Origin of the sequence: Gordonia humi (assembly GCF_014197435.1) — a bacterium.
Lineage (GTDB): Bacteria > Actinomycetota > Actinomycetes > Mycobacteriales > Mycobacteriaceae > Gordonia > Gordonia humi.
On sequence record NZ_JACIFP010000001.1, the window covers coordinates 4,019,372 to 4,076,555 of the forward strand.

A 57,184-nucleotide genomic window follows, 5' to 3' on the forward strand; every position below is an offset into this window, starting at 1 on the left:
CGATGGTGAACCCGTGCACACCGTCGTGGTCGGCCAGCTTCTCCCCCGTCGACGAGTCGACGACGGCGCCCGGCCGCACACCGATCCGCGATCCCAGGAACGCCCTCGTGTCGCCGGACGGGATGAAGCAGATGTCGTGCGAGTCCGGCTTGTTCGCCACGGCCAGACCCCGGCGTTCGGCCTCCTCGCGGATCTGAGGTTTGGGAGTGTCCCCGATGGGGAACATCGCCCGCCCGAGCTGATCGTGGTCGAGGACGGCCAGCACGTACGACTGGTCCTTGTCGCCGTCGACGGCGCGTCGCAGCTCACCGTTCCGCAGTCGCGCATAGTGACCGGTGGCCAGGGCGTCGAAACCGAGGGCGCGCGCACGCTCGGCGAGCGCCGAGAACTTGATCTTCTCGTTGCAGGACAGGCACGGATTGGGGGTCTCGCCCGCGGCGTAGGCGGCGACGAACTCGTCGATGACGTCCTCTTTGAAGCGGTCGGCGAAGTCCCACACGTAGAACGGGATGCCGAGGACGTCCGCCGCCCGTCTCGCGTCGTCGGCGTCCTCGCGTGAGCAGCACCCGCGCGAACCGGTGCGCAAGGCCCCGGGCGCCGTCGACAGCGCCAGGTGCACGCCGACCACATCGTGTCCCGCCTCGACGGCGCGCGCCGCGGCCACCGCCGAATCGACGCCGCCGCTCATCGCAGCCAGAACTCGCATCGTCTACTCCCCTCCCGTTCGTGCCCCGGACGCCGACAGCATCCCGGCCGTCCGCGCACGGTCGGTGACCTCCTCGATCACCCGTGCCACGGCGGTCACCTCGTCGTCTGTGTTGTCGTGCTCGAGCGAGAAGCGCAGCGATCCGCGCGCGGTCTGCTTGTCCAGTCCCATCGCGAGCAGGACGTGACTGGCCGCCGCCACCCCGGCCGTGCACGCCGATCCGGTGGAGCACTCGACGCCCTTCGCGTCGAGGAGCATGAGCAGCGAATCGCCCTCGCATCCGTCGAACGACACGTGCACCAGTCCGGGGAGTGCGGCGTCCTCGTGAGCCAGCGCGCCGTTGACGCGCGCGCCACCGACCGACGTCAGAACGCGTGCGAGGCGGTCGCGAAGCGCGATCACGTACGCGGTGCGTTCATCGCGGCAGGCCACGGCCTCGCGCAGCGCGGCCGCCATGCCCGCCGTCGCGGGCACGTCCTGGGTTCCCGACCGAATGTCGCGCTCATGACCGCCGCCGTGCAGCAGCGGAACGCACGCCACATCGCGCTGCAGAAGCAGCGCGCCCACCCCCTGCGGTCCGCCGAACTTGTGGCCCGCGATGCTCATCGCCGCGAGTCCGCTCGCGGCGAAGTCGACCGGCAGATGGCCCACCGCGGCGATGGCGTCGGAATGGACGGGCACCCCGTACTCGGCGGCGAGCGCGGCGATCTCGCTGATCGGCTGCACCGTGCCGACCTCGTTGTTGGCCCACATCACCGAGATCACCGCGACCGTGTCGGCGTCGCGGGCGAGCAGTTCGCGCAGCGCGTCCACCCGTACGCGGCCGATCTCGTCGACGGGAAGGACCACGAGGTCGGCGCCTGCCTCGTCGGCCAACCACTGTGCCGGGTCGAGCACCGCGTGATGCTCGACAGCCGACACGACCACCTTGCGGCGACGATCGTCCTCGCGACGACGCGCAGCGTAGATTCCCTTGACCGCGAGGTTGTCGGCCTCGGTGCCGCCGCCGGTGAGGATCACCTCGGACGGGCGGGCGCCCAGATCGCGGGCGATCGACTCGCGCGCCTCCTCCAGGATGCGGCGGGCGCGTCGGCCCGAGCCGTGCAGCGACGACGCGTTTCCGGGCAGCGCCCAGGCCGCAGCCATCGCTTGAGCGGCCGCAGGGACCAGCGCGGTGGACGCGGCGTTGTCGAGATAGACCGAGGGGCGAGACGTGGGCATGACTCGTCCCAGGATAGCCGCGGCCGTCACCGCGGGAAAATCACCGCACGACCTGGCCCGCTCGCAGGACGCCGCGGCGGTCGAATCGCACGGCCAGCGCCGACAGCCACGATCGGGTCTCCTCGTCGTAGCACGCGGCGATCACCGCCTGATCCGAGCTCGCCGAGAAGTTCGGCAGCCGTCGACCGTCCGAGTAGTCGGCCATCGATGCGACGAGAGCCGACACCTGGCCCGCGGCGATGTCGGCCGCCTCCGGCGCGAGGACGCCGACGGCGTACAGGTGGGCGACGGCGTCGCGATGGCACACCGCGCTGTCGACTCGGGGCGCCTGCGCGAAACGGCCGCCGAGCAGCCTGATCTCGACGACGGCGAGACCCGTCCGGACGTCGGGTCCGGCGTGCCGGAGGATCTCGTCGACCACGCCGTCGGACAGGTCGCGCAGCAGTACGCCGCCCTCGACGACCGGCATCGGGTCGACCGGGTCGGCGTGAACGGCGCCGATCGCCGCGTACGGCATGGTTCCGACGGTGTCCAGGATCGGGTCGGCGGCGGCCCGGATCGGCGCGAGGACGGCCTCCGCGCGCTCGGGTGTCGTGAGGGCGGCGTAGCGCACCGCGACCGTGGTCCGGCCCGCCAGCGGAGCGGGCACGCCCGGCAGGTCGGGCAGCCGCATCACGGCGACGGAGGTGTCCGCGTCGTCGGGCAGTGTGTCGGTCCAGGCTCGCCACCGGCGCAGCACGACCTCGGCGTCGGCGGCGTCGAAGTACATCGCACCCGCGTACAGGGTCGCGATCGGCAGCAGATCGATCACCGCCTCGGTCACGACGCCGAGGGTGGCCTTGCCCCCGCGCAGTCCCCAGAACAGTTCGGCGTTCTCCGACGGCGACGCGTGGACGAGTCGTCCGTCACCGGTGACGACCTCGAATTCTCGGACGTGGTCGCTCGAGCAGCCCACCGCGCGCACGAGCGGACCGATGCCGCCGCCGGTGAGGAAGCCGATCACGCCGACCGAAGGCGCCGAACCGCACAGCGGGGCGAGACCGTGCGGTGCGGCGGCCTCGAGCACCTGTTGCCACCGGACGCCCGCACCGACGCGCGCGGTCCGCTCCCGCGGGTCGATCTCGATAGCGGTCATGCCGGACGTCCGCACGAGCAGCGACGTGCCGTCGACGGTGACGGCTCCGTGGCCGGTCGCATGCACGGCGACGGTCATGTCGTTCGCGCCGGCGAAGCCGACCGCCGCGACCACGTCGCCCGCGTCGTGGGCGTCGATCACCGCCCATGGTCGGCGGTCCACGGCGACGTTGAATCCGACCGTCGGGTAGCCGTGGTCGACGGGACGGTGCACCGCGCCGCGAATCCGTTCCCGGAGTTCGGCGACGTCGGCTCGGTCGATGGGGTGCGCTGCGGTCATCGTGCGGCTCCTGCCGGTCTGAGCGGTGCGCATCGGCGCGCACCCGTCTCGAGGACAACCGTCAGCCCGGCCGCTTGACCTCTTCTTGGCGTCGGCTTGGCACGGCTCGCAGAGCGGCGTCGGCGACCGCGGGAATCCCCAGTTCTCGTGCCCGGTCGGCGATCGCCACCAGCTCGCGGTCTCGCTCGGCCGACGCGTCGGCTCGCGCGGCCGCGAACAGCCGACACCGGAGCAGACCGGGTTCGCTGCCGCCCGCCTGCACCAGCGTTCGCGCCCGGAACAGCGCCGAGGCGACCTCCCACTCCTGCCCGAGGATGTCGTAGAGGCCGGCCAGTGCCAGGTCGACGGGGCCGACACAGCCGACCTGACCGACCGTCGCGATGTGCCCGCGGAACGGTGCGAGCACGTCGACGAAGGTCTGCGCGTACTCGTCGAGCCGCAGCTCGACGACGAGATCGGCCAGGATCACGGCTTCGGCCAGCGAGGTCCACAGCATCGGACGATCGTCGGCGGCCCACGCGTCGATCATCGCGCGGATCAGATCCTCGTCGCCGTGCTCGACGGCGACGGTCGCCACCCCGGCGGCGAGCAGCCGCGGCACCGGTCCGTCGGGCGCCGCCGAGACGACGCCGCGCACCCAGGCCATCCGGTCACCGCCCCCGGTCCCGAGGACATCGTCGACGACGTCGTCGAACATGCCGCGCTGACTCGCGGTGGCCATCAACGCCAGCGCCCCCGATCCGGCCACATACAGCTCGGTCTGCCGGTGCACGGCGAGGGCGGTGCGGAAGTGCTGCTGGGCGGTCGGGAAGTCGCCGTGCCACACCGCGAGCGCGGCCTCCATCCAGCGCAGCTGTGCGCGTAGGACCGGCAACCGCATCCGTTCGCTGCCCGCGATCGCGGACCGCAGGCGCGCGCCCGTCTCGTCGACGTCGCCGAGGCACATCGCCGCCATCGTCACGACCGAGCCCGCGATCACCTGGTCGAGTGCGCTGTCGACGTGCGGCAGCGCGATCAGTTCGTCGGCGAGTTCGATGAGTTCGGCGGCGTGCGAGGACACACCCGAGTACGTGATGAGTCGAGCGAGCAGCGCGTCGGCCGTCACATCGGGTTCGCCCAGGTCGACGGCGATCGCGGCCGCCCGGTCGAGGTAGCCCGCCGGAACCCCGGCGTCCCGGTGGTAGCAGTGCCCGATGGCGAGGGCGCCGAGGACCCGGACCAGGGACGGTCGGTCGCGCTCGGCCAGACTCAGCGCCGATTCGAGGGCCGCGTGCAACGAACCCGGCGCGGCGTCGGGTGCGATCCACGGCCACCCGCCGCCCGCCCGGAGCAGAACGCCCGCGAGCCTGCCGACGGTCACCGCGCTGTTCTGCTGCACAGCGGCGACGATGCGCTCCTCGACGGTGTCGAGCACCACCTGAGCCCGCCCCGCCCGCACCTGCGCGCGCAGCATGCCGACGAGCAGTGCGTCGCGGTCGTCGATCGAGGCGCCGGGTCCGGCGAGCGACTCGTGCGTCTGCAGAGCCCGACCCAGCCAGTGCGCCGCGCTCTCGGAGTCCCAGCGGCGGGTCGCATCGTCGGCTGCGGCGCGACACGCGGCCACCACCTCCTCGACCGGCGCCACCGGCAGCGCGTCGAGCAGGTGTGCGGCGCGACGAGCCGTCGCCCCGGGATCCGTCCGGCCTTCGTACAGGGCCGCCACCCGCAGGTGGATGCGACAGCGGCGCAGCGGGGCGAACGTCGCCGCCGCCTCGTCACGGAGCAGGGCGTGCGCGAAGACCAGGCCCGCACGATCGGGCGACCCGACGACGATCCGCTCGTCGACGGCGTCGTCGAGGCAGTCGGCCACCTCGTCGCGTCGTCGGCCGGTCAACACGGCGAGCAGTTCGACGTCGATGTCGTCGCCCATCACCGCGGCCTGGCCGATCACCTCGCGAACCGTCGGATCGAGCGTGGCCAGGCGACGCCGCAGCACCGACCGGACGGCGGCCGGGACGGTGTCGCGGCGCTGTTCCGCGGGCAGGCGGGCGTATTCGCTGACGAACAGCGGATTGCCGCCGGTCCGAGCGGCGATCTCGTCGGTCTCGGTCGCGGTCGGATCGACGCACGACACCGCGCGCACGAGTTCGCCGACCGCGTCCCGGCTCAGCTGAGGCACCGATGCGAGAGTGCCGCCGTCGCGGGCGACGGTCTCGCACAGCAGTCGGGTCGCATCGCCGCCCTCCTCCTCTCGGAGAGTCACGACGATGTGCACGGCCGACTCGCGCAGCACCGGGACGAGGTAGCGGAGAAGGCCGGTCGACATGGCGTCCGCCCACTGGACGTCGTCGACGACGACGGTGATCGGCGTGTGCGCGCTGACGCTCTCGAGCAGATCCTGGACTCGCTCGTACACCTCGAAGCGCGCCGCATCGGCGTCTGCGCCGTCGGGCACCGACAGCAGCTCGGTGTCGACCTCGAGTGCCCGACACAGCTGCCGCAGCGGCCACCAGGCCGGCACCCCCTCGGCGTCGGGGCAGCGGATCCATACCACCCGCTCGCCCGCCGCCTCCGCCAGCCGGACCGCTTCCTCGGCGAGCCTGGTCTTCCCGATCCCCGCCGGACCGATGAGGACCGTCCACCGGGTCCCCGGTGCGACGGCGCGCTCACGAAGCATCCCGACCAGGTTCTCGCGGCCGATGATCCGCGTGTCGTCGATGACGGCCGCGTCGACGATCCGGTCACCGGCGTCGCTGCGAGCGGCTCCCGCCGGGGCGGGCGAGACGACGGTGCGGGCACCGGACCATCGCGGATCGAGCGGCCACGCCGACAGCTCCGGATCCTGCCGCAGGATCGCGGCCTGCAGATCGCGCAGCTGAGCGCCGGGATCGATGCCGAGTTCGTCGACCAACGAGCGTGTGTGCGCGGCGAACACCTCGAGCGCGCGACCTGCCCGGCCGTCGCGGTACAGCGCCACCATGTGCAGCCAGACACTGCGATCGCGCAGGGGGTCGTCGCGGCACAGCGCCTGCGCCCGCCCCAACGCCTCGGCCACGTCGCCGCGCGCCAGGAGCGCGGTGATGTGCGCGTCGGCGGCGGCCATCCGCAGTTCGTCGGGGGCCGCGGCCTCGGCCGCGATCCACTCCTGATCGTCGAACTCCTCCAGCAACCGGCCGCGCCAGAGGTCCAGGGCGCACGCGGATTCGGCGAGTGCGGCGTCCCAGTCGCGGGCGTCGACGGCCTCGCGCGCCCGTGCGACGCACTGTCCGAGTTCGACGACGTCGAGGAAGTCCGAACCTATCTGCAGCCGATAGCCGGGGCTGACGCGCTCGATCGGCGACGACCCGTCGTCGGCGCGCAACAGCCGACGCAGATTCGAGATGTAGGCCTGCAGACTGGTCGCGACCGCCGCGGGCGGATCGTCGCCCCACACCGACTGCTCGAGACGGCCGGTCGACACGACCGCCCCGCGCGCGAGGAGCAGCGCGGCGAGTACGGCCCGCTGTTTCGGCGGCCCCGGATCGATCACGGCGTCGCCTCGACGGACGACGAGCGGCCCCAACACCAGGTACTCGCGCGCACGCGTCTGCTTCACGCCGGAGATTCTAGTATCGCGACGTCGGAGTTCACCCGGTTTGCACGCATCCAGGTCGCGGCGACCACCGCGCCCGCCACGGCGATCCCGCAGCTCGCCCAGAGCGCGACGTGCAGGCCGTCGACGAACTCGTCGGGCGAGCCGCCCGCGAGGACCGACCGGGCGGGAAGCAGTGCACCGAGAGCAGCCACGCCCAGCGCGATGCCCGACTGGCGGAAGGCGTCGTTGATCCCGGCCGCGAGCCCGGCGTCGTCGTCGCCTCCCTCACCGAGGATCACCGAGCTCATCACCGGATTGAAGGCGCCCGCGCCGATACACGCGACGATGAATCCCGGCACCATGGCCGTGCCGTTCGAATGCACACCGCCGACCGTCATCAGCGCCATTCCGGCGGCCACCGCGATGAGTGAGACCGACAGGACCAGCCACGGCGGCGTCTGTGCGAGGAAGCGATCGGTGGCGCCCGCCACGAACAGCATCACCACGGTGCCCGGCAGATACACGAGCCCGGCCTGGATGGGGGTGAGTCCGAGGACGCCCTGCAGGTACACGGTCACGTAGACGAACACGGCGAACATCGACGCCGATATCGCGAAGACCGCGATCTGCGCGCCCGCGAAGGCGCGGTTGGCGAACAGTCCGAGCGGCAGCATCGGCTCGGCTGCCGTCGCCTGGACCGCCACGAACACGATGAGCGCCGCGGCTGCCGCGCCGAGGGCCGCGACGGTCACCGGATCGGTCCATCCTCGGTCGTTGGCCTCGACGAGGCCGTAGGCGAGAGCGCCCAGCCCCACCACGACGGCGACCTGTCCGCGGTGATCGCCCCGCCGCGGTGTCGAGCTCCGCGACTCCTCGACGCGTCGGGTACCGACGAGGATCGCCAGTCCGATCGGGACGTTGATCAGGAAGATCGCCCGCCAGTCGAGGAGTTCGGTCAGGACCCCGCCCAGCAGCGGTCCCACGGCGAACGCGGCGCCGATCGTGGCGCCGTACGCCGCCAGCGCCCGGGTGCGCTGCCTGCGGTCGCCGAACGCCGCCGCGAGCACGGCCAGCGACGACGCGAACAGCAGCGCGGCCGCGACGCCCTGCACGATGCGGGATGCGATGAGCATTCCCATGCCCGCGGACGCCGCGCACAGCACCGACGCCGCCGTGAAACCGATCGCACCCACCACGAAGACGCGGCGCCGACCGACACGGTCCGACCACGCCCCCGCGCTCAGGACGATCGTGGCGAGAGCGAGGGTGTAACCGTCGACGACCCATTTCAGGGCGCCCATTCCGGCGTCGAACTCTCGAGCCATGGCCGGGAGCGCCGTGTTGACCACCGCGATGTCGAGCATCAGCATTGCGGTGGCCGCGCAGACCACCGCCGTCGTCACACGTTGGACGGAGTCGAATCCGCTCGGTCGTTCTGAAGTGTCCATGGGTCCTGTCCTCGGTCGACGGCGTTGTCGAGGACAGGTTCTGCGGATGCGCTTGGAGCGGGCTTGAGAGCCACTTGGTGCGGTGCGGGGACTCCGACGATCTGCTCCTCGCAGACGTCGGCCAGGTGGCGTCGATCCGGCACCGGCAGCACCAGGTCGAAGACGGTGACCTCGACCGTCAGCTCGCGTGCCGACACGATCCGGGAGAACGTGGTGCCGATCGTGTCGTCGCCGATGAACCCGGCGAGGGTGGTCGGACGACCGGACTCGCTGTACGACAGCCTCATCGGGACGATCGGCGCGCCGGCGTCGACGGCCGCCTGGAAGAACGCCGGTCGGAACCGTCCGGCCGCCCCGCCGCACCAGGTGGTGCCCTCGGGGAACACCGCGACGCTGCGGCCCCGGTCGAGGATTCCGGCGACGCGGTCGACGAGCGGACGCAGCCGGCCGAGGTCTCCCCGAACGTGTGAGAGCACTCCGAACAGCTTCGCCACATAGCCGAATCCCGCCATCTGCAGGACTTCGCGTTTGGCGATGAAGCGCGCGGGCGCGACCGATGCGACCGCGACGATGTCGAGGAAGGAGATGTGATTGGCGACGATCAGCGCGCCGCGCAGACGCCGGGCCGTCTCGGGGCGCCGGTCCTCGATCGTCAGGCGCACCCCCATCGACGCCAACGCGATGCGCGCGCTGCGTCGCCAGTACCGGTGACGTGCCCGGCGCGGCATCGCCATCGTCGCGACACCGAGCGCGAGCACCAGGACCGCGAACGTGCCGAACGCGGCGAGCCGAGTCCACACCCGCAGGCGGGAGACCCGCGGGGTGTCCGGGACGCAATGCGCACCGCACGGGCTGACCGGCACCCACGGGTTGGTCGCCATCGGAGCCACCGCCGTCAGTCCGCGCTCTTGAGCCGGGCCATGGCGCCGCGGAGCCGATCGACGTATCTCGCCTCACCGCGGGTCCGGTCGAGCACGGTGAAGAAGTCGCCGACGTCGAAGACCGCGTCGAAGGCCGGTTCGCCGCAGACCCGCGAGCCGAGGCGGGTGTAGCCGCGCAGCAGGGCGGGCAGTCGCAGCTTCTCCGGCGGTTCCAGTTCGTCGAGCCCCTTGCCGTCGACCTCGACGCCGATGTGCGGGAAGACCTCCCACTCGGCGCGGTAGGATTCGCGCGCCAGGTCGCGGATGCCGCGCAGTTCACGGCCTCGGCCGATCGGCGAGTCGAGCGGCACCGACACACAGCCCATCATGTACCGGTAGCCGCCGTCCTCCAGGTAGCCCAGGAGCGCGGCCCAGAGCATCGCGGTGACCGCGCCGCTGCGGTGTGCCGGATCGACCACGGCGCGTCCCATCTCGACGGTCTCGCCGCGGATCGGGTCGAGTTGTGCCAGGTCGAACTCGCCCGCCGAGTACCAGCCGCCCGCGGCGATCGCGCGGGGCGGCGGGAGCACGCGGGCGCAGCCGACGAGGGCGTCGGTCGCCAGATGCCGGACGAGCAGGTGTTCGCAGTAGTCGTCGAACGAGTCGGCGTCGCGGCGCGACGTCGCGTCGCCGATCGAGTCGGAGTAGCCGGGCTCGTTGTTGAACACGTCGAAACGCAGACGCTGCGCCGCATGAACGTCGTACGGCTGGTCGGTGATCGACACCTCGTAGTCCCCACCGGACAGAAGCACTGTGCGCCTTGCCGAACTCATCACTGTCATGTCTGCAGTCAACGAGATGCACGGAACCCGGCGGTCACGACGGCGTGACGTGTCCGCACACGCGGGGTGAACAGACGACGACACCCGGCCGGAGGCGCCCGGCCGGGTGTCGTCGCGTCAGATCAGCGCATGATCACTTGCGCTTGTTGATCTCTTCGGTCAGCTGCGGGGCGACGTTGAACAGGTCGCCGACGATGCCGAAGTCGCTGATCTCGAAGATCGGAGCCTCTTCGTCCTTGTTGACGGCGACGATGGTCTTCGAGGTCTGCATGCCCGCGCGGTGCTGGATGGCGCCCGAGATGCCCAGGGCGATGTACAGCTGCGGCGAGACGGTCTTACCGGTCTGACCGACCTGGAACTGGCCCGGGTAGTAGCCGGAGTCGACTGCCGCGCGCGATGCGCCGACGGCTGCACCGAGCGAGTCCGCGAGGGCTTCGACGACGCTGAACTGCTCGGCCGAACCGACGCCGCGGCCACCGGAGACGACGATCGACGCCTCGGTGAGCTCGGGGCGGTCGCCGCCGACGTTGGCCTCGAAGCCGGTGATCTTGACGCCGTTCTCGGCCTGCGCCGGAACCTCGACCTCGACGACCTCGCCGGCGCCCGCGGCCGGAGCCGCCTCGACGCCGCCCGGACGGACGGAGATGACCGGGGTGTCGCCGCCGGCCTGGGCGTCGACGGTGAACGCACCACCGAAGATCGAGTGGACGCCTGCGCCGCCTTCCTTGACCTCGACGACGTCGGCCAGCAGACCCGAGCCCAGACGCACCGCGAGACGGCCCGAGATCTCCTTGCCCTCGGCGGTCGCGGCGACGAGGACGCCCGCGGCGCCGTTGGCCTCGGCGAGCGACGAGAGGACGTCGACCTTCGGCGAGACGAGGTAGTTCGCGACGTCGTCCGACTCGGCGACGTAGATCTTCTCGGCGCCCGCCTCGGCGAGTGCGGCGGTGACGCCCGCAGCCGAACCGGGCTTGCCGACGACGACGGCTGCCGGGCTGCCCAGTGCGCGGGCGGCGGTGATGAGCTCGCTGGTGACCTTCTTCAGTCCACCCTCGGTATCCTGCTCGACGAGCACGAGTACTTCAGCCATGATTCTTCTCCTGAATGTCTTTGGTAGTCGCTGATACTTCGGGCGGGGCTCAGATGATCTTCTGGCCGACCAGGAACTCAGCGACCTTCACGCCGCCGTCGCCCTCGTCCGCGACGCGCTCGCCGGCGGTCTTGGCGGCCTTCGGGGTCACGCCAGTCACCGTGCTGCCCGCGTTGGCCAGACCCACGGTGTCCGCTTCCACACCGATCTCGGCGAGCGTCAAGACGGCGACTTCCTTCTTCTTGGCGGCCATGATGCCCTTGAAGGACGGGAAGCGCGGCTCGTTGATCTTCTCGTTGACCGAGACGATGGCGGGCAGCTGTGCCTCGACGTGGAAGATGCCCTCGTCGGTCTCGCGCTCGCCCTTCAGGGTCTCGCCGTCGATCTCCAGCTTGCGCAGGTGAGTCAGGTGCGGGAGCTCCAGGTACTCGGCGACCATGGCGGGCACGGCGCCGACGCGACCGTCGGTGGCCTCGTTGCCGGCGATGACCATCTCGACGCCCTCGACGGTGCCGAGCGCGCTGGCGATCACATAGGCGGTCTGGACGGCATCGCTGCCGTGCATCAGGTCGTCCTTGATGTGGATGGCCTTGTCGGCGCCCATCGAGAGCGCCTTACGGATAGCGTCGGTGGCGCGCTCGGGACCAACGGCGAGGATGGTCACCTCGCCGCCGTCGCGCTCCTTGATCTGCAGTGCCTCTTCGACTGCGCGCTCGTTGATCTCGTCGAGAACGGCGTCAGCGGCTTCACGGTCCAGCGTGTAGTCGCCATCGGCGAGCTTGCGCTCGGACCAGGTGTCGGGAACCTGCTTGATCAGAACGACAATATTCGTCATGGGTCTTCGTCGACCTCCTGCGTCGGGTTCGGCAACTTACCGGCCGGTAAGGCCCTGGGTCATATTTCACTGTAGCGGCTGAACACCGCGCTAGAGAACGTGGCGTCTCTCATAGGTCGCTCCCGCACGACTCATGCCGATCCGGCGGGCCCGCGCCGTCGGCGGTTGAAGACGCGCGACCGGTGTCCACTACGCTCATGCGAATGAGCGAACCCCAGTCCGCCGATCAGCTCGCCCTCACCGGCGAGCGCACCGTTCCGGGCATCCCCGCCGAGAACTACTGGTTTCGACGACACGAGGTGGCCTACGAGTTCATCGTACGACGCTGCGGCGGGCTGGACGTGCTCGAAGCCGGGTCGGGCGAAGGCTACGGCGCGGCGATGATCGCCCGTGCGGCCCGCTCGGTGACCTGCGTCGACTACGACGTCCAAGCGGTCGAGCACACACGACGCGTGTATCCGGAACTGGCTGTGCACCAAGGGAATCTGATCGACTTGCCGCTCGACGACGCATCCGTCGACACGGTGGTCAACTTCCAGGTGATCGAGCACCTGTGGGATCAGAGCGAGTTCGTCCGCGAATGCCACCGAGTGCTTCGCGGCGGCGGCGAGCTCCTCATGAGCACCCCCAACCGCATCACGTTCTCCCCCGGCCGCGACACACCGCTGAATCCGTTCCACACCCGTGAACTCTCGGCCAGCGAACTGACCGAACTGCTCTCCGACGACGGCTTCGACATCAGTGCGATGCTGGGCGTCCACCACGGACCGCGTCTGCGCGAACTGGACGCCAAATGGGGCGGCTCGATCATCGACGCCCAGATCGACCGCGCGTTGGCCGGACAGGAATGGCCCGAGGATCTCGTCGCCGACGTCGCGAGCATCACCGTCGACGACTTCGAGATCCTGCGCTCGACCGACTCCGACATCGACGCCAGTCTGGACCTGCTGGCCGTCGCCGCGCGCTACTAGAGTCCCCATGAGCGCGCGCGTACCCGGACAGTTCACCCTGGTCCTGCACTCTCATCTGCCGTGGCTGCCCAATCACGGACGGTGGCCGGTCGGCGAGGAGTGGCTCTACCAGTCGTGGGCCGACAGCTATCTACCCGTGTTCGGAGCACTCCGTCGCCTGGCCGCCGACGGCTTCACCGATCAGCTCTCCCTGGGGATCACGCCGGTGCTGGCCGCTCAGCTCGACGATCCGTACGCCGGATCGTCGATGTACGAATGGCTGGCCGACTGGCAGTTGCGCGCGATGGAGGCCGCACTCTCGAGCGATCCGGTGCGAGCCGACGCGGGGACGCGTGAATTCCGCTCCGCGGCAGCGGCTCTCACCGATTTCGAGACGCAGTGGCGGCACGGCGGCAGCCCGCAGATCCGTCCGCTCGTCTCGTCCGGAGTGATCGAACTCCTCGGCGGGCCCCTCGCCCATCCGTTCGCACCGCTGCTCGATCCGCGGCTGCGTCGCCTGTCTCTGCACGAGGGTCTGGCCGACGCGCGGCTGCGATGGGGCACCCGCCCGACGGGCATCTGGGCGCCGGAGTGCGCGTACACGCCCGGTATGGAGAGCGAGTACGCCGCCGCGGGCGTCCGGCACTTCATGGTCGACGGTCCCACACTGCATGGCGACACCGCACTCGGCCGGCCGGTCGGCGACAGCGGCGTCGTCGCCTTCGGTCGGGATCTGACAGTGAGCTACCGGGTGTGGTCGCCCAAGTCCGGGTATCCCGGTCACGCGGATTACCGCGACTTCCATACGTACGATCACGAGACCGGGTTCAAGTCGGTGCGAGTCACCGGGAAGACGGTCCCCGCCGAGAAGAAGAAGCCGTACGATCCGGCGCGGGTCGACGCCGCGATCGACAAGCACGTCGACGACTTCATCGGCGCCGTCCGGGACCGACTGATCGCCGAATCCGAGCGCATCGGACGGCCGGCGCTGGTGGTCGCCGCGTTCGACACCGAACTGTACGGGCACTGGTGGCACGAGGGGCCGGTCTGGCTGGAGCGTCTTCTCCGTCGTCTCCCCGAGGCGGGGGTCTCCGTGGGCACGCTCGACACCGCGCGCCGGAACGGCTATGTCGGCGACGCGGTGGATCTCGACGATTCGTCGTGGGGGTCCGGCAAGGACTGGCGAGTCTGGGAGGGACCGCAGGTGCAGCATCTGGTGCAGTTGAACTCGGAGGTCACCGCGACCTCGTCGGACAGCCTCGACAAACGGAGGGTGCCGTTCGGACCCCGCGACGAGGTCGCCGACCAGATCCTGCGCGAGACACTGATGACCGTGCAGTCCGACTGGCCGTTCATGGTGTCCAAGGACACCGCGGCCGGGTACGCCCAGGATCGCGCGTACAAGCACGCGCACGCCACCCGCGAGATCTGCGCGGCCTCCGACTCCGGGAACGACGCGCAGGCGCTGCGTCTGGCCCGCGGGTGGCGCCGCGCCGACAACCTGTTCGGCGCTCTCGACGCCCGCAGGCTGGAGCAGCGGTGAGCGCCCGACCGGTGCGGGTGCTGATGGTGTCGTGGGAGTACCCGCCCGTCGTCGTCGGCGGACTGGGACGGCACGTGCACCATCTGGCCGAGGCGCTTGCCGAGTCGGGCGTCGACGTGACGGTCCTCACGCGCCGTCCGTCGGGAACCGATGCGTCCTCGCATCCGACGGTCGACACGGTGGTCAACGGCGTCCGCGTGATCGCCGTCGCCGAGGATCCGCCGGAGTTCGAGTTCAGTGTCGACATGATGGCCTGGACGCTCGCCATGGGTCACGCCTTCATCCGGGCTGGTCTGGCGCATCTGCGCGGCGGTCCGCCACCCGACGTGGTGCACGCTCACGACTGGCTGGTCGCCCATCCCGCCATCGCTCTCGCCGAGTTCTTCGACGTGCCGCTCGTCGCGACCCTGCACGCCACCGAGGCCGGTCGCCACAGCGGCTGGGTGGCCGGCCATGTGAACCGACAGGTCCATTCGGTGGAGTCCTGGTTGGCGCACGACGCCGATGCGCTGATCACCTGTTCGGCGTCGATGCGCGACGAGGTGACCGCCCTGTTCGGTCCGGCACTCGCACCGATCGCCGTGATACACAACGGAATCGACGTCGACGCATGGAGTTTCGCACCGCGCGCCGAGCACGACGGTCCGCCCGAACTGCTGTTCGCGGGACGGCTCGAATACGAGAAGGGCGTCCAGGACCTCATCGCCGCGCTGCCGGTGATCCGCGCCGATCACCCGGGAACCACGCTGACCGTCGCCGGTGAGGGCACCCAACTGGCCTGGCTCCGCGAGTTGGTGATCGCACACGACGTGGTCGACGCCGTGACGTTCCTCGGTCGCCAGGACCACGAGCAACTCGTCACCCTGATGCACCGATGCGACGCGATCGTCCTGCCGAGCCGCTACGAACCGTTCGGCATCGTCGCACTGGAGGCCGCGGCCACCGGGATCCCTCTGGTCACCTCGTCCGCGGGCGGACTCGGTGAGGCCGTCACCGACGGCGAGACCGGCGTGACGTTCGCCCCGTTCGATCCGGCCGGGCTCGCGGCCGCCGTCGTCGGGGCCCTGGACGAACCCGACGTGTCCGCCGCGCGTGCGCGGCGCGCCGCGGACCGGCTCACCGCGGAATTCACCTGGAGCGTCGTCGCCGAGCGCACGGCGACGATCTACCGCTCGGCCGTCCGACATGCGCGGACCGCGCTCGCCCGCCCGACGATTCCGCTGCGCCCGCTGCCCGACCGCGACCGCGAAATCTGAGTCGTCGACACATCCGTCCCGTCGCACCCCGCGATCATCTATTTCACTTCGGTAACGTTTCCACGGCGAGCGAAAGGGATGATGCGGGACTAACGGATGATTCGGGTGGGATCGACGCCCACACCCCGATGGTGCGTGATCCATATCACGAAGGGTCCTCACGATGAACAGACGAACTAAGGGTGCCCTCGCCATTGGCGCGGGAGTCATCATTCTTCTCGGTGGCGCGGGTTCGTACGCGCTGTGGAGTGACACGGAGGACATCGCGGGCGGCAACATCCAGACCGGTGACTTCGGCCTGGATTGCGGCACCGGTGAGTGGACCGACGAGAGCGCCACGACCAACGGCGGCACGGCGATCAACCCGACCAGCGACCTCATGGTCCCGGGGGATGTGTGGCAGTACGCGGGGACGTGCCTGGTGACCGCCACCGGTAAGAACATCGATGCCACGCTCGGCGTCGAGGGCATCGGCGGCGACGACCTGCCCTCGTCGAATTTCGCCGTCACCACCACCGTCGACGGCACCGACACCACCACGACGCCCATCTCCGTGGCGGACGGGGACAGCCTGCCGGTGACGGTCACGCTGGAGTTCAAGGACACCACGACCGGGACCGAGGACACCGACGTTCCGGTCGACGTGTCCGGTATGAAGGTCACGCTGCGCCAGGTGCGCCCGGCCTGATCGACCTTCTCCCCGTGACCCGACGACGTGCTCTGATCGCCGCACTCGGCATCCTGGTGGCCTCACTGATCTTCGGCTCGGTGCGGACCACCGGTGCCTTGTGGGCAAGGGATTCGGACACTCCCGACGGCCAGTTCACCACCGGCCGGTTCGGCATCTCCGCCGACGGGGGTTCCGGCCAGTCGTTCACGTTCGGGCTGGGTAAGAACGGCGTCGTCGTCGACGAGACGGTCTCGGCACCGCTGACGATCACGAACATCGGCACGCCCCCGATCAGTTTTCAGGTGACCCACGCCGGTCCGGCGGTCAGCACGGCAGGGGCCGCGGTACAGGTCGATCTGTCGGCGACGGTCGGGGGCTGCGACACGACCGGTGTGACGGCGTTCTCGGTCCACGGTGCCACCTCGACGGGTTCGACGGCGACCGGCAGCCCCCGTCCGCTCGCGCCCGGCGCCGCCGAGACCTGGTGTGTGCACGCGGTCCTGAAATCCGCCTCCGGCACGTCCCCGGCGTCGTACCGGATCGTGCTGACCTTCCGCGCGGATCAAACACTCGCATGAGCGCCAGAGACGACACAGTCGAACACCAGGACGTCCCTCACCGATCGGTGCTGGGACGCCTCTGGCAGGCGACGTCCTGGGTGCTGCTCGCCGCCGCATTCGCCATCCTGTTCGCCGCCATCGTGATTCCCAAGATCTCCGGCGGCGCGCCGTACACCGTGCTGACCGGATCGATGCGGCCGACGTATCCGCCGGGCACCCTGGTCGTCGTGCGACCGGTCGCCGCCGGATCGATCCGGGTCGGCGACGTGATCACCTACCAGATACGTTCGGGCGACCCCGCGGTGGTCACCCACCGGGTCACGGAAGTGACCCACGCACCGAACGGAGAGCTGCGCTTCACGGCCCGAGGCGACGACAACGATGCCGCGGACCCGCTCCCGGTGCGGCCGGTCCAGGTCCGCGGGGAGGTGTGGTACTCGATTCCGTACTTGGGCTATGTGAACACCTGGTTCACCGGAGTCCGGCGGTCCGTCATCGTCTTCGTGCTCGCCGGACTCCTGTTCGCCTACGGAGCGTGGGAACTGTACGCCGCACACCGCGAACAGCGCCGCGAACCGCCCGAGGACGCGTCGGTCGCCGCCGATCCGCCGACCGAACCCCTGAAGCCCACATCACTACCGACCGCGACTGAGGAGGACCACTCGTGATCGCACGCCTCCCGCGCTCGACCTCCCGTCGGATACGGGCCCTCCTCTCGTGCGGCATCGTTCTGGGCGCGGGCGCCGTCGGCACCACCGCACTGTGGTCGACGACCGCGGCGACCACGTCCGCGGAGTTCACCACGGCCGACGTCAAGATTCGGGCGGGCGACGCCGAACCGTACTCGTTCACCTTCCCCGGCAGTCTCCTGCCAGGAGGAACGACGGCGCAGATCGTCGACGTCCACAACATCGGATCGGCCGCGTTCGTGTACACGGCGTCGAGGTCGAGCACGACCGCTCTGGGTCAGGCAATGCAGTTGACTGCGGTGCACGGCGGGTCGGTGTCCGGCACGACGTGCACCGGCGGCACGACGGTCGTCTCCAATACGTCGGTCCCCGCCGGCCCGACGCAGTTCTGGACGTCGTCGCCGACCGTCCTGGCCGTCGACGGAGTCGATTCCTGGTGCTTCCAGTTGACCCTTCCCACGGGCGCCCTTCCATCACTGGCCGCCCAGACCGGGAATGTCCAGTTCCTCTTCGTCGCGACGGGAACGGCGTCATGACAACGCTCGCCGACCGCCGGGCGGCCGATATCGCGCTCACCGTCGGCGCGGTGCTCGGTTCGCTCTGTCTGTTGGCCACGGCACTCGCGGTGGTCACCGGTCTGCGCCCCGTGATCTTCGAGACCGGGTCGATGAGTCCGGCGATCAGCACCGGTTCGCTCGGCCTGAGCCGCACGGTCCCCGCCGCCGACGTCCACCGCGGCGACGTCGTCGGAGTGACTCGACCGGACGGCACCCGGGTGACGCACCGGGTCGAGTCCGTCGACGGGAGACTCGGTGATTCGGTGACCTTGACGCTCAAGGGCGACGGCAACACCGTCACCGACGCCCGCCCGTACGCGGTCACCGAAGTGGATCGCGTCTACACCACCGTGCCCGGTCTCGGATACGTCGCGATGTGGCTGAAGAACCCGTACACGATCGCCCTCGAAGCACTGGTGCTGCTGGGTCTGCTCGCGGTCGCGTTCGCACCCAGAGACGGCTGGCGCGCTACCTCGACGGGTCGACGCATTCTGATCGGCACGGCCGCGGCGACAGTCGCCACGGTCGCCGTCACGGGCGCCGTGACGCCGGGACGATCGGACGCCGCCCTCACCGCACAAGCGCACGCAACCGGCAGCGTGCAGACCGGGCGACCGGCCAATGCGGCGTGGCTGCGCTGCAACGATACCGGCGGGTTGCTCGGCCTGGGCAGTTCGGTGACCATGACCTGGCCGAATCCGCCGGGCACACCCACCGGTCTGACGTATGTGCTCACCGTGCAGGGCCCGAATGCCACCCCGCAGGAGCACACGTACCCGGCTGCCACCGCCGGCAATCCAGTAGTCGTCAACGCGGCCAATCTGGGCCTGCTCAGTTGGCTCGTGGCACTGCTGGGCAACATCGTCGGGGGCGGACAGGTCACGGTGTCGTTCACATTGACGACGAAGGTCGGGAACTTCACGTCGGCGACCTCGCTCACTCAACTGGTGACCCTGAAAGGCACCGGGTTGCTCGGCCTGGTCCCGGCGCTCACCTGCAACACCGGCGGCGACGAGGGCGTCGTCACCACACCGCAGAACAAACTCACGACGGTGTCGCCGACCCATCAGCTCTCGACCGCCCAGAACCCCTCGTCGTCCGCGACCTCATCGTCTGCGGTCACCCCGGCACCAGCGCCGTCCGAGGCGTCGCCATCCGAGCCCGCGCCGTCAGAGGCGTCGCCCTCAGAGGCCGCACCGACGCAGACGCCCACCGCGACTCCGCAGGCCCCTCCTCTACCGCCCGGCGGCGTGCTCACCGACTCCGGAGCGTTCGCCTACTACCGGGACGGCGACGACCTGACGATCCGAGACACCGCGACCGCCACCGTCGTCTACAGGTACACCGTCCCGGCGGACTGCAGTGTGCACTGGCAGTCGGGAACCGAGCAACTGGTCGTCACCGCCCCCGACGGAACGGTGACGACGATCAGCCGCATCGACCAGGCCTGGCGGGAAGTGGTCGTCGCCCCGTCACTCGACGCAGACACCTCCGCGCCGGCGACCGAGCGGCCGGCAGCGTCGGGACCGAGCACGGGTACGGACACCGATGTCGATCCGTGACGCGTAACGCCTCACTCGTGTTCGGTGCCCGCGTTCTTCTTACGCTCGATGTCCATCAGCGCACGCTCGAACTCTGCGCGCTGCTCGGCGCCGGCCTCCCATGCCTCGAGGCGGTTCTTGACCACGCGCGCCGGAGCGCCGACGGCGATCGAGTAGTCGCCGATCTCGCCCTTGACGACGGCATGAGCACCCAGAACACAACCCCGTCCGACGAGGGTGTCGCGTAGGACGGTGACCTTGGCCGCGACCCAGGTGTCCGGGCCGATCCGGACCGGGCCCTTCACGATCCCCTGGTCCTTGATGGGCATGTCGATGTTGTCGGTCACGTGGTCGAAGTCGACGATGTAGCACCAGTCGGCGACGAGCGTCGATCCGCCGATCTCGATGTCGAGGTAGGCGTTGACGACGTTGTTGCAGCCGAAGACCACCTTGTCGCCGATCCGGAGGCTGCCCTCGTGGCAGCGGATCGCGTTGCCGTCGCCGATGTGCACCCAGCGGCCGATCTCCATGCGCGAGAGCTCCGGCGTGGCGTGGATCTCCACGTTCTTGCCGAGGAACACCATGCCGCGCAACACCACGTGCGGATTCGCGAGACGGAACTTGGCGAGTCGGTAGTAACGGACCAGGTACCAGGGCGTCCAGGCCCGGTTCCGCTTGATCCAGCGCAGCGAGTCGAGCGTCAGGAAACGCGCCTGCTCCGGATCGCGGCGGCGTCCGGCGCGACGGCGCGAACGATAAGACGCATTCCACATCGTGGTCATGACGACAAACCCTAGTAGAGGAGCACCCGGCCTGCGGAATCAGGCGAGCACGACACGATAGAGTCGTCCGCGAACCCCGTCCGCCTACCATCAGGAGAACGATGACCCGGGCAGTCCGCCGACGACGCAGATCATCCCTGGTCTTCGCAGTGATAGCCGCCGCCCTCGCCCTGGTGGCGACCGCCTGCTCGGACGGGCGCATCGACGTGCTGGCCAAGCCGTCCGCCGGCTGGGCGTCGTTCGGCGGCAACGGCGCCAACGCGAACTACGCCTATCCCGTGGTCCCCGACGATCTGAAACTGTCGTGGACGCGTCCGGCGGGCGGCCCCGTCACAGCGCAGGTGTCCATCGACGCCGGCGGCAACGTCGCGGCCAGCGCGAAGGCTCCCGTGGGGTGCGACTTCCAGGTCCTCGACCAGCGCAACGGCCGCAAGAACTTCTGCAAGCGTCTCGGACCGGGTTCGGCGATGAACACCGCCTTCTACGACCAGCTCGGTCAGCCGTACATCGGAAAGGCCGGCGAGTTCTTCGCCTACAACGGCGGCGGCGCGATCCGCTGGCGCGCATCGACCAGCGGCGTCGCACTGTCGGCGAAGTCGGCCGGTCCCGGTCGCATCGTGCTCGCCACCACCGGCGGACAGATCATGCTGCTCAACGCTCAGACCGGCGACCCGGCGACCCCGCAACTGCGGTTGCGCCCCAAGCCGCCCAAGAACACCGATCCGATGGCGGGCGTCGACCAGTGCGCCTCCGGCGGCCCGGCGTGCGCGATCTCCGCGCCGCCTGCCGTCGACATCGCCTCCGGGCGAGTGTTCGTCAACGTCGTGCCCGCCGGTGCGAAGACCTCGCAGCTGACCGCGGTGAGCTACCGCGATCCCGCCGGCAAGGAGAAGCTGAGCACGATGTGGACCGCCGATCTCGGCGGCGGAATGGCCGGTCCGGCGTCGCTGTCGGCCGACGGGACGACCGTGTACGCCTTCGGGCGCGACGGCAAGCTGTACGCCGTCGACGCCGCCGACGGTTCGGTCCGCTGGTCGCACGATCTGGACGGCCACGGCTTCGCGACGCTCTCGGTCTCGCCCGACGGCACCCTGGTTCCGGCCGGCGGCCTCGGCTCGCCGCTGACCGTCCTGCACGACGACGGCGATCACGCCTCCGAGGTGGCCCGGCGCGACGACGTCCAGATGGCGGGAGTCGGGACTCAGACGTCGGCGGGATCGTTGTGGGCGGTGGTCCGCGAGGGCGCCGATTCAGCTCTGGTGCTCACCGAGTTCGACGTGAAGACGGCCAAGACCAAGCGTTCGCTGCCGCTGCCCGAGGCCACCGGGTTCTCCACCGGGGTCGCCGTGTCGGCCGTCGGTCAGCTGGCGGTGGCCACCACCGACGGCACCGTGTACTTCTTCAGCAGGCCGTGAGACCGTGGCCTACGAGTTCGGGCTCGACGACGTCGCCTATCTCGCCTCCGCTGAGGGGACCGACGCGCTGAACGTCACGGCAGGTCTGCCGCTGACGGACGCGTCGCTGCTCAAAGACCTGCCCGCCCTCCGCGCACGCTATGCGCCTCGTGAGGCGGCTCTGGTCGAGACGATCCGCGCGCGACGACGCGCGGTCGGCAAACTCGACTCCCCCGATGCTCTGCTGTTGAGCGACACCGCCCTGCAACAGGCGACACCGTCCGCCGTCGCGGCGCATCGCGCGGCGGACATCGCCGCGCGTCACCCCGGCGGCGTCGTCCACGACGTGACCTGCTCGATCGGCGCCGAACTGCTGTCGTTGTCGACGGCCGCCGGACTCGGCGGAGTGATCGGCAGCGACCTCGACGCGGTACGGCTGGCGATGGCCGCACACAATCTACGAGGACGTCCCGGGGTGCAACTCGCGCGCGCCGACGCTCTCGCCCCGTGCTCGCGCGCCGACGTCGTCGTCGCCGATCCGGCTCGCCGCAGCGCACGCGGACGGACGTTCCGCCTCGACGAACTCGATCCTCCCCTGCTCGAACTGCTGTCGGTGTACGCGGGCCGCCCGATGGTCGTCAAATGCGCACCCGGTCTCGACTACCGGATGCTCCGGGATCGGTTCAGCATCGAAGTCGCCGTGCAGGTCACCTCGCTGGACGGCGGGGTCCGCGAGGCGTGTCTGTGGACCGAGGCCGCCGGACTCCCCGACCGGCGCGCCAGTGTCCTGCGAACCGACGCCGACGGCGTGGTCCGCGCCGACGAGTACACCTCGACCGAGCCGGACGACATCGACGAGCCGGGTGTCGACGAGTGGATCGTCGACCCGGACGGCGCCGTCGTCCGCGCCGGCCTGGTGCGCAACTACGCGCGCCGTCACGGACTACGCCAACTCGATCCGCAGATCGCCTACCTCACCGGCGCCGCCGTGCCTCCCGGCGCCCGGGGATTCCGAATCATCGACCGAACCGCCGTCTCCGAACGCGCGCTGCGCTCCGCGTTGGCCGCACACGACTGCGGCAGCCTCGAGATCCTGGTCCGCGGCCTCGACGTCGACCCCGACCGGCTGCGCCGGAAGTTGAAGTTGCGGGGATCCACACCGTTGTCGCTGGTGATGACCCGGATCGGACGCACCGGCGTCGCGTTCGTCTGCGAGCCGGGCGTACGCCACTGACCCAGAATGCGCACGAGCGGCGCCGAAACGGCCGCTCGCGCGCATTCCTTCGACGGCGTCGTGCCGAGGGTCAGCTTGCGGGCTTCACACCGGTGATCAGCACGTTGTAGAAGAATTCCGGCGGCACCACCTTGCGGAGGATGTTGTCGTCGATCCACGTCATCCGCTTCCAGCCGCCGAACGCGAAACGCGCCCATCCCCAGCCCAGCTTCTCCGACGGCACCGCGGCCTCGAAGGTGCGGACGGGCCAACCGAGCATCGCGGCCGCCAGTTCCTCGCTCGCCGAGCGTACGTCGACGGCTCCCGCGCGGGTCGCCAGGTTCTCCAGATCCTGCGGAGAGAACGTGTGGATGTCGACGACGGCTTCGAGCGCCGCGGCACGCGAGCTCTCGTCGAGTTCCTCCTGCGGCCTGCGCCAGGCCTTCAACGGACCGAATCTGGTGACATTCGTGGTCGCCCACCACGTCGCGCGGCTCATCCAGCGCGCATAGAAGTCGCCGTACGTCGACGGCTCCCCGGCGAAGATGAAGCGACCGCCCGGCTTCAGGACGCGCAGCACCTCCCGCAGCGACTTCTCGACGTCCGGAATGTGGTGCAGCACAGCGTGTCCGACGACGAGGTCGAAGCTGTCGTCCTCGTACGGGATCGACTCGGCATCGGCGACACGACCGTCGACGTCCAGGCCGAGGTTCTCCGCGTTGCGGAGCGCGACCTTCACCATGCCGGGCGACAGGTCGGTCACCGAGCCCTTCTCGGCCACGCCCGACTGCATCAGGTTCAGCAGGAAGAAGCCGGTGCCGCAGCCCAGCTCCATCGCCCGACCGTAGGGCAGCTGTGCCTCGGGCAGGATCAGGTCCAGCCGACCGCGCGCGTAATCGATGCAGCGTTCGTCGAACGAGATCGACCACTTCTCGTCGTAGGTCTCGGCCTCCCAGTCGTGGTACAGCACCTGCGCGAGCTTGGTGTCGGAGAGTGCGGCTTCGACCTGCTCGGCGGTGGCGTGCGGGTTCGGTGCCGGGTCGTTGGTGTCGTCAGTCGTGGTCATCGTCCTACTTTCCGGTGAATTCGGCTTTGCCCGGGCCGTTCTCGATGAACGAGGCCATGCCGATCGCGCGATCGTCGGTCGCGAAGAGAGCCGAGAAGACCTGCGCCTCGATCTTGAGGCCGGTGGCGAGATCGGTGTCGAGGCCTGCGTCGACGGCCGTCTTGGCCGCGGCGAGGGCCACCGACGCCGCGCCGGCGAACCGGCCCGCCCAGACGAGGGCCGCGTCGTACACGTCGTCGGGGGCGACGACCTGGTCGACGAGGCCGATCTGCAGTGCCTCGTCGGCTCCGACGAAGCGGCCGGTGAAGATCATGTCCTTGGCGCGCGACGGTCCGATCAGGCGGGCCAGTCGCTGGGTTCCGCCTCCGCCCGGGATGACGCCGAGAAGCACCTCGGGGACACCGAGTTTGGCGTTGTCGCCCGCGATGCGGCGGTCCGCGCCGAGCGCCACTTCGAGGCCGCCGCCCAACGCGTAGCCGGTGATGGCGGCGACGGTCGGCTTGGGGATCGTGGCGATCGCGCCGATCCCGTCCTGCAGCCTGCCCGCGACCTTCGACATGTCGGCGAACGACATGTCGTTCATCTCCTTGATGTCGGCGCCGGCGGCGAGGACCTTGGGTCCGCCGTAGACGACGACGGCCTTGATGTCGTCGCGAGTCGACGCCTCCTCCGCCGCGGCGAGCAGCTCGGACTGCACCTGACGGTTCAGCGCGTTCATCGGCGGACGGTTCAATCGGATCGTGCCGACGCCGGGATGATCCGGCGACGTCTCCAGAGTCACAAACTCAGCCATGGTGGCAGGCTACCGGTTAGTAGCCCATGCGCCCTAACCAACCACTACTGTTGCTCCATGGGCACCGACGCCGTCGAGTTGCAGGTTCCGAATCCGACCGGGGCGATGCGGGCTGTCCGCATCAGCAGTCCCGACCGCGTCTACTTCCCCGAGATCGGCCTGACCAAGCTCGATCTCGCGGACTACTACCTGTCCGTGGCCGACGGAATCAGCCGCGCGCTCGATCGTCGACCGTGCATGCTGCACCGATTCCCCAAGGGCACCGCGGAGAAGAAGGTCCATCAGAAGAAGCTGCCCGCGGGCGCACCCGACTGGATCGAGACCGTCGACGTGTACTTCCCCCGCTACTCGCGGACGGTCGGCGAACTCTGCGTGACCGAGCCCGCAGCGGTGCTGTGGGCGGTGCAGATGGCGACGGTCGAGTTCCATCCGTGGAATTCACGACGCACCGAACCCGGCATCGAGTTCCCCGACGAATGGCGGATCGATCTGGATCCCATGCCCGACTGCGATTTCCCGAAGGTGCGCCGCGTCGCCGGGATCGTCCACGAGATCCTCGATGAACTCGGCGTGGTCGGCTACCCGAAGACGTCCGGCGGGCACGGACTGCACGTCTACGTGCGGATCGCCCCCGAGTGGGCGTTCGGCGACGTCCGACGGGCCGCACACGCCTTCGGCGCCGAGGTGGCCCGGAGGTCGGCGGGCGAGGCGACGGTCACCTGGTGGCGCAAGGACCGTGATCCGGCGGCGGTGTTCGTCGACTTCAACCAGAACGCGCGCGACCACACGATGGCCGCGGCGTACTCGGTGCGGGCCACCCCACGCGCGACGGTGTCGACGCCGATCACCTGGGAGGAGATCGAGCAGGTCGAACCCGACGACTTCACCGTCGCCACCGTTCCCGCACGCTACGCGGCGATCGGCGACCTGCACGCGGGGATCGACGATGTGGCGCACCGCCTCGACACCCTGCTCGAATGGGCCGAGCGCGACGAGCTGCAGACGCCTACAGACTGAAGTCCTTCTCCACGCGGCCGTCGGCGAGCGCGGCGAGATAGCTGTCGGAGTCGGTGAACCGGAGCCCGGCGATGCCGCTGCCGTCGCTGATCGACGGTTCGATCGGCTCGATCTCCCGGGGCGCGTCGAGAAGGTCGGCGACGGTCGCGAAGTCGGCGATGTAGCGCAACTGGGTCCACGTCGGAGGCAGCAGGAAGTGCTCCCCGCGATCCCACGCAGCGATCGCCGCGCCTGCCGGCATCCACATGGTCTCGGCGGCCTCGCTGGTCTCGCCGTCGGCTTCCTGACCGTCGGGCATCGCGGCGAGGAAGAACCTCGTGTCGTAACGACGCTTCTCGTTCTTCGGGGTGATCCAGTGAGCCAGCGGACGCAGAAGATCCGCGCGCAGAACCAGGTCCTGCTGGTCGAGGAATTCGGCGAACGAGAGTTCCTTGGCCTCGAGGCGGGCGCGTTCCCCGAACAGCGACACCGGATCCGCGTGCGTCGCATCGGCGGTGCCCGCCAGCAGTACCCCGCACTCCTCGAAGGTCTCACGGACCGCCGCGCACACCAGTGCCCGCGCCGTCGCCTCGTCGGCGGCGAACGCGTCGGCCCAGAAGGAGACGTCCGGTCCCGCCCACCGGACGTGCGCCTCGCGATCGCGCGGGTCCACGCCGCCGCCCGGGAACACCGTCATGCCACCCGCGAAGGCCATCTGCTTGACACGGCGCTGCAAGAACACTTCGACGCCGTCGCTGCCGTCGCGGGCCAGGACCACGGTCGACGCATCCCGCAACGGGGCCACTTCGCTATCGGTCACCAGAGTTCTCCTTCGCTCACCCGCGGCGTGTTCGCCGCATCACATCCTCGACACTATCGGCCGCGGTTCACCCGCCGTCGACCGGTCAGGCGCGGCGGTGTCCGCCGGCTCGGCGGGCACGGCGGGCGAAGTACCGGCCGTCGTCGTAGGTGAGGGCGATGCTCTGGTGGAACGTCTCCGACAGGTTCTCCGCGGTCAGCGTGTCCTCGATGGCGCCCTGGGCGACGATGCCGCCCTCGGACAGCATCAGGATGTTGGTGAAGCCCGACGGAATCTCCTCGACGTGGTGGGTGATGAGCACCATCGCGGGCGAGTCCGGGTCGGAGGCCAGGGTCCCGAGACGGTCGACGAGTTCCTCACGGCCGCCGAGGTCCAGACCCGCGGCCGGCTCGTCGAGCAGCAGCAGTTCCGGATCGGTCATCAGGCCGCGGGCGATCATGACCCGCTTGCGCTCGCCCTCGCTGAGGGTGCCGAACGTGCGGTCGGCGAGATGCTCGGCGCCCAACGACTCCAAGACGTCGGCGGCCTGCGCGCGGTCCATCTCGTCGTAGGCCTCACGCCAGCGTCCCAGGACCGCGTAGCCCGCTGAGATGACCAGATCCGAGACCTTCTCATCACCGGGGATCCGTGCGGCGAAGGCGGAACTGACCAGTCCGATCCGCGTCGTCAACTCGCGGATATCGGTGCGCCCCAGCTTTTCTCCGAGAACGAAGGCGTCGCCCTTCGTCGGGTGGTCCAAGGCCGCAGCCAACCGCATCAAGGAGGTCTTGCCCGCTCCGTTCGGACCGATCACCACCCAGCGCTCGTCGAGCTCCACCCGCCAGTTCACGGGGCCGACGAGCGTCTTGCCGCCGCGCACCAACGAGACGTCGTCGAATTCGATGAGGAGGTCGGGATCAGCGATGCGTTCAGTCACACCACCATGGTGCCGGATGGACCACCGGTTACATGCGCCGGGAATAAACGAGTGACGTATTTCGCTGAAACGACGCGTGACCGACTCCTTCCCGAACCTGCACTCCATGCCGCTGTCCCTCCTCGACCTGGCACAGGTCGGTCCCGGCGAGACCGTCGCGGAGTCCTTTCAGCACTCGACAGACCTCGCGATGTACGCCGACGACGCCGGATACGAACGCATCTGGTACGCCGAACACCACAACATGCCGTCCATCGCATCGTCTGCCCCGGCCGTTCTGATCGCCCACATCGCGGCGCACACCTCGACGATCCGGCTCGGCGCCGGCGGAGTGATGCTCCCCAACCACTCCCCGCTCGCGATCGCCGAACAGTACGGCACCCTCGCCGAACTGCATCCCGGGCGCATCGACCTCGGACTCGGGCGCGCACCGGGCGGCAATCAGGCCGTATTCCACGCGCTGCGCCGCTCCCCCGCCGCATCCGAGCAGTTCCCGCAGGACGTCGTCGAACTGCTCCGCTACTTCTCCGGGGCGGGCGTCGACGGTGTTCAGGCCACTCCCGGCCGGAACACGCAGGTGCCGCTGTACGTCCTCGGATCGTCGCTGTTCGGCGCCCAGCTGGCCGCCGCGACCGGTCTCCCGTACGCCTTCGCCTCCCACTTCGCACCGCAGGCCCTCGAGCAGGCCGTCGAGATCTATCTGCGTGACTTCCGGCCGTCACCACTGCCCGGTGGCGGCGAGTCCGAGCCGTATGTGATGGCCGCGGCCGCGGTGATCGCCGACGACGACGCCGAGCGCGCCTCGTCGGAGCTGCACAAGGCGAAGGTCTCGCGCATCAAGCACCTGTTCAACCAGGGGCGCAACCTCACAGACGCCGAGGCCGAGATGCTGCTCGACGCGCCTCCCGGCGCTCAGGTCAACGAGATGCTGCGGTATGCCGCCGTCGGCACTCCCGACCAGGTCCGTGAACAGCTCGATCGCTTCGCGGTGCACGCCCGCGCCGACGAACTGATCCTCGCCCCGCTGGCCGGTGACCGCGAGGTCCTCCTGGGCACCGTCAGACATCTGGCGCCGAAGGGCTGATCGCCCACCCGTACCGGCCGGATCAGATGCCCGTCCGCTCCGCGATGACGGTGACCGATCCGGCGGCGATCTCGGTGAAGCCCGCATCGCGTACGGCCGCGGCGGCGCCCCGATCGGAGGCAGCCGACAGCTCGGTCCACCTCGCCTCGTCCGCCATCCGGACCTCGAGCGGGCAGCCGGCGTCGTACCAGGCACTCGCCTCGTCGAACGAGAAGAGCGCGACGCCGAGCATCGACGCGTGACCGACCTGGGCCGCGGTCTTGCCGACGGACATGTCCAACGACGGGTTGAGCCACAGGCACAGACCGTCGACGGTTCCGGTCGGCGCCGCGGAGACCAGCTCGCCGTCGACGTCGGTGCCGCCGATCTGCAGCTTGCGTATCCGCTGATCGACGTCGCCGACCCGGCCCGGGACGAACGCCCGCGCGCGAGCACCGTCGTGTTCGGCGGTGACGCCCCACAGTCCCTGCACATCGCGCCACTGCTTACCGCGGGCACGGCGGGCGATCTTCCGTATTCGCGCACCGCACCAGTCGTCCAGTCCCGGCGCCCACGGCCCGTCGGGACCGCCGCGGTCGTCCAGGCACACGAGCACGGCGGCGCGAGCGGCAGCCACGAGCAGTCCCGTCCGCGACGGCGGAGCGGCCTTCTCGATCTGCAGCACCATCTGCATCGCCAGCACGTCCGCCGGATCGATCGGATCCTCGCCGCCGCCGACGTATCCGACGAGGCGGTCGTACGCGTATGCGAGCACCCCTACGACTCCAGCGGGACGCGGCGCAGCGTGCCGTCCTCGATGTCGGCCGCCTCGATCTCGTCGCGGGTCACGCCGAGCATGAACAGCACGGCATCGAGGAACGGGTGGTCGAGTGTCGTGTCGGCCACCTCGCGCAGCGCGGGCTTGGCGTTGAATGCGATGCCCAGTCCCGCCGCCGCGAGCATGTCGATGTCGTTGGCGCCGTCGCCGACCGCGATGGTCTGCTCCATCGGGACGCCCACCTGGTCGGCGAACGCACGGAGCGCCCGCGCCTTGCCTGGTCGGTCGACGACCTCGTCGATCACCCGCCCGGTGAGCGTGCCGTCGACCACCTCGAGGGTGTTGGCGCGGACGAAGTCGAGCTCGAGCTCGCGGGCGAGAGGATCGATCACCTGTCGGAAGCCGCCCGACACCACACCGCAGTGGTAGCCGAGGCGGTGCAATGTGCGGATCGTGGTCCGCGCTCCCGGGGTCAGCTCGAGCGAAGCGGCGACCTCGTCGATCACCGACTCGTCGAGTCCCTCCAACGCCTTGACGCGCTCATGCAGTGATTCGGCGAAGTCGAGTTCCCCGCGCATGGCCGCCTCGGTCACCGCGGCCACCTCGGCCTCGCGCCCGGCCGCCGCGGCCAGCATCTCGATCACCTCGCCCTGGATCAGCGTCGAGTCGACGTCGAACACGATGACACGCTTGGCGCGCCGTGCCAGGCCGCCGCGGTCGACGGCGATGTCGATCGGGAACCGGGAGGCCACGGTCACCAGACCGGCGCGCAGCGCCGTGTCGGCCGCCGCATCCTCACCGACGGTCACCGACAGCTCGAGACCGGTCAGCGGGTAGTCCGCGACGCCGCGGATCGTGTCGATGTTCCCGCCGCAGCCTGCGATCTCGGAGGCGACCGCCTGGAATGCGGCCGCCGACACCGGGCTGCCCAGCAGGACGATCGCATGCGTGGACGGACGATGCCCGTTGCTCGTCGCGTCGACGGCCAGCTCGACCGACATGCCGCGCGAGTGCATCGGCAGGTCGACGGCGTCGAGCACCGCCGCCGCCGAACCCGTCGTCGACACGAGGACGCCGAGCGTCAGATGGTTGTGGATCACCACCTGCTCCACATCGAGCAGATCGACTCCGACACCGGCGAGCGCCCCCATCAACGACGAGGTGACACCCGAGCGGTCGGGGCCGCTGACGGTGATGAGGATGGTGCGCTTGGACTCCACGTTTTCCACTCTTGAATTATGAGGTGTCGGCACACCTCGCCGCGAATCGGGATCTGTCGACGTTCTCCCCGCGGCGGGCGCGACGAACGTCGACGGATTCGAGGCCCGGATGCGAGAAGAGCCCGTCCGAGCGAACTCGGGCGGGCCCTTCTGCGACGAGCATCGTCAGTGATCGTTGTGCTTCTCACTGCCCCAGCCCACATGGGCTTCGGCGCGCATGCGCTCCACCATGTGCGGGTAGTGCAGCTCGAACGCCGGACGCTCCGAACGGATGCGCGGCAGCTCGGTGAAGTTGTGGCGCGGCGGCGGGCAGCTGGTGGCCCACTCCAGCGAGTTGCCGAAGCCCCACGGGTCGTCGACCGTGACGACCTCGCCGTACCGGTAGCTCTTGAACACGTTCCACAGGAACGGCAGCGTCGAGATGCCCAGCACCAGGGCGCCGACCGTCGACACCACGTTCAGCGTCGTGAAGCCGTCCGACGGCAGGTAGTCGGCGTAACGACGCGGCATGCCCTCGTTGCCGAGCCAGTGCTGCACCAGGAAGGTCAGGTGGAAGCCGATGAAGGTCAGCCAGAAGTGCCACTTGCCCAGGGTCTCGTCGAGCATGCGTCCGGTCATCTTCGGGAACCAGAAGTAGATGCCCGCGTAGGTGGCGAACACGATGGTGCCGAAGAGCACGTAGTGGAAGTGCGCGACGACGAAGTAGGTGTCGGACACATGGAAGTCGATCGGCGGGGCGGCCAGCAGGACACCGGTCAGACCACCGAAGAGGAAGGTGACGATGAAGCCGATCGAGAAGAGCATCGGGGTCTCGAAGGTTATTCGGCCCTTCCACATGGTTCCGATCCAGTTGAAGAACTTCACACCGGTCGGGATCGCGATGAGGAACGTCATGAACGAGAAGAACGGCAGCAGAACCGATCCGGTGACGTACATGTGGTGCGCCCAGACGGCGACCGAGAGGGCCGCGATGGCCAGGGTCGCGTACACCAGGCCCGAGTAACCGAACAGCGGCTTACGCGAGAAGACCGGGAACACCTCGGACACGATGCCGAAGAACGGCAGGGCGATGACGTACACCTCGGGGTGACCGAAGAACCAGAACAGGTGCTGCCACAGAATCACGCCGCCGTTGGCGGGGTCGTACAGGTGCGCACCGAACTGACGGTCCACCTCGAGACCCATGAGGGCGGCCGTCAGCAGCGGGAAGATCAGCAGGATCAGGACGCTGGTGACGAGGATGTTCCAGGTGAAGATCGGCATGCGGAACATGGTCATACCCGGTGCGCGCAGGCACACGACGGTCGTGATCATGTTGACCGCGCCCAGGATGGTTCCCAGGCCGGCGACGCCCAGACCCATGATCCAGAAGTCCGCGCCGACGCCCGGCGCGTGCACCATGTCGGTCAGCGGGGTGTAGGCCGTCCAACCGAAGTCGGCCGCACCGCCCGGGGTCAGGAAGCCGGCCAGGGCCACCAGGTTGCCGAAGAGGAACAGCCAGTAGCCGAAGGAGTTCAGTCGCGGGAACGCGACGTCGGGCGAGCCGATCTGCAGCGGCAGGACGAAGTTGGCGAAGCCGATGACGATCGGCGTCGCGTACATCAGCAGCATCACGGTGCCGTGCATCGTGAACAACTGGTTGAACTGCTCATTCGACAAGAACTGGAGTCCCGGATGAGCAAGCTCGGCACGCATCAGAAGCGCCATCAGGCCGCCGACGAGGAAGAAGGCGAAACAGGTGACGATGTACATCTGACCGATCACCTTGTGATCGGTAGTCGTGATGAGCTTGTAGAAGAAAGAGCCCTTGGGCTGGTAACGCTCCGGATAGGGGCGCTCGGCCTCCACCCGGGTCGTCGGCTGATCTACCGCGGTCACTGAATCCTCCTCGTGAGCACCACCGTCGCGAGTGTCCTCGGTCGGCGGTACTGGACCTTCGTCCGTCTACTGCTGTGGCGCCGACCGAAGACAGCGCGCTGCACCACTGATCGTAGACCAGACCCCGGTGCGATTCCGAGTGGGTCCTACGAACTGTCGTATTACGTGTTCGTCGTCCCAGATCGACGCGGTCGGCGGGTCGATCTCCGTGCTCTGCGCCGGTGCTAGCGTGGGCGCGTGCATCTTTTCCCCCGACGCCCCGACCGCAGTCGCGTGAGGACCACGGTCGCCACATTCGCCTGCACCGCCGCACTCGTGGCGGGGCTGTCCGCGTGCGCCGGTGACGACGAGGTTCTTCGCACCCCCGACGGTTCGGTCATCTCCACGACGACGACACGGTTCGCCCAGGTCAACATCGTCGGCGCGGGCCGTAACTATTCGCGCACGTGCCTGGCGCCGACCGCCGTCGACCCGGGTCGCGTCGATCCGACACGCATCATCGTCACCGACCCGGCGCTGCTGGACTCGCTGTGCGCGCTCGGACTCGGTCCGCAGGTGCGGGCGATCACCGCCGCACCGGGATCGGTTCCGGAGTACCTCGGCCCGCAGTTGGGCGGGGTTCCCGCGCTCGGCGACACGCCCGACGCCGCAGCGGTCCGCGAGGCCGCGCCAGACCTCGTGCTGTCCACGCCCGACACCGCCGACCGCCTCGAGGCACTCACCGCGACCGGTGCGCTCGGCAAGGCCGCCACCGCGACGATCGATCTCGGCGCCGACTGGCAGCGGTCGTTCGCCGCCGTGGCCGCCGCCACCGGCCGGTCCGCGGCGGGCAGACAGCGCATCGAGGAGTTCACCACCGAAGCCACACGGGTCGGACGGGTCATGGACGCCGCCCACAGTCAGGTGTCACTGGTGCGGTTCACACCCGACGAGACGCTGATCGAGGGCACGTCCTCGTTCGGCGCACAGATCATGTCGCTGGTCGGTGTCGCCCGTCCCGCCCCGCAGCGCACCCCCGACGCGGTCGTGATGAACGAGACGAACATCGCCGACGCGGACGCCGATCTGATCTACGTCAGCTACGAGGGCGACGGCGGACGGGCTCGCGGGCAGGACGTCCTTCTCTCGGACGACTGGCTCGACCTGGGCGCACCGTCGTGGAAGCGGGTGCTGTCGGTCGGCGACGCCCTCTGGTACGGCCGTCCAGGGCTGGCAGCGGGCTGGCTCGTGCTCAACGATCTCAAGGAATCCCTGAACGGCAGTTCCGCGGGCGAGTGAACTGTCGGTGCCCTCGGGTAGAACTGTGCCTGTGAACGCGCCGCCCGTCCGAGTCCTATGGCGACCGGGCCTCGGTCTGGTCGTCTGGCCCGGTGTCGACGCGGAGTCGGTGAGCGCCGGTTCGCGGCTCGACGAGGTGACGGACCTGCCCGGACAGCTCACGGATCTACTGGGCGGCCGCCGACTCCGGCATCCGGTGGAGCTCCGCACCTCGGACGGGTCGCGCGGGTTCGTGCACGGCACCGCGATCGGTGTCCCGACCGCAGTGCAGTTCCTCGACCGATTCGACCACCTGGCACCCGGCGGCGACGTCGCCTTCTATCGGTATGTCCTGGCCGGCGTACGCGCGGTGATCGACGCGGGAGCGGTGGCACCGGGGATCGTCGACGTCGCCGGGATCATCGAGGTGCGCTGGCTGCCGATGCCGACGAGCGCATGGCGCGCGTGGATGCAGGTGGCGCACGGCGGCGCTCCCGCGGCGATCGCCGAGAACGGCGGGTCGGAGGCGATCGCCGACTTCGCGGCCGAACTCCTCGACCACGAGGTACGGCGCCGTATCGGCACGCGTGTCGGTTCCCAGGTCCCGCTCGTCGCCGGCCTCGCGGCGTCGGCGCCCGTCGCCGTCTCCGATCTGCCGGGCGCGCGGACGGCATGGACGGAATGGCTGGCGACCATCGGGCCGGAGGCCGCGTCGCTCGTGCTGCGGCTCCACGAACCCGCGGACGACCCGGACGACCCGACACCGATCGCGGCGACCCGGTGGCGTCTGGAGGTGTGCCGCCGCACGCCGGCCGGCGACGTGGTGCCGGTCGCGCCCCACCGGATCGACCCGCACGAGCTCGAGTCGATCACCGGCGACCTCGCGACCGTGGTCCGCGCGTTCGATCCGCTGCTCCGGTCCGACACCGATCCGCATTCGCTCGACTTCCTGCTCGACACCGGCGCCGTCGACGACCTGTTCGACCACGGCGCGAATGCGATCGCGCGGGCGGGCGTCACCATCCTGCTGCCCCGTACGGTCGCGGACGTGTCGCCGAGCCTGTCGCTGCGCGCCGGACAGGCGGTGCCGGACGGCGGCGCCCGGCCCGGTTTCGTCGGACTCGACGAGATCGCCGACTTCGAGTGGCGCCTCGCGCTCGGCGACGCACCGGGATCGCCCGAACTCACCCAGTCCGATCTGGACGAGCTCGCGCAACAGCACGGGAACCTGGTGCGGGTCCGTGGACAGTGGATGCGCGCGGAGGGGGCGGCTCTTCATCGAGCGGCGGCGTTCCTGGCCGCGCAACGGGCCGTCGCCGATCCGGATGCGAAACCCACCATGGGCGAGCTTCTCGATCTGGTGGCCGATCCGAACGACAAGCTTCCCCTGCCGGTGGCGTCGGTGCACGGTCTCGGCTGGCTCGACGATGTGGCGCGCGGCGGCACGATCGTTCCCGAACCCGTCGTCGCCCCCGCCTCGCTCCACGCCACGCTGCGCCCTTACCAGCAGCGCGGACTGGACTGGCTGCACACGCTCGGGTCGTTGGGTGCGGGGGCGGTGCTCGCCGACGACATGGGACTCGGCAAGACGGTTCAGGTGATCGCACTGCTGACGGTGATGCGCGCCGACGACGGAGGGCCTCGTTCGCCCGCGCTGGTCGTGTGCCCGATGTCGGTGATCGGCAATTGGCATCGCGAACTCGCGACATTCGCGCCGGATCTGCGTGTCATGGTCCATCACGGGACCGGACGGTCGACGGACGCGATCGTCACCGGCGAGGTCGACGTCGTCCTGACGACGTTCGCGACACTGGCGCGTGACCGGGCCGAGCTGTCCGCGTTGGACTGGAGCGAACTGATCGTCGACGAGGCCCAGCACGTGAAGAACGTGAACACCGCGGCGGCGAAGGCGTTGCGCGCCATACCCGCCCGGCTCCGCGTCGCCCTGACGGGTACACCCGTGGAGAACCGCCTCGAGGACCTGCGGGCTGTGGTCGATCTGGTGAATCCGGGGATGTTGGGGACCGCGTCGGCGTTCCGTTCCCGGTTCGCCGAACCGATCGAACGCGATCGCGACCAGGATGCGCTGCGAAGACTCAACGCCCTGACCGGACCGTTCATTCTGCGTCGCGCCAAGACCGATCCGGACGTCGCACCCGATCTCCCGGACAAGTCGGAGCTGATCGTGCGCACCAATCTGACGACCGAGCAGGCCGGTCTGTATCAAGCGGTGCTGAACGAGTTGCAGGAGGCGCTCGCCGAGCGCGACCCGGTCGGTGAGCGGCGGCGAAGCGTACTCGCCGCGCTGACCCGGTTGAAACAGATCTGCAACCACCCCGCCCACTATCTGGCCGACGGATCGGCGTTGATGCGCAAACGGCGCCACCGGTCCGGCAAGGTGGAGTTGCTCGTCGACATCCTGAGCACGCTGATCGCCGAGGGCGACAAGGCGCTGGTCTTCACCCAGTTCGCCGCCTTCGCCGAACTGCTCAGCGAATGGCTGGAGCCGATTCTCGGTGTCGAGGTCCCCGTCCTTCACGGCGGTCGATCCCGGACCGACCGCGACGGCATGGTGGAGCGCTTTCAGAGCGACGGCGGACCCCCGATTCTGATCGCGACGCTCAAAGCCGGCGGCACCGGTCTGAATCTGGTGGCCGCCAACCACGTGATCCACGCCGACCGCTGGTGGAATCCGGCGGTCGAGGATCAGGCGACCGACCGTGCCTACCGCATCGGCCAGACGCGCAATGTGCAGGTTCGCAAGTTCGTCTGCGTCGGCACTCTGGAAGAGCGGATCGATGAGATGGTGACCGCCAAGCGCGAGCTGTCTCAGCTGACGGTGCGCACCGGCGAGAGCTGGTTGTCCGATCTGGACGACGACGCCCTGTTCGATCTGTTGGCGCTGCGCGAGGAGGCGGTCGGCGAATGACCGGGCGCAGGCGGGCGGCCGCCCCGATCCGCGGCTACGGCATCACCGCGTGGTCGCGGGCGTTCGTCTCCGTCGTCGAGACGGGCGCCGACCACCGTCACATCACCGGCGCCAGACGCTACTTCCGCGACCGCAACGTCGACGCTCTGGCAGTCGGCGACGGCGTGATCACCTCGTCGGTCCGCGGCAGCCAACTCGATCCGTTCGAAGTGATCCTGAGGACCCGCACCGTCGACGCCGACACCGTGGTCTCCCTGCTGCGGGCCACCGGTGACGTCGACGATCTCCTCGCCGCCGCGCGCGGCGAGCAGCCCGCCGGGCTCGGAAGCCTGATCGCCCCGACCGAGTCGGCGGACATCGAATCGAGTTGTACCTGTCCGGACGAGGCGCCGCGCTGCATTCACGTGCTGGCGACGGCATTCGAGATCGCGGCCGAGATCGATCGGCGTCCGACCGTCCTGCTGCAGGTGATGGGCACCGATCTGCCGTCCCTGTTGGCGGCGGCGGGCGGCGGCCATGACACCGATCGCGGCGACGACGTCGCATCGGGCGGAGAGATCCTTCCCGAAGACTTCTACGGCGATTCCGTCGTCCTTCCGCCTCCTCCGCCGTTCCCCTCCGTCGACGCCCTCACCGAACTGGAGCCCGCCGCGCTGCGCGCGGCCTTGCGTGCGTCCGGCGTTCCGGCGACTCAGTTGGCCGAGGCCTTCGACGATCTGGCGACGTTCTACGCGGAGTTGAAGCGGCGGACGTGATCGGTGGCGGGGTGTCGACGGTGACGGCCGCTCGCCACTGCCTCAGTTGATGATCTCCCCACCACCGTCGCGTATCGCGGACAGTCGCTCACGCCACATCTGCAGTGCCTCGGGCGAGAGCCGCGTCCAATCGGTGATCTCCCGCAGCACGCGCAGCGGGGCGTCGGTGCGGTACGAGCGGGTCGGATTACCCGGGAACTTCCTGTCGGTGACATTCGGATCGTTCTCGTATCCGCCGGTCGGCTCCACCTCGTAGACGTGTGGCGCTCCGTCGTTCAGCGCGGCGACCTCGGCGGCGAGTCCCGCACCGTCGACAAGGGCGGTGAAGTAGACGTGATTCATCACGATCTCTGGACGGTAGTTCGATCGACGTCCCGGCACCAGCAGATCACCTGGTACGAGGGCCGCCCTGGTCCCGTGGAAGAACGGTCCGGAGTCGAGGGTGTCGGCCACGCGACCAGTGTAGGCGGTGCCCGCACGAGCGGTCCCGCCTGCCGACCGGCCGACTGTCGCGGCCGCGCCGCATCCGTCGCAGACTCCGACAGAGCCGCGGCGCCGAGTACCTCGCCGCTGCGGACGGCACGAGGATCACCACGACGGCGAGCGCAGCCATGATCGGATACTGAGCGATGAGCTGATCGGCCAACCAGTACGTCAGGAGCAGGCCGATTCCCGCGACGGCGGACGGCAGCGTCAGTATCCCGAGGATCAGTGCGATGCCCAGCACCGTCTCGACCGCGGGTGTCGCGATCGCGAAGACGCCGTCCCACGGGTGCACGATCGAGCGCGCGAACCAGCTGAAGTAGGCGGGCACTCGAGGATTGTCCGCGGCCCCGGACACGACCAACGCGATGTCACTGACACCGAACCCCGCACGGTACTTCACGAATCCTTCGTGTATCCAGAACGCGCCGAGGGCCACCCGCACGACTCCGGCGAGAACGGAGCCGAGGCGGGCGGCCGCGGACGACCGCGAGGCGGTCATCTCACGACAGCGAGGCGGCACCGAACACGGCCTTCGCCTTATCGCAGTGGACGACGACGTTCTGGTACTTCGACGTGTCGACACCGTGAAGCGTGAACGTCTGCGACGCCTTGTCGAAGGCGACGGTGCCGATCTCGGTGCCCGCGCCGACCGCGGCCTCGTCGGTGCCGTCGGTCAGGTAGAGGTGAAGGTCCGGTCCCTCGTCCGACGAGAATCCGGACAACGTCACCGTGTCTCCCATGATCGAGACGTCGCCGCTGACGCTCTTGCCGTTCATGCCGGCGAACTCGCCTCCGGTCTCCGCGTCGGCCATACCGGTGGTCGGGGTCGTCGAGTCGCCGTCCATCGACGACGAGTCCGACTGCGCCATCGCGGACATCGACATCGCGGACGACATCGCCGCGTCTCCGTTCGACGCGGAGTCGTCGCTTCCACAGGCCGCGAGCCCGAGGGCGAGTGCGACGGCGACAAGGCCGATGCCCGCTGTGCTCTTGATGTTCATGTTCATGATGTGCCCTCCGACGGGTCGATGTGAATGATGCAGGACCAGGCAAACAGCCCGGTCGGGTACGCGGCGTGAATCTTTCAGGCCCGTAAGAACCGCCGACTCGGGAACGGGCGGTGAGTAGCGTCGCCGGTATGGAGAACAGGCCACACGTGGTGTTAGTCGAGGACGACGCGGCGGTGCGGACGGTGGTCGGCGACTATCTGCGGGCGGGCGGATGGCGAGTCACGCAGTACCGCGACGGACGGTCGGCCGCCGATGCTCTCGACATCGGTCTGCCCGACGTCCTCGTCATCGACCGGATGCTGCCCGAGATCGGCGGCGACGAGCTGTGCCGCCGTGTGCGAGCCGTATCGGACATTCCGATCATCATGCTGACCGCGCTCGGCGCGGTGGAGCAGCGCATCGCGGGGCTCGAGCACGGCGCCGACGACTACCTGCCGAAACCGTTCTCGATGAAGGAGCTCCAGCTGCGCATGCAGGCACAGCTACGCCGACACACCCCGTCCGGCCCGGCCGCACCGTTCGCCGCGGGGGCGTTTCGGATCGATCCCGCCCACCGGCGCGCATGGATCGGGACGAACGAGATCGTGCTGACCACGCGCGAGTACGAGCTGCTGCTGTACTGCGTTCAGCGTCCGGGCGAGATCCTCACCCGGGACGACATCCTCGGCGACGTGTGGGGCTGGAGCTTCGGCGACGCGTCGACCGTCACCGTTCACGCGCGGCGTCTGCGCGAGAAGATCGAGCCGGAACCGCGCTATCCGATCTACCTCCGCACCGAGTGGGGTGTCGGATACCGCTTCACCCCGAACGGAACGGAGTAGTCGCGATGCTCGCCCTCCCCGACATCGGGCTGATCGCTCTGACCACGGCGATCTGCACCGCCGTCGTGATGCTCGTCGCGGCTGGGGTGCTTCGCCTCAATCGGCGCGGCCGCGTCGCCGCGCAGTTCGCGGTGGTCGTCTGCGCCGCGGTCGCATCCATCGTGTCGTCGGTCCTCGCGGTGATGGTCGAGATGTTCCTCTCCACGCACGACCTGACCGTGCTGGTCTGGGTCGTCGCGATCGCCACTCTGGTGAGCCTCGTCGCCACGTGGGCGATGGTCTCGCGCGCGGTGTCGGTCTCGGTCGGACGACTCGCCGAGTCGGCGCGACACATCGCCGCCGGTGCGGTGATCGAGCCCGCCGACCCGGGATGGCGCGAGTTCAACGATCTGCATGCACGCCTCGTCGACGCGTCGGAGCAACTCGCACTGGCTCGCGGCGAAGTCGAGAAGCTCGATCAAGCGCGCAGACAGTTCTTCGCGTGGATCTCGCATGATCTGCGCACTCCGCTCGCCGGGATCCGAGCGATGAGCGAGGCCATCGACGACGGGGTGGCTCCCGAACCGGGCGCCTACATACGCACCATCCGCACCCGGGTCGACACGTTGACCGACCTGGTCGACGATCTGTTCGCACTGTCGACGCTGCAGAGCGGCACTCTGCGTCTCGAGCGCGAACTCGTCCCCCTCCTGGATCTGGTGTCCGACGCCGTCGTCGACGTCCGCGACGCTGCGGCGTCTCGCGGCATCAGGATCGAACACCGGGACATCGAAGGCCACATGCTCTGGGCGGATCCCCGGGAGCTCTCGCGCGCGGTCGGCAATCTCCTCGCCAACGCCGTGCGTCACGCACCCGCCGGATCCGACGTGCTGGTGACCGCCTCCCACCGCGGCGACGACCATCTCATCGTGAGCGTCCTCGATCAGGGTCCGGGTGTGGCGAGCGAGGATCTGGGCCGCATGTTCGACGTCGGCTGGCGTGCCGGGTCGGCGCGGACCGTCGACTCCGACTCTCCGACCGGACCGGGAGCCGGCCTCGGCCTGGCGATCGTGCGCGGCATCGCCGAAGCACACGGCGGCGGCGTCGGCGCCCGGCACGTCGCCGACGGGTTCGAGATGTCCATCGTGCTGCCGGTGGGCGAACCGGCAGCCGGCATGCGATAGCACCCGGCGTGCGACCTCTGGAGCGGATCGTCGGGACGGCGACGGCGACGAGACGCATTCCGCCTGTCAGCCGCGAATACTGCTGACAGGCGGAACGGCGACGACGATGCTGGTCAGAAGTCCCAGTCGTCGTCTTCGGTGTTGACGGCCTTGCCGATGACGTACGAGCTGCCCGAGCCGGAGAAGAAGTCGTGGTTCTCGTCGGCGTTCGGGGACAGCGCCGACAGGATCGCCGGGTTCACCGAGGTCTCGTCCTTCGGGAACATCGCCTCGTAGCCGAGGTTCATCAGCGCCTTGTTCGCGTTGTACCGCAGGAACTTCTTGACGTCCTCACTCAGGCCGACCTCGTCGTAGAGGGCCTCGGTGTAGTCGGTCTCGTTGTCGTACAGCTCGAACAGCAGCTCGAACGTGTAGTCCTTGAGCTCGGCGCGACGCTCCGGCGTCTGCGTCTCCAGTCCGCGCTGGTACTTGTAGCCGATGTAGTAGCCGTGAACGGCCTCGTCGCGGATGATCAGGCGGATCATGTCGGCGGTGTTCGTCAGCTTGGCACGCGAGGACCAGTACATGGGCAGGTAGAAGCCCGAGTAGAACAGGAACGACTCGAGAAGAGTCGAGGCCACCTTGCGCTTGAGCGGGTCGTCACCGCGGTAGTAGTCCATGACGATCTGCGCCTTGCGCTGCAGATGTTCGTTCTCCTCCGACCAGCGGAACGCCTCGTCGATCTCCTTGGTGGAGCAGAGGGTCGAGAAGATCGAGCTGTAACTCTTGGCGTGCACCGACTCCATGAACGCGATGTTCGTCATGACCGCTTCCTCGTGCGGCGTGACCGCGTCGGGGATCAGCGAGATGGCGCCGACGGTGCCCTGGATCGTGTCGAGGAGGGTGAGGCCGGTGAAGACACGCATGGTGAGCGTCTTCTCGTAGTCGGTGAGGGTGCCCCAGGACGGGATGTCGTTGGAGACCGGGACCTTCTCGGGCAGCCAGAAGTTACCGGTCAGACGATCCCAGACCTCGGCATCCTTGTCGTCGAGGACGCGATTCCAGTTGATGGCCGACACTCGGCTCACCAGCTTCACCGGTGCTCCTTCGGCAGGGCTGTGGGCGGTCTCAGACATGGCACCTCACGTTGAAGAAAGAAGATCGATACGAACGTGGTCAACCCTACCGCTAGGGGCCGACAACCTGGGTCTCCACAACATGGTGTGTTCGGCCACCGATGACGACCCGTGGCGCGACACGCCGAGCACGCTGCTGTGTCAGACGCGTACGACGTCGAGAAGGGCGTCGACGGTCGGCGTGTCGCCGTCGACGGTCAGGTCTCTCATCGGGATGCGCCGCCACAGGCCCAGCAGGATGTCGGACGCCGACCCGCGCACCACGACGTCCGGTCGCGCATGCGGCTCGGTCGTCGCACCGTCCGATGCCAGCCGAACGGTGTGTCCGTCGGCGTCGTCGGGGCGCACGCCGACAACCGTGCCGACTGCGCCCTCGGGCAGATCGGCGCGACGGAGCACCCGCGGGACGAACACCTCGAACCACTCTGCGATGCCGTCGACGGCGAGCGCCGCGTCGATCGGCGACGGTCCCGCCTCCGACGCGTTCTGCAGATCCCACCGATGCACCGCGGTCTCGTGTGCCTGTCTCCGGAACCAGAAGCGGGCGAGGCCGGGACGACCGAACGCGCGCACCGGCCGGTCCGGATCGGTGTCGCGAAGCACTTCGCACAAGTCGCGCAGCCTGTCGGCGTACCAGCCGACCACCGCGTCGCCGTCGGGGACGTCGGAGGTGTCGAAGCCGAACCTGACGGTCGAGTCGACCGGTTCGGCGACATGCCGTGCCGCCCACCGATGGACCGCTCCGATGTGGACGACCAGATCCCGCACCGTCCAGTCCGGGCAGGTCGGCACCGGCCTCGCGAGGTCGACCGCGGGTGTCGAACAGATCTGAGATCCCTCTGTTCCAAGCGATTCCAACCAGTGCGCGACATTCTCCATAGACTCGACGCTAACCGAATCGAGGAAGTCGATGGATCGAACGACGCCGTCCGGAGCCGCGCTCGTCCGCCGTCGCGTCCGCTACTACTACCTGCTCGTCACGCTGATCGTCGCGATCTTCGCCGCCGAGACGACGATGCACTTCACGCACTACACGTGGTCACGATGGATCGTGACGATCACCGCCGCGATCGCCGTCTGTCTCGCCGTCGGATCGGGTCTGCGCGCCGGGGATCTCGGCGTCGCTCCCGACACATACGTCCGCGGCACCCGATGGGCGGCGGTGATCATGGTCGTCGTGATCCTGGGAGTCGGGATCGCCCTGGCGATCCCGCCGCTGCGAAGCCTGTTCCACAACGATGCGTATCGCAGCCTGCCGTGGGCGCTGTTCTCCGCATTCGTGCTGATCCCGTTCCAGACGGTGATCCCGGAGGAACTGCTGTTCCGCGGCATCATCACCGGGGCGTTGCTCCGCCGTCATTCGGTGCCGGTGTCGATCGCCGTCCAGGCCGTCCTGTTCGGACTGTGGCACGTCGTGTCGTCGATCGGACTGTCCGACGGGAACGAGGGCATCGGCGCCGTCCTCGGCACCGGAGTCGCCGGACAGGCACTCGGCGTGGTGGGCGCGGTGGCGTTCACCGGGGCGGCCGGTGCCGTGTTCGGGTGGCTCCGGGTCAAGACCGGCAGCCTGCTCCCCTGCCTCGCCCTGCACTGGGCCGCCAATGCCGCGGGCGCCGTCGCCGCGGCATTGGCGTGGCGACTGGGTTAAACCGTCGTCACGCCGCTCCGCGGGTCCACGAGGATCTTCGCGTGCACCTCGGGATCACCGAGCGCGTCGAACGCTGCCTCCACTCCGCCGAGCCCGACGGTGCCCGTGATCAACGGCTTCACGTTCATCTTGCCGTCGGCCATCATCGACAGGGTGTCGTGGAACTCGCCCGGGTCATAGCCGAATACGAACCGGAACTCGATCTCCTTGGTTCCCGCCATCGCAGGCATGAACGCGTCCTGCTCCATGCACACACCGACGACGACGATCCGTGAGCGCAGCGGCGCGGAGTCGACGAGCTGCGAGATCATGCCCGGCACTCCGACGCATTCGAACACGACCGGGCCCGCCGGCACCTCGCCGAGTCTCTCGGCGAGTCGGAACACGCGCCACCACGGCACCGGCCCGGGCACCGCGCGCAGCTTTCCCATGGTGCCGAGCGCGACGCCGACCAGGTCGGACACCGACCGCACCTCGTTGCGTCCGGGCGTGTAGGCGTCGAACGGGTCGGTCAAGCGCGGATCGACGACGACGGTCGCACCCATCTCCCCGGCCAGTGCGCGCCGACGCGGTGACAGATCGCTGGCGACGATCTGCTTGACTCCGGATGCCTTGAGCATCGCGATCACCGCGAGGCCGATGGGGCCGCATCCGATCACGACGGCCGCCTGACCGCGACGCACCTGGCCGCGACGCACCGCGTGCCACGCGACGGCCATCGGTTCGGTCAGTGCGGCCTCCTCGGTCGAGAGACCGTCGGGCACCGACAGCACCATCGACTCGGCGGCGATCACCTGCTCCGCGTAGGCGCCCGGCGCCTTCTCCGACAGCCCGGTCAGGTGCGGCCGTGCGCCGTCGGAGATCATCGGCAGCGCGACGACCCGCGTTCCCTTCTTCCACCGCCTACGGCAGCCCGGCCCGTACTCGGCGACGGTTCCGACGAACTCGTGCCCCATCACCACGCGCTGATCGGAACGCATCATATGGTGATAGCCCGCGGTCTCCGCGACCTCGGCGACGACGTCCGCGTGATGCCGCGCGTGCAGGTCGGATCCGCAGATGCCCGCGCGTGCCACGTCGAGCAGCACCTGACCGTGTCCCGGGACGGGATCGGCGACGTCGTCGACGGTCAGCTGACCCCGGCTGCACACAACGGCTTTCATACCTGGCAACTGTAGTGGCGAGGCCCGACGTTCACCGCGGTCCGGCGAATCGATGGTCGATACTCGAGTCATGCCGCCCGATCCGAACTCGCCTCGCGCGAGCCTTCTCGACGTCGACGACCAGCGCCTCTACGTCGAGGAGTGCGGCGCACCCCACGGCGTCCCCGCCCTCTTCCTGCACGGCGGACCGGGTGGAACGCTCGGCACCGGAGCGTACCGCGAGCGCTTCCCCCTCGAACGTGTCCGTCTCGTCAGCTTCGAACAGCGCGGCTGCGGGCGGTCTGTGCCGCATGCGTCCGATCCGGCGACGTCGTTGGAGACGAACACCTCGCAGGCATTGATCGGCGACATCGAGGCCGTCCGAACGCATCTCGGAATCGACCGTTGGATCGTCAACGGGATCTCGTGGGGGTCGTCGTTGGCATTGGCGTACGCGCAGGCCTGTCCCGAGCGGGTGTCGGGCTTGGTTCTGGTCGCCGTCACGGCGGGCTCCCGTCACGAGATCGACTGGATCACCGAGGGCGTCAGCCGTATCTTCCCCGAAGCGTGGGACCGGTTCGCCTCGCATGCGGAGGCGGCCGGTGTCGGCTACCGGCGCGGACGCGACCGCCTCGTGAACGCCTATGCGCGACTGCTCGACTCCCCCGACGACCACGTGCGTGACGCCGCGTCGCGGGAATGGGCGCGTTGGGAGGACACGCACATATCCATCGGCACGGGCGGCCTGCGCCGAGATCCACGATGGGACGACGATCGGTTCCGGCTCGCGTTCACTCGTCTCGCGGCGCACTACTGGTCGCATGACTGCTTCTTCTCGCCGCCGTTGCTCGAGCGCATGGACCGCGTCGCCGGCATCCGCGGTTACCTGATCCACGGCCGGCGGGACGTCTCGGGTCCCGCCGAGACGGCCTGGCGGTTGCACCGAGCCTGGCCCGGGTCGACGTTGATCGTCGACGAGGCCGATGGTCACGGAGGACGCTCTCTCGGCGAGCACTGGGCGGCGGCGAACGACGCGCTGGTCGCCGTTCAGCGGAGGTAGGCGTCGCCCGCCGTTCACCGTGGCGTCGACTCCGACTCATCTGTTCGAACTACAGTCCCGGTCATGAGACGACTCCTCGCCGGAACTGTCGCCGCAAGTGTGCTCGCCGCGACGGCCCTGACCGCACCCCATGCGCAGGCCGCTCCGGCCTCGCCGATCCGCCTCAGCTACGTCTCGACGTCGCAGTTGGCGAACGGAACCACCGTCGCGGGACATCGCGTCGGCGGACTGTCCGGCCTGGACTACGAACCGAGGACCGGACAGTTCGTGGCGATCAGCGACGACAAGGGCGATCACGGTCCCGCCCGCTACTATCGGCTGCCCGCGTCGGGTGTGCTGACCGGACACCCCGCACCGACAGAGGCGCCGCTGCTCGGCCTGGCTCCGCAGACGTTCGACCTGGAGTCGATCCGCCTGCGGCCCGATGGGAACGCCATCGTGACCTCCGAGGGCGTCACCGCGACGAAGGCCGCACCGTTCGTCCGTGAGTACACGTCGTTCGGCATCCCGGTCCGCGACTACCCGATTCCGGCCCGCTACCGCTCCGCCGGCACGAGTCACGGATTCCGCGACAACCTCGCATTCGAGGGCTCCGCCGTCCACGGCGGCACCGTCAGCCTGCTCACCGAGTCTTCGCTCGCCCAGGATCCGGAGGGCACGACACAGACGGGTGCACCCGCTCGTCTGCTCCGTCTGTCGAACAGCGGTACGGTGCGCGACGAGTACGTCTACCGCACCGATCCCCTGCCGACCGTCGACGGCGAGGAGGGCGCCTCCGAACTCCTCGCCCTGAACGGCACCGACTATCTCGTGATCGAGCGAGGCTACGACGGCACGACGGGCCGCAATCACGTGAAGGTCTTCTGGACGACGATCAGCGGTGCGCAACCGATCACCGGCGACTCGCGCGTCCCGTCGACGGTGAAGGCCATGCCGAAGACACTCGTCTTCGACTTCGCCTCCGTCCCGCGGATCGGCAACCCGGACAATGTCGAAGGCATGTCGTTCGGCCCGCGCCTGAAAGACGGACGACGGTCCCTCGTCCTGGTCTCCGACGACAACTTCAGCTCATCGCAGAAGACGCTGTTCCACATCCTGGCCGTCGACTGAGCCGGCCCCAGAGGTAACGGGAATCTCCCGCTCGGTGGGAGAACCCGTACACCCGCTACGACGCCGCGCTCACCTGAACTCGAACCGCGAGGGCCAGATCGCGCAATGACGTTCCACCGGAGCCGCGAGCATCGACGCCGGTCAGCGTGTCGATCACCGGATCGAGCACATCGCGCGGCAGGAACGGGCCGACGTTGCCGAGGAACTTCTCGACGATCTCGTCGACCGTCAACGCCGAGTCCGGATTGCCGCGGGCGTTGGGCACCTCCGCGGTCCAGGCGCCCGAGATCGTCCGGACGGTGACCCGCGCGGGCCGTCGCTGCGGCAGCGCCGCCGAGAACTCGGGTACCTCGCGCAGGTGCACGCGATCCACCAGCATCTCGACGTCGGGCCTGTCGAATCGCTCCGGCAGGAAGCCCTCGGCGTCGAGTCGGCCGTCGACGACGACCGACGCCACACAGCGCGGGATCGAGAAGCGCGCGTGCAGATCCGACTCGGCGCCGCGCGTGTCCAGCGACGCCGCGAACGCGAACGTCTCGACCTCGACGGCGACGATGTCCGACGGCGCCGGACCACCGGCGTCCGCCAGCGCGATGCGTAGTGCGTCGAGTGTCGGATGAACCCACCGTGCGCACGCGTACGGTTTGACGTAGCTGTCGCGCACCCGCCACCGTTCCCCGAGCCCGCCGGTGATCTCGTCGACATCGGCATCGGTGGCGACGACGCCGTCGTACAGAGCATCGAGCGCGCCCTCGGCGCCGGCGCTGTCGCCCGCGGTCGCCGCGGCGAGCGAGCCGTAGTACGCGCCGAGACCGGTCCACACGTTGCGTACTGTGCCGCCGTGCATCGGCACGGCGAGCGTCGCCGCCAGTGGCAGCGATCCGCTGCGTTCGACGGCCCGCACCACCCGCCCCGCATCGGCCCCGGTCACCGCGCTCATCGCGACGGCGGCCGCAATCGGCCCGTGAACGCCGTGCGGATGCAGACCCGGCCGCAGCGAGGTCCCGACGCCGAATCGAAGTCCCACCTCGCAGCCGAGAACGAAGGCGGTGATCGCGGCGTCGTCGTCGACCGGACCGCGGGTCACCGCGTGCAGCAGCGCGGGCAGTACATGCGGCGCCGGGTGGGCGGTCGGCACGGGTGGGAGCCGAGCACCGGCCGGATGGAACGATCCGCCGGAGTCGGCGTCGAGCCAGGTGGCCGCCGCACCGAGCACGGTGGTCCACGCGAACGGGACCGCCGCCGCCTCCTCGTCGGCGATCGCCAGCGTGCGCCCCATCTCCTGGACGGCCGGATAGCGCAGGCCGCCGATCAACGCGCCGAGCGAGTCGAGCAGCAGCAGACGCCCGAACGTCCAGGTCTCCTCCGGGACGCCGTCGTGATCGGTGTCGGCGACGAAACCGCCCAGCCGCGTCAGATCGAGTTTCAGGTCAGTCAACTGTTCATCTCCTTGCACTGTTCGCCAGACCGGCGCGCACCGCCGACACTGTCGGGGCCAGCCGGTCTTCGATTCCCGCGATCGCGCCGGCCAGGACGACACCGTCGATCCCCATACCGGCCAGCGGTCGCAGCCGATCGACGATCTCGTCGGTCGAACCGGTGAGCAGGAACCGGTCGCGAATCAGTTCTTCGGCGTCGCGATCGGTGCCTTGCGCCGCCGACGCCTCGGCGGTCCCGTGCTTGCGATAGTCGTGCGCGGCGGCGACCGCGGCGACCCGGCCGATCATGTCGTCGGCGACGTCGTACCACCGCGGAGAACGAACCAGTCGGGCCGCGCACGACCCGAGGATCGGTGCGGCGGCCTCACGCGACTGCTCGTCGTCGGCCGTGACGACCCCGCGTACGAACAGCCAGCACGCGGTGTCCGGGCGAGCCGCGCGCGCGGTGGCCAGCGCACGCTCCACCACGCCGGCCGACGCACCCACGTCGAGCAGGACGCCGCCGACCGCCTGGGCGTTGACCTCGATGGTGCGCGGTCCCGAGCCGGCGCCGAGCACCGGCCCGGTCCGCGGTGCCAGATCGTCGAGGCGGGCGCGGAACTCCTGTGCAAGGGCACGGTACTCACGTAGCGACGGGACCGTCAGCCCCTCGTTCGCCAGTGAACTCTCCCCGCGCGCGACGACGGTCAACACGCGGCCGGGAAACCGATCGGCGAGCGTCGCGCACGACTGTGCCACGACGCTCGGATGATGCAGACCGAGCCCCATGACACACGGCCCCGACAGTGCTGCGGCGGTGGAGCCGAGCACGCTCGCCGCGGTCAGGAACGGGTCCGGGAACAGTCGCGGACTGTCGGCGAATCCGACGCCGTCCGCACCGTCGCGCACCGCGTGCCGGGCCGCGACCAGCGGATCCTGCACGCCGCGCGGACGCGCGAGGTTGAGCAGGATCGGCGGGCCGCTCACGCCAGACGACCCAACAGGTCGCCGACGGTGCGCGGCACGTCGATGCGGTCGGCCACCGGCCGACCGGCGGCGGCCGACGCCGTATGCGCCACACTGCCCGGCATCGCAGTGATCGCATCGGCGGGCAGCGTCGCGGCCAGCCAGCCGGCGGCGGCCGCATGACCGGCGGCCCACCCGTCGGTCCGCGCGTGAGCGGCGGCCGGGGTGAACACCTGCAGACTCGCCGCGAGGTCGAGCACCGGCGCCAGATCGGCGCCCTCCGCGGGTCCGGTGAGCGAAGCGGCGGCCGCGGCGGCGAGCGTCGCCGCCGTCGGGTACGCGAGCGGTGCTGCGCCGAGCAGATCGTCGGCCTCGTCGAGCACGCGCAGACCGGCGACCACGGCTCGACCGATCCGCTCCACACCGGTGTCGGCCGGTGCGACGGCCAACGCGGCGAGCAGCGGCGCCCACCGCCGGTCGGGCGCCGCGGCGGCGAGTCGGGCGCCGTTCCACATCAGCGCCGGATACGTCGGTGCCACACGACCGGTCCCGATCAGTGGAAACCCGGCGGAGGCTGCGATCAGATCGGCCCACGCCGCCTCGGCCGCCGTCGGCTCACCGACCGCGTCGACCGGCAGCGACCGGGCCGCCGCGGCAGCGATGTCGGCGGAGACCGCACCGGAGGAGTAGACGGTCATCGCCCGCTCGGCCAGCCGGTCGGTGAACTCCGGTGCCGGATCGCTCAGCACCACCGTCGATGCGTCGAAGGTGGTCACCGGTCGCGCTCCACCACGGTGCTCTCCCCGATCAGGTAGAACGCGAAGTCGGTACGACCGCCCGGACCACGCTCGGCGGGCAGCGGATTCTCGGCGAACCAGGCGCGGTACGCCTCATACGCGTCGTGGTCGGCGAAGTGCATCTCGGCGATCCGGTACAGGTCCAAGCTCGGCGGAATCTCCGCGGTGCCGCCGGACGCCGACGTGACCGGGTACAGGATCTTGTTGAAGACGATCCGGTCCAGGTGCGGATTGGCGAGCAGGTCGGGCGCGTGCACATCGAACAGCCAGCGCTCGTACTCCTCCTCGCTGACGCCCTCGACGATGGTGTATCCGAGCAGTGCCTTGATCATCGGTTCACATTCCTTTCTCGCTGTCGGTTCGGTCTGGTGACGGTGGAGGTCTCGACTCCGGTTCTCCCGGGCCGAGTCGACGGGCTCGACGAACGGGAGACCGGTCAGCCTGGAATCGGCAGGTCGAAGGCCTGCGCACCGTCGCCGAAGCCTTCGACCCGGATCCGGCTCGGCGTGATCCGCACGCCGCGCATGGTCTCGTCGATCTCGGCACGGTCGCGGCGGGGAGCCCTCACGTGACCCGCGGCGCGGAGCCGCTCGGTGTGGCGGAGGTAGGCGTCCCATGTCTGGTCCGCATCGAGCAGACGCGCCGTGCCGCGCACGAACACCGCGCGCGGGATCGTCAAACCGAGATCGAACGTCCAGGGCGAGTCGTTCACCGACTCCGGCGACGGCGCCCCGACCCAGGTGACGAGAACTCGCGGATCGCGCTCGAGCTGCGCGTTTCGCCGATGGACGCGCCGCTGCACCATCTCGACCGTCCAGTCGTCGGCGAGGAACGCACTCGTCGAGCGTCCGATCGGCTCGCCGAGCCGATCGAACGTCACCACCTGCGCGAAACCCGCCTCACACTGCACGAATGCGCGTGCGGCCCGTTCGACGTCGGTCGGGTCAGCCATTCGCGACGACAGTCGCGGCGAGGTACGCCAGACCGAACGCGGGCATCAGGCCGTTGCCCGCCAGATATCCCCCGGCTCCGTGACCGGACACGCCCGCGGCGGCGCCGCCGGAGGCGTACAGGCCCGGGATCGGCCGGTCGTCTGCGTCGACGACGCGCGCCTTCTCGTCGACGACCAGACCGCCCTGCGTGTGGAACAGTGCCGGAACCACGCGGACCGCGGCATAGGGAGGCTCCAGCGGCGCCTCGTACTCGCGCCCGAAGCGGTCCTCGACGTGTCCGCGTGCGGCGAGTGCCGACTCCTCCAGCTCGGCCACGACGGCGTCGACCGGCAACCCGGTGACCTCCGCGAGTGCGGCCGCGTCGTCGGCCCAGACCTCGGCGCCCGACTCGACGGTCTGCCGGAAGTCGGTGAACGGCTGGCACAGGTCGTGGACGCGGCGGTCGAAGACCACCCAACCGGTCGCACCGGGACGGGCCGCCAGGTACGGGCCGAACTCGGAGTATCCGCTGGTCTCCTTGGCGAACCGGCGGCCCGTGGTGTCGAGCATGATCGCGCCGTGCATGATCGTCGCCCAGCCGAGCAGCGTCGCCGATTTCGCGGCCAGCGCGCCGTGGCCCTGGTACGCGTCGAGGTAGGCCGACGCCGCACCGAGTCTCGTTCCGATGCGCAGTCCGTCGCCGCGCGACGTCTCGCTGCCGTGGTACGTGGCCGAGGCGATCTCCGGCATGTGCTCGGCGACCATCTCGTGGTCGGCGCCGAATCCGTTGGTGGCCAACAGCACCGCGGGGGTCTCGATGCGTTCGGAGGCGCCGGACGGATCGGTCACGATCACTGCGCACACCGCGCCGTCGGCGTCGAGCTCCACATCGGTCAGACGCGCGGGCACCAGGAAGTCGATCTTCGGATGGCTGCGCGCGGTGCGCGCCAAGTGGTCGATCAGCGCGTTGCCGTGCCGCTCCGGGATGGTGTGGCAGCGGTCCACCGAGTGACCGGGATAGTGCATGTCGGTCATCAGCGAGATCTCCAGACCGACCTCGTCGGCCATCCATTCGACCATCTCGCCGCTGACTTCGGCCAGGGTGCGGGCCAGTCGCTGGTCACCGGTGCCCTTGGTCTTGCGCTCGACATCGGCGGCGAACAGGTCCGCCGAGTCCTCGATGCCCAGTTCCTTCTGGAAGCGGCTGCCGACGCCCGGGATCATCGCGGTGCACATCGACGTGTTGTTGCCGCGGGTGAAGTGCTCACTCGCCTCGACCACGAGCACGTCCAGGCCCGACTGGGCGGCGCGCAGAGCACCGATCAAACCGCCGCCCGCGCCGGCGACGACGAGGTCGGGTCCGTCGGCGCTCACGCCCGACCGCCCGACGCGACGAGTTCGAGCGCTCGGATCACCGGGTCGACGACGGGCACCGCGGAAGGATGGTCGGGGTCGACGTCGACGGCCGAGCAGCCGTTCAGCAGCGAGCGGACGCCGCGGGGCGCCAGGGCGGCTGCGGCGGCGTCGAGCTGCGCCTGCCACTCGGGGCCTTCGCTGACCGCGTCGAACGGCAGGTCGAGGACCTCGACCTCGGTGAGCCACTGCGACCAGCCGTAGACGTCGGCGACGCGGCGCATCTCGGCGGCGATCGCCTCGTTGCGGACCACACCGCCGGTCGGGGCGGCGAGCGCCGCCGCGTAGGCGAGGTTCATGCGGAGGATGCCGATCACCGGGCGCGTGGTCTCGCTCTGCAGCCGCGCCACGGACGGGTCGAGCACGCAGTCGGGCATCACGGCGTCGAACTCGGCCGGGGCGGCCGCGAGTGCGGCGTGGACGTACTCGTCCGAGCGTGCGATGTCCGCCGCCGAGTCGAGGCTGGTCGGCGCGCCATCGGGCAGATCGTGCAGGCGGACAGTGACTCCTGCCGGGGCGATAGTGTCGTACCGCTGCTGACGGCGAGCGAGTTCGTCGGCTCCGACGTGCAGCGGAGTGGTCGCGAAGATCTTCACGAGGATTCCTCCATTCAGGATTCGGTCAGGGTGTCCAGGACGGCGCGTGCGCTCGGCGTCTCGGGAAGCGACGACGCCGCCTCCAGCACACGGGCGACCGCATCGCCGTCGCCGAGCAGATCGCGGAGAAGCGCGACGGTCCGCTCGTAGTCGAACGGTTCGCGGGCGGCGTCGCCGATCGGGTTGGCGACCTCCTCCCTCAGTACACGGCCGTCGGCCAGGGTGATCTCGACGGCGGCGCCGCGTGCATCGGGCAGCCGGTCGTCGAAGACGGCGTCGGCGACGACGTCCACACGATCGGCGAGCGCTCGGAACTCCGCGCTGTTCGACGCGTCGTATCCGTCGGGCGCCACCCGGCCGTCCCGCAGGGCGGTGGCGACGACGTACGGAATCGAGAACATCGCGGCGAGCCGGTTGTTCCAACGAGTCCGGTGCAGGTTCGCCGCGGCCGAGTACGTCGACACGCGGATGCCGGTGATCGCGTCGACGCCCGCGTCCGGCAGTTGCGGACGCAGCACCAGGGCGGCGTCGGCGGTCGGGTGGGTGAACGCGCAGGACGCGTGTCGTTTGAAGTAGCCGAGCCCGATGTCCCACCGCTGCCCGAGCTCCTCGACGAGCACCGTCGGTGAGAAGGCGCCGAGAAGACCTCCGAGGCTGTGGGCGGCGATACCGGTCGGATTCGCCATGCCCGACTTCGCCAGACGCGCGGCGGCCAGGCCCGCGACGTTGCACGCCCCCATCCACTCGTTGCGGACCGGGTTGCCGTCGAGCGCCGCGGAGAACGGTCCGGCGATCGGCATGCCGCTCGCCGCGTCGATCGCGGCCGTGATCTGGTCGGCGTCGAGGCCGATGAGCTTGGCGCAGCCGGCCGCGGCACCCGTGAACCCCCAGTTCCCGTGCGGGTGCAGGCCCGGGACCGCGGTGGACGCGCGGCCGTAGCGGGCGCCCACCTCGTACGCGACCAGCAGTGCGGCCGCCGTCGCCGGTCCGTCCGCGTCGAGCGTCGCCGCCAACGCCAGGACGGCGGGGAATCCGTGCGCGGCGGGGTGTCCGCCCGCGAACTTGTTCCCCTCGTCCATCTCCAGGCTGACCAGCGCTGTCGCGTTGAGCCAGGCCGCGACCTCGGGCGAGGTCCGTATCCCGGTCCCGATCAGCGGTGCGGGCCCGTCGCCGGGAGTCCAGGCGTCGATCAGGCCCGCTCGTTCGGGCAGACGCGCGCCGAGCATCGTGACCCCGAGCGTGTCGAGAAGAACCAGGCGGAGCCGATCGCGGACCTCGTCGGGCACCGTGTCCCAGGTCAGGTCGGCCGCCCACTGCGCCAGCGCGAGCGCAGCGTCGAGCGCGGCCCGCTGATCGGGATCGAGCGCCTGTGTCTGCTCCGATCGGTCACTCATAGTCCGAGGTACGCCTTTCTCACTCGTTCGTCACCCGCCAGTTCCCTACCCGGTCCCTCGAGGACGACGCTGCCGCTTTCGAGGACGTACGCGCGGTCGGAGATCGACAGCGCCTGCGCGGCGTTCTGCTCCACCAGGAGCACACCGATCCCGGTCTCGCGGATCGCCGCGGCCGCGTTGAGCACGTCCCAGGTCAGTTTCGGCGACAGACCGGTCGACGGCTCGTCGAGCATCAGCATCTGCGGCTGCGCCATCAGGGCGCGGCCGATCGCCACCATCTGCTGCTGACCGCCCGACATGGTCTGAGCGATCTGCTTGCGCCGCTCCTTCAGGATCGGGAAGAGGTCGAAGACTCGCGCGAGGTCGTCGTCGACCTCGGCACGCTTACGCGTCCACGCTCCGAGCACCAGGTTCTGCTCCACCGTCATCGGACCGAACAGGTCGCGGTCCTCGGACACCTGGATCACCCGTCGGCGGACCACCTGGTGCGGCCGCAGCCCGGAGATCTTCTCGCCGTCGTAGCGGATCTCGCCGGTCCTGGTCTCGATGAGACCGCTGATCGCGCGCAGCATGGTGCTCTTGCCCGCACCGTTGGCGCCGACCACCGAGACCAGTTCCCCGGCGTCGACACGGATGCTCAGATCGTGCAAGATCTGGAGCTTCCCGTATCCCGCGGTGATCTTGTCGACCTCAAGCATCAGCGATCTCCGTTCCCAGGTAGGCCTCTTGGACGGTCGGGTCGGCCACGACGGCCTCGGGGTCTCCGGAGGCGATGACCCGCCCGCGGTCGAACACGACGACCGAGTCGGACAGTCGCATCACGGCGGCCATGATGTGTTCGATGAAGACCATGCTCAGGCCTTCGGAATCGCGCAGGTCGGCGAGGAGTTCGACGACCGGGGTGCGCTCGGACGGCACCAGACCGGCGAGCACCTCGTCGAGCAGCAGGAGCCTCGGCGAGCGGGCGAGCACGCGGGCCAACTCCAGACGCTTGAGCGCGGCGGTGTGCAGCGAGTCCGACACGGCGTCGGCCCACTCGGCCATCCCGGTCGCCTCGATCACGTCGTCGGCCCGCTTGTGGGCGGTCTTGTGACTGCCGCCCTTGGTGAGGGCCGCGGCGATGACGTTCTCACGCGCCGTCATGGTGCCGAACGGCTTCATCAACTGGAAGGTGCGCCCGACGCCGGCATGTGCGATGCGGTGCGGTGGCAGACCCGTCGCATCCTCGCCGAACAGCCGGACCGAACCGGCATCGGGTCGCAGTGCGCCGGTGATGCAGTTGAAGAAGGTCGTCTTGCCCGCACCGTTGGGGCCGATGACGCCCACGATCGAACCTTCGGGAACATCGAGCTGCACGTCGGCGAGCGCGTGCACGCCTTTGAACGACTTGCTCAGATCGCGGACTTCGAGGACGTTGTTCATCGTTGTCTCCACCAGTGTCGTATCGAACCGACGATGCCCTTGGGCAACACCAGCACGATGATGATGAGCAGGATCGAGTAGACGACCACGTCCAGACCGCTCCGACCGGCCAGGAAGTCCAGGAACTCGGGCGGGGTGCGTCCCCAGTCCGCGGTCAGTTCGTTGAGCGGGCCGATGATCAGTGCGCCGACGATCGGGCCCGCGATCGTGGCGATACCGCCGATGACCGCCGGGGTGATGGCCTGCACCGACTGCGCGTTGCCGAACGCGATGTCGGGGTCGATGAAGATGTAGTACTGCGTGTAGAACACGCCCGCCAGCGCGGTGATCGCCGCCGACACGCCCATCGTCGTCAATTTGACGCGCATGACGTTCACGCCGAGCGAGTCCGCGGCCTCCTCGTTGTCCCGGATCGCGACCGTATAGATGCCCGACCGCGACCGCAGATAGAACATGGTGATCAGGATGCAGACGACGAGCAGTGCGAGACCGATGTAGAAGTACTGCGGCGCGTTGGCACCGAACTGCAGCATCGACCACGAGTCCTCGGTCAGCAGCGGGACGTGCAGACCCGCGGTGCCGTTGAGCCAGTCCGTGTTCGTGGCCAGGAGGCGGAGCATCTCGGCGAACGCGAACGTCGCCAGTGCGAAGTACGCGGCGCGGAGCTTGTAGCGGAATGCGACGTAGCCGATGACCATCGCGACCAGCGCCGCGATCGCCGCACCGATGAACAGCGAGATCCACGGTGAGATGTTGTAATGCACGATCAGGTAGGCGTCGGTGTAGGCGCCGATGCCGAAGAACGCCGCGTGGCCGAAGCTGAACATGCCGCCGTAGCCGCTCATCAGGTTCCAGCCGATGCCCATCATCGCGATGATCAGCACGTTGACGGCGACCGCCTGACGGGACTCGGGCAGCACGTAGGGTGCGAACGCCGCGACGACGACGAAGACGCCGAGGTAGATCAACGGCCGGGTGAGATTCCGGGATCCGTCCGCGCCGACCGGCGATTTGGGCGACATCCTCGTGAGCAGGTTGGTGGTCATGAACTCTTACCTCCGAACAGTCCCTGCGGACGAATCAACAGAATGAGCAG

General features: G+C 69.4%; 55 protein-coding genes (2 of these 55 cut by a window edge). 20 read left to right on the plus strand and 35 right to left on the minus strand.

Annotation, left to right across the window (positions count from 1 at the left end; all coding sequences use genetic code 11):
- The 9 genes from mnmA to BKA16_RS18570 all read right to left on the minus strand — a co-directional run.
- A protein-coding gene (mnmA, locus tag BKA16_RS18530; protein WP_183372056.1) for a tRNA 2-thiouridine(34) synthase MnmA crosses the window boundary here: on the minus strand, positions 1 to 706 show its 5' portion. Its footprint begins 398 nt before the window's first position; the window shows 706 of its 1,104 coding nt (coding positions 1–706); it begins with the start codon at positions 704 to 706; its stop codon lies off the left edge, out of view.
- Positions 707 to 709: 3 nt separating this feature from the next.
- Positions 710 to 1,927, minus strand: a complete 1,218-nt coding sequence (locus tag BKA16_RS18535) for a cysteine desulfurase family protein (protein ID WP_183372057.1) — start codon at positions 1,925 to 1,927, stop codon at positions 710 to 712.
- Between the two features lie 40 nt (positions 1,928 to 1,967).
- Positions 1,968 to 3,341, minus strand: coding sequence for an FAD-binding oxidoreductase (locus BKA16_RS18540; RefSeq protein ID WP_183372058.1), 1,374 nt, complete (start codon positions 3,339 to 3,341; stop codon positions 1,968 to 1,970).
- A gap of 61 nt (positions 3,342 to 3,402) precedes the next feature.
- Positions 3,403 to 6,915: a BTAD domain-containing putative transcriptional regulator gene (locus BKA16_RS18545; protein WP_183372059.1), complete on the minus strand. Its 3,513-nt coding sequence runs from the start codon at positions 6,913 to 6,915 to the stop codon at positions 3,403 to 3,405.
- Positions 6,912 to 8,342 carry an MFS transporter gene (locus BKA16_RS18550; protein WP_183372060.1) on the minus strand — a complete coding sequence of 477 codons (1,431 nt, stop codon included), beginning with the start codon at positions 8,340 to 8,342 and terminating at the stop codon, positions 6,912 to 6,914. Before BKA16_RS18550 ends, BKA16_RS18545 begins: the two co-directional genes overlap by 4 nt.
- On the minus strand, positions 8,294 to 9,223 hold the full coding sequence (locus BKA16_RS18555) for a lysophospholipid acyltransferase family protein (RefSeq protein WP_183372061.1): 930 nt from the start codon (positions 9,221 to 9,223) through the stop codon (positions 8,294 to 8,296). Before BKA16_RS18555 ends, BKA16_RS18550 begins: the two co-directional genes overlap by 49 nt.
- A gap of 14 nt (positions 9,224 to 9,237) precedes the next feature.
- A complete protein-coding gene (locus BKA16_RS18560; RefSeq protein WP_183372062.1) occupies positions 9,238 to 10,044 on the minus strand; it encodes a GNAT family N-acetyltransferase in 807 nt (268 codons plus the stop codon).
- A gap of 133 nt (positions 10,045 to 10,177) precedes the next feature.
- Complete coding sequence (locus BKA16_RS18565; protein ID WP_183372063.1) at positions 10,178 to 11,134, minus strand: electron transfer flavoprotein subunit alpha/FixB family protein; 957 nt, start codon at positions 11,132 to 11,134, stop codon at positions 10,178 to 10,180.
- Positions 11,135 to 11,183: 49 nt separating this feature from the next.
- Positions 11,184 to 11,969: an electron transfer flavoprotein subunit beta/FixA family protein gene (locus BKA16_RS18570; RefSeq protein ID WP_183372064.1), complete on the minus strand. Its 786-nt coding sequence runs from the start codon at positions 11,967 to 11,969 to the stop codon at positions 11,184 to 11,186.
- Positions 11,970 to 12,166: 197 nt separating this feature from the next.
- On the opposite strand from BKA16_RS18570, the gene BKA16_RS18575 reads away from it, so the two are divergent.
- The 8 genes from BKA16_RS18575 (at position 12,167) to BKA16_RS18610 (ending at position 19,756) form a co-directional block, all read left to right on the plus strand.
- Positions 12,167 to 12,940 (plus strand): class I SAM-dependent methyltransferase, encoded by a 774-nt coding sequence (locus tag BKA16_RS18575; RefSeq protein ID WP_183372065.1) that lies wholly within the window; start codon positions 12,167 to 12,169, stop codon positions 12,938 to 12,940.
- Between the two features lie 7 nt (positions 12,941 to 12,947).
- Positions 12,948 to 14,462, plus strand: a complete 1,515-nt coding sequence (locus BKA16_RS18580) for a 1,4-alpha-glucan branching protein domain-containing protein (RefSeq protein WP_183372066.1) — start codon at positions 12,948 to 12,950, stop codon at positions 14,460 to 14,462.
- An 11-nt stretch (positions 14,463 to 14,473) separates the two neighbouring features.
- On the plus strand, positions 14,474 to 15,718 hold the full coding sequence (locus tag BKA16_RS18585; protein WP_183373171.1) for a glycosyltransferase: 1,245 nt from the start codon (positions 14,474 to 14,476) through the stop codon (positions 15,716 to 15,718).
- Between the two features lie 163 nt (positions 15,719 to 15,881).
- Positions 15,882 to 16,406, plus strand: a complete 525-nt coding sequence (locus tag BKA16_RS18590; RefSeq protein WP_183372067.1) for an alternate-type signal peptide domain-containing protein — start codon at positions 15,882 to 15,884, stop codon at positions 16,404 to 16,406.
- Between the two features lie 14 nt (positions 16,407 to 16,420).
- Complete coding sequence (locus BKA16_RS18595) at positions 16,421 to 16,966, plus strand: hypothetical protein (protein WP_183372068.1); 546 nt, start codon at positions 16,421 to 16,423, stop codon at positions 16,964 to 16,966.
- Positions 16,963 to 17,616: a signal peptidase I gene (locus BKA16_RS18600; RefSeq protein WP_183372069.1), complete on the plus strand. Its 654-nt coding sequence runs from the start codon at positions 16,963 to 16,965 to the stop codon at positions 17,614 to 17,616. The genes BKA16_RS18595 and BKA16_RS18600 overlap by 4 nt, the downstream gene beginning before the upstream one ends.
- Positions 17,613 to 18,173, plus strand: coding sequence for a hypothetical protein (locus BKA16_RS18605; RefSeq protein ID WP_221246916.1), 561 nt, complete (start codon positions 17,613 to 17,615; stop codon positions 18,171 to 18,173). The genes BKA16_RS18600 and BKA16_RS18605 overlap by 4 nt, the downstream gene beginning before the upstream one ends.
- The gene (locus tag BKA16_RS18610; protein ID WP_183372070.1) at positions 18,170 to 19,756 is read left to right on the plus strand and encodes a signal peptidase I; all 1,587 of its coding nucleotides are present in this window, start codon (positions 18,170 to 18,172) and stop codon (positions 19,754 to 19,756) included. Before BKA16_RS18605 ends, BKA16_RS18610 begins: the two co-directional genes overlap by 4 nt.
- Positions 19,757 to 19,767: 11 nt before the next feature.
- Here the strand turns inward: BKA16_RS18610 and BKA16_RS18615 are convergent, their stop codons facing one another.
- A complete protein-coding gene (locus BKA16_RS18615) occupies positions 19,768 to 20,517 on the minus strand; it encodes an acyltransferase (RefSeq protein ID WP_183372071.1) in 750 nt (249 codons plus the stop codon).
- Positions 20,518 to 20,618: 101 nt separating this feature from the next.
- On the opposite strand from BKA16_RS18615, the gene BKA16_RS18620 reads away from it, so the two are divergent.
- Both BKA16_RS18620 and BKA16_RS18625 read left to right on the plus strand, forming a co-directional pair.
- Positions 20,619 to 21,932 carry an outer membrane protein assembly factor BamB family protein gene (locus BKA16_RS18620; protein WP_183372072.1) on the plus strand — a complete coding sequence of 438 codons (1,314 nt, stop codon included), beginning with the start codon at positions 20,619 to 20,621 and terminating at the stop codon, positions 21,930 to 21,932.
- 4 nt (positions 21,933 to 21,936) lie between these two features.
- A complete protein-coding gene (locus BKA16_RS18625) occupies positions 21,937 to 23,145 on the plus strand; it encodes a THUMP-like domain-containing protein (protein ID WP_183372073.1) in 1,209 nt (402 codons plus the stop codon).
- Between the two features lie 70 nt (positions 23,146 to 23,215).
- Here the strand turns inward: BKA16_RS18625 and BKA16_RS18630 are convergent, their stop codons facing one another.
- Together BKA16_RS18630 and BKA16_RS18635 are read right to left on the minus strand one after the other, a co-directional pair.
- Positions 23,216 to 24,190, minus strand: coding sequence for a class I SAM-dependent methyltransferase (locus BKA16_RS18630; protein WP_183372074.1), 975 nt, complete (start codon positions 24,188 to 24,190; stop codon positions 23,216 to 23,218).
- Positions 24,191 to 24,194: 4 nt separating this feature from the next.
- Positions 24,195 to 24,983 (minus strand): enoyl-CoA hydratase/isomerase family protein, encoded by a 789-nt coding sequence (locus BKA16_RS18635; protein WP_183372075.1) that lies wholly within the window; start codon positions 24,981 to 24,983, stop codon positions 24,195 to 24,197.
- Positions 24,984 to 25,040: 57 nt separating this feature from the next.
- On the opposite strand from BKA16_RS18635, the gene BKA16_RS18640 reads away from it, so the two are divergent.
- Positions 25,041 to 26,000 carry a DNA polymerase domain-containing protein gene (locus tag BKA16_RS18640; RefSeq protein ID WP_183372076.1) on the plus strand — a complete coding sequence of 320 codons (960 nt, stop codon included), beginning with the start codon at positions 25,041 to 25,043 and terminating at the stop codon, positions 25,998 to 26,000.
- On the opposite strand, the gene BKA16_RS18645 is transcribed toward BKA16_RS18640, so the two are convergent.
- Both BKA16_RS18645 and BKA16_RS18650 read right to left on the minus strand, forming a co-directional pair.
- On the minus strand, positions 25,990 to 26,799 hold the full coding sequence (locus BKA16_RS18645) for an NUDIX hydrolase (protein WP_183372077.1): 810 nt from the start codon (positions 26,797 to 26,799) through the stop codon (positions 25,990 to 25,992). The genes BKA16_RS18640 and BKA16_RS18645 overlap by 11 nt on opposite strands.
- 85 nt (positions 26,800 to 26,884) lie before the next feature.
- On the minus strand, positions 26,885 to 27,715 hold the full coding sequence (locus BKA16_RS18650; protein ID WP_183372078.1) for an ATP-binding cassette domain-containing protein: 831 nt from the start codon (positions 27,713 to 27,715) through the stop codon (positions 26,885 to 26,887).
- Between the two features lie 106 nt (positions 27,716 to 27,821).
- Here BKA16_RS18650 and BKA16_RS18655 point away from each other — a divergent pair, with 106 nt between their 5' ends.
- A complete protein-coding gene (locus tag BKA16_RS18655) occupies positions 27,822 to 28,799 on the plus strand; it encodes an LLM class flavin-dependent oxidoreductase (protein WP_183373173.1) in 978 nt (325 codons plus the stop codon).
- A gap of 22 nt (positions 28,800 to 28,821) precedes the next feature.
- Here BKA16_RS18655 and BKA16_RS18660 read toward each other — a convergent pair whose 3' ends face one another.
- The 3 genes from BKA16_RS18660 to ctaD form a co-directional block, all read right to left on the minus strand.
- The gene (locus BKA16_RS18660) at positions 28,822 to 29,553 is read right to left on the minus strand and encodes a peptidyl-tRNA hydrolase (RefSeq protein ID WP_343067514.1); all 732 of its coding nucleotides are present in this window, start codon (positions 29,551 to 29,553) and stop codon (positions 28,822 to 28,824) included.
- A gap of 2 nt (positions 29,554 to 29,555) precedes the next feature.
- A complete protein-coding gene (gene serB / locus BKA16_RS18665; RefSeq protein ID WP_183373175.1) occupies positions 29,556 to 30,776 on the minus strand; it encodes a phosphoserine phosphatase SerB in 1,221 nt (406 codons plus the stop codon).
- A gap of 165 nt (positions 30,777 to 30,941) precedes the next feature.
- Complete coding sequence (ctaD, locus tag BKA16_RS18670) at positions 30,942 to 32,654, minus strand: aa3-type cytochrome oxidase subunit I (protein ID WP_183372079.1); 1,713 nt, start codon at positions 32,652 to 32,654, stop codon at positions 30,942 to 30,944.
- A 273-nt stretch (positions 32,655 to 32,927) separates the two neighbouring features.
- Here ctaD and BKA16_RS18675 point away from each other — a divergent pair, with 273 nt between their 5' ends.
- The 3 genes from BKA16_RS18675 to BKA16_RS18685 are packed head-to-tail and all read left to right on the plus strand — an operon-like array spanning position 32,928 to position 37,595.
- The gene (locus BKA16_RS18675) at positions 32,928 to 33,932 is read left to right on the plus strand and encodes an ABC transporter substrate-binding protein (protein WP_183372080.1); all 1,005 of its coding nucleotides are present in this window, start codon (positions 32,928 to 32,930) and stop codon (positions 33,930 to 33,932) included.
- 31 nt (positions 33,933 to 33,963) lie between these two features.
- Positions 33,964 to 36,840 (plus strand): SNF2-related protein, encoded by a 2,877-nt coding sequence (locus BKA16_RS18680; RefSeq protein ID WP_183372081.1) that lies wholly within the window; start codon positions 33,964 to 33,966, stop codon positions 36,838 to 36,840.
- Positions 36,837 to 37,595: a hypothetical protein gene (locus tag BKA16_RS18685; protein ID WP_183372082.1), complete on the plus strand. Its 759-nt coding sequence runs from the start codon at positions 36,837 to 36,839 to the stop codon at positions 37,593 to 37,595. Before BKA16_RS18680 ends, BKA16_RS18685 begins: the two co-directional genes overlap by 4 nt.
- A 42-nt stretch (positions 37,596 to 37,637) precedes the next feature.
- On the opposite strand, the gene arr is transcribed toward BKA16_RS18685, so the two are convergent.
- From arr to BKA16_RS18700, 3 genes are read right to left on the minus strand one after another with little or no spacing between them, the layout of a single operon-like run.
- On the minus strand, positions 37,638 to 38,048 hold the full coding sequence (gene arr / locus BKA16_RS18690; RefSeq protein ID WP_183372083.1) for an NAD(+)--rifampin ADP-ribosyltransferase: 411 nt from the start codon (positions 38,046 to 38,048) through the stop codon (positions 37,638 to 37,640).
- A complete protein-coding gene (locus BKA16_RS18695) occupies positions 37,984 to 38,580 on the minus strand; it encodes a DoxX family protein (RefSeq protein WP_183372084.1) in 597 nt (198 codons plus the stop codon). The genes arr and BKA16_RS18695 overlap by 65 nt, the downstream gene beginning before the upstream one ends.
- Before the next feature lies 1 nt (position 38,581).
- Entirely contained in the window at positions 38,582 to 39,088 is a 507-nt protein-coding gene (locus BKA16_RS18700) for a DM13 domain-containing protein (RefSeq protein WP_246371818.1), read from the minus strand.
- Between the two features lie 131 nt (positions 39,089 to 39,219).
- Here BKA16_RS18700 and BKA16_RS18705 point away from each other — a divergent pair, with 131 nt between their 5' ends.
- Together BKA16_RS18705 and BKA16_RS18710 are read left to right on the plus strand one after the other, a co-directional pair.
- Positions 39,220 to 39,912 (plus strand): response regulator transcription factor, encoded by a 693-nt coding sequence (locus tag BKA16_RS18705; RefSeq protein WP_183372085.1) that lies wholly within the window; start codon positions 39,220 to 39,222, stop codon positions 39,910 to 39,912.
- 5 nt (positions 39,913 to 39,917) lie between these two features.
- On the plus strand, positions 39,918 to 41,075 hold the full coding sequence (locus tag BKA16_RS18710) for a sensor histidine kinase (RefSeq protein ID WP_183372086.1): 1,158 nt from the start codon (positions 39,918 to 39,920) through the stop codon (positions 41,073 to 41,075).
- 113 nt (positions 41,076 to 41,188) lie between these two features.
- Here the strand turns inward: BKA16_RS18710 and nrdF are convergent, their stop codons facing one another.
- Positions 41,189 to 42,190, minus strand: a complete 1,002-nt coding sequence (gene nrdF / locus BKA16_RS18715) for a class 1b ribonucleoside-diphosphate reductase subunit beta (protein ID WP_183372087.1) — start codon at positions 42,188 to 42,190, stop codon at positions 41,189 to 41,191.
- A 141-nt stretch (positions 42,191 to 42,331) separates the two neighbouring features.
- Entirely contained in the window at positions 42,332 to 43,069 is a 738-nt protein-coding gene (locus BKA16_RS18720; RefSeq protein WP_183372088.1) for a maleylpyruvate isomerase family mycothiol-dependent enzyme, read from the minus strand.
- 31 nt (positions 43,070 to 43,100) lie between these two features.
- On the opposite strand from BKA16_RS18720, the gene BKA16_RS18725 reads away from it, so the two are divergent.
- On the plus strand, positions 43,101 to 43,838 hold the full coding sequence (locus BKA16_RS18725) for a CPBP family intramembrane glutamic endopeptidase (RefSeq protein ID WP_183372089.1): 738 nt from the start codon (positions 43,101 to 43,103) through the stop codon (positions 43,836 to 43,838).
- Here the strand turns inward: BKA16_RS18725 and BKA16_RS18730 are convergent.
- Entirely contained in the window at positions 43,835 to 45,001 is a 1,167-nt protein-coding gene (locus tag BKA16_RS18730) for a zinc-binding dehydrogenase (RefSeq protein WP_183372090.1), read from the minus strand. The genes BKA16_RS18725 and BKA16_RS18730 overlap by 4 nt on opposite strands.
- Positions 45,002 to 45,071: 70 nt before the next feature.
- Here BKA16_RS18730 and BKA16_RS18735 point away from each other — a divergent pair, with 70 nt between their 5' ends.
- Together BKA16_RS18735 and BKA16_RS18740 are read left to right on the plus strand one after the other, a co-directional pair.
- A complete protein-coding gene (locus BKA16_RS18735; RefSeq protein WP_183372091.1) occupies positions 45,072 to 46,040 on the plus strand; it encodes an alpha/beta fold hydrolase in 969 nt (322 codons plus the stop codon).
- Between the two features lie 63 nt (positions 46,041 to 46,103).
- A complete protein-coding gene (locus BKA16_RS18740; RefSeq protein ID WP_183372092.1) occupies positions 46,104 to 47,150 on the plus strand; it encodes an esterase-like activity of phytase family protein in 1,047 nt (348 codons plus the stop codon).
- A gap of 55 nt (positions 47,151 to 47,205) precedes the next feature.
- Here BKA16_RS18740 and BKA16_RS18745 read toward each other — a convergent pair whose 3' ends face one another.
- From BKA16_RS18745 to BKA16_RS18800, 12 genes are all read right to left on the minus strand, one after another.
- Entirely contained in the window at positions 47,206 to 48,588 is a 1,383-nt protein-coding gene (locus BKA16_RS18745) for an MmgE/PrpD family protein (RefSeq protein ID WP_183372093.1), read from the minus strand.
- A 4-nt stretch (positions 48,589 to 48,592) separates the two neighbouring features.
- The gene (locus tag BKA16_RS18750; RefSeq protein WP_183372094.1) at positions 48,593 to 49,555 is read right to left on the minus strand and encodes an LLM class flavin-dependent oxidoreductase; all 963 of its coding nucleotides are present in this window, start codon (positions 49,553 to 49,555) and stop codon (positions 48,593 to 48,595) included.
- The gene (locus BKA16_RS18755) at positions 49,552 to 50,310 is read right to left on the minus strand and encodes a hypothetical protein (RefSeq protein ID WP_183372095.1); all 759 of its coding nucleotides are present in this window, start codon (positions 50,308 to 50,310) and stop codon (positions 49,552 to 49,554) included. Before BKA16_RS18755 ends, BKA16_RS18750 begins: the two co-directional genes overlap by 4 nt.
- A complete protein-coding gene (locus BKA16_RS18760; protein ID WP_183372096.1) occupies positions 50,307 to 50,663 on the minus strand; it encodes an EthD domain-containing protein in 357 nt (118 codons plus the stop codon). The genes BKA16_RS18755 and BKA16_RS18760 overlap by 4 nt, the downstream gene beginning before the upstream one ends.
- A gap of 104 nt (positions 50,664 to 50,767) precedes the next feature.
- Positions 50,768 to 51,283, minus strand: coding sequence for a pyridoxamine 5'-phosphate oxidase family protein (locus BKA16_RS18765; RefSeq protein WP_183372097.1), 516 nt, complete (start codon positions 51,281 to 51,283; stop codon positions 50,768 to 50,770).
- Positions 51,276 to 52,637, minus strand: coding sequence for an FAD-binding protein (locus BKA16_RS18770; protein WP_183372098.1), 1,362 nt, complete (start codon positions 52,635 to 52,637; stop codon positions 51,276 to 51,278). The genes BKA16_RS18765 and BKA16_RS18770 overlap by 8 nt, the downstream gene beginning before the upstream one ends.
- Positions 52,634 to 53,272, minus strand: coding sequence for an aspartate/glutamate racemase family protein (locus tag BKA16_RS18775; RefSeq protein ID WP_183372099.1), 639 nt, complete (start codon positions 53,270 to 53,272; stop codon positions 52,634 to 52,636). The genes BKA16_RS18770 and BKA16_RS18775 overlap by 4 nt, the downstream gene beginning before the upstream one ends.
- 14 nt (positions 53,273 to 53,286) lie before the next feature.
- Positions 53,287 to 54,666 carry an MmgE/PrpD family protein gene (locus tag BKA16_RS18780; RefSeq protein WP_183372100.1) on the minus strand — a complete coding sequence of 460 codons (1,380 nt, stop codon included), beginning with the start codon at positions 54,664 to 54,666 and terminating at the stop codon, positions 53,287 to 53,289.
- The gene (locus tag BKA16_RS18785; RefSeq protein ID WP_183372101.1) at positions 54,663 to 55,364 is read right to left on the minus strand and encodes an ABC transporter ATP-binding protein; all 702 of its coding nucleotides are present in this window, start codon (positions 55,362 to 55,364) and stop codon (positions 54,663 to 54,665) included. The genes BKA16_RS18780 and BKA16_RS18785 overlap by 4 nt, the downstream gene beginning before the upstream one ends.
- Positions 55,357 to 56,088 (minus strand): ABC transporter ATP-binding protein, encoded by a 732-nt coding sequence (locus BKA16_RS18790; RefSeq protein WP_183372102.1) that lies wholly within the window; start codon positions 56,086 to 56,088, stop codon positions 55,357 to 55,359. Before BKA16_RS18790 ends, BKA16_RS18785 begins: the two co-directional genes overlap by 8 nt.
- Positions 56,085 to 57,134, minus strand: coding sequence for a branched-chain amino acid ABC transporter permease (locus BKA16_RS18795; protein ID WP_246371819.1), 1,050 nt, complete (start codon positions 57,132 to 57,134; stop codon positions 56,085 to 56,087). Before BKA16_RS18795 ends, BKA16_RS18790 begins: the two co-directional genes overlap by 4 nt.
- Positions 57,131 to 57,184, minus strand: the 3' portion of a protein-coding gene (locus BKA16_RS18800; protein WP_221246918.1) for a branched-chain amino acid ABC transporter permease. It continues 975 nt past the right edge of the window; only the last 54 of its 1,029 coding nucleotides appear in the window; its start codon lies beyond the right edge, outside the window — the gene reads right to left on this strand; it ends in the stop codon at positions 57,131 to 57,133. Before BKA16_RS18800 ends, BKA16_RS18795 begins: the two co-directional genes overlap by 4 nt.

Coding starts and splice junctions, on each gene's coding strand:
- BKA16_RS18610 (WP_183372070.1), top strand. CDS start 18,170: ATGACAACGCTCGCCGACCGCCGGGCGGCCGATATCGCGCTCACCGTC.
- BKA16_RS18590 (WP_183372067.1), top strand. CDS start 15,882: ATGAACAGACGAACTAAGGGTGCCCTCGCCATTGGCGCGGGAGTCATC.
- BKA16_RS18635 (WP_183372075.1), bottom strand. CDS start 24,983: ATGGCTGAGTTTGTGACTCTGGAGACGTCGCCGGATCATCCCGGCGTC.
- nrdF (WP_183372087.1), bottom strand. CDS start 42,190: ATGTCTGAGACCGCCCACAGCCCTGCCGAAGGAGCACCGGTGAAGCTG.
- BKA16_RS18535 (WP_183372057.1), bottom strand. CDS start 1,927: ATGCCCACGTCTCGCCCCTCGGTCTATCTCGACAACGCCGCGTCCACC.
- BKA16_RS18785 (WP_183372101.1), bottom strand. CDS start 55,364: ATGCTTGAGGTCGACAAGATCACCGCGGGATACGGGAAGCTCCAGATC.
- BKA16_RS18630 (WP_183372074.1), bottom strand. CDS start 24,190: ATGACCACGACTGACGACACCAACGACCCGGCACCGAACCCGCACGCC.
- BKA16_RS18685 (WP_183372082.1), top strand. CDS start 36,837: ATGACCGGGCGCAGGCGGGCGGCCGCCCCGATCCGCGGCTACGGCATC.
- BKA16_RS18725 (WP_183372089.1), top strand. CDS start 43,101: ATGGATCGAACGACGCCGTCCGGAGCCGCGCTCGTCCGCCGTCGCGTC.
- BKA16_RS18550 (WP_183372060.1), bottom strand. CDS start 8,342: ATGGACACTTCAGAACGACCGAGCGGATTCGACTCCGTCCAACGTGTG.
- BKA16_RS18540 (WP_183372058.1), bottom strand. CDS start 3,341: ATGACCGCAGCGCACCCCATCGACCGAGCCGACGTCGCCGAACTCCGG.
- BKA16_RS18580 (WP_183372066.1), top strand. CDS start 12,948: ATGAGCGCGCGCGTACCCGGACAGTTCACCCTGGTCCTGCACTCTCAT.
- BKA16_RS18760 (WP_183372096.1), bottom strand. CDS start 50,663: ATGATCAAGGCACTGCTCGGATACACCATCGTCGAGGGCGTCAGCGAG.
- BKA16_RS18570 (WP_183372064.1), bottom strand. CDS start 11,969: ATGACGAATATTGTCGTTCTGATCAAGCAGGTTCCCGACACCTGGTCC.
- BKA16_RS18615 (WP_183372071.1), bottom strand. CDS start 20,517: ATGACCACGATGTGGAATGCGTCTTATCGTTCGCGCCGTCGCGCCGGA.
- BKA16_RS18575 (WP_183372065.1), top strand. CDS start 12,167: ATGCGAATGAGCGAACCCCAGTCCGCCGATCAGCTCGCCCTCACCGGC.
- BKA16_RS18700 (WP_246371818.1), bottom strand. CDS start 39,088: ATGAACATGAACATCAAGAGCACAGCGGGCATCGGCCTTGTCGCCGTC.
- BKA16_RS18730 (WP_183372090.1), bottom strand. CDS start 45,001: ATGAAAGCCGTTGTGTGCAGCCGGGGTCAGCTGACCGTCGACGACGTC.
- BKA16_RS18795 (WP_246371819.1), bottom strand. CDS start 57,134: ATGACCACCAACCTGCTCACGAGGATGTCGCCCAAATCGCCGGTCGGC.
- BKA16_RS18735 (WP_183372091.1), top strand. CDS start 45,072: ATGCCGCCCGATCCGAACTCGCCTCGCGCGAGCCTTCTCGACGTCGAC.
- BKA16_RS18780 (WP_183372100.1), bottom strand. CDS start 54,666: ATGAGTGACCGATCGGAGCAGACACAGGCGCTCGATCCCGATCAGCGG.
- BKA16_RS18695 (WP_183372084.1), bottom strand. CDS start 38,580: ATGACCGCCTCGCGGTCGTCCGCGGCCGCCCGCCTCGGCTCCGTTCTC.
- BKA16_RS18720 (WP_183372088.1), bottom strand. CDS start 43,069: ATGGAGAATGTCGCGCACTGGTTGGAATCGCTTGGAACAGAGGGATCT.
- BKA16_RS18560 (WP_183372062.1), bottom strand. CDS start 10,044: ATGACAGTGATGAGTTCGGCAAGGCGCACAGTGCTTCTGTCCGGTGGG.
- BKA16_RS18620 (WP_183372072.1), top strand. CDS start 20,619: ATGACCCGGGCAGTCCGCCGACGACGCAGATCATCCCTGGTCTTCGCA.
- BKA16_RS18600 (WP_183372069.1), top strand. CDS start 16,963: ATGAGCGCCAGAGACGACACAGTCGAACACCAGGACGTCCCTCACCGA.
- BKA16_RS18555 (WP_183372061.1), bottom strand. CDS start 9,223: ATGGCGACCAACCCGTGGGTGCCGGTCAGCCCGTGCGGTGCGCATTGC.
- BKA16_RS18705 (WP_183372085.1), top strand. CDS start 39,220: ATGGAGAACAGGCCACACGTGGTGTTAGTCGAGGACGACGCGGCGGTG.
- BKA16_RS18565 (WP_183372063.1), bottom strand. CDS start 11,134: ATGGCTGAAGTACTCGTGCTCGTCGAGCAGGATACCGAGGGTGGACTG.
- BKA16_RS18655 (WP_183373173.1), top strand. CDS start 27,822: ATGCCGCTGTCCCTCCTCGACCTGGCACAGGTCGGTCCCGGCGAGACC.
- BKA16_RS18640 (WP_183372076.1), top strand. CDS start 25,041: ATGGGCACCGACGCCGTCGAGTTGCAGGTTCCGAATCCGACCGGGGCG.
- BKA16_RS18765 (WP_183372097.1), bottom strand. CDS start 51,283: ATGGCTGACCCGACCGACGTCGAACGGGCCGCACGCGCATTCGTGCAG.
- BKA16_RS18790 (WP_183372102.1), bottom strand. CDS start 56,088: ATGAACAACGTCCTCGAAGTCCGCGATCTGAGCAAGTCGTTCAAAGGC.
- BKA16_RS18710 (WP_183372086.1), top strand. CDS start 39,918: ATGCTCGCCCTCCCCGACATCGGGCTGATCGCTCTGACCACGGCGATC.
- BKA16_RS18740 (WP_183372092.1), top strand. CDS start 46,104: ATGAGACGACTCCTCGCCGGAACTGTCGCCGCAAGTGTGCTCGCCGCG.